Source organism: Streptomyces sp. NPDC003697 (assembly GCF_053587115.1).
Genome location: NZ_JBSFNN010000048.1, coordinates 1 through 50,145, shown reverse-complemented (window position 1 = coordinate 50,145; position 50,145 = coordinate 1). Strand labels below are relative to the sequence as shown.

45 protein-coding genes and 2 pseudogenes are annotated in these 50,145 nt (G+C 74.5%); 26 read left to right on the top strand and 21 right to left on the bottom strand.

Going from position 1 to position 50,145, the window contains the following annotated elements:
* Positions 1-34: 34 nt before the first annotated feature.
* The 3 genes from ACWDNY_RS19815 to ACWDNY_RS19805 form a co-directional block, all read right to left on the bottom strand.
* Positions 35-811, bottom strand: a complete 777-nt coding sequence (locus tag ACWDNY_RS19815) for a GNAT family N-acetyltransferase (protein ID WP_451647074.1) — start codon at positions 809-811, stop codon at positions 35-37.
* A gap of 216 nt (positions 812-1,027) precedes the next feature.
* Positions 1,028-1,885 carry a GNAT family N-acetyltransferase gene (locus ACWDNY_RS19810; RefSeq protein ID WP_451647073.1) on the bottom strand — a complete coding sequence of 286 codons (858 nt, stop codon included), beginning with the start codon at positions 1,883-1,885 and terminating at the stop codon, positions 1,028-1,030.
* A 409-nt stretch (positions 1,886-2,294) separates the two neighbouring features.
* On the bottom strand, positions 2,295-2,978 hold the full coding sequence (locus ACWDNY_RS19805; RefSeq protein ID WP_451647072.1) for a chaplin: 684 nt from the start codon (positions 2,976-2,978) through the stop codon (positions 2,295-2,297).
* Between the two features lie 479 nt (positions 2,979-3,457).
* On the opposite strand from ACWDNY_RS19805, the gene ACWDNY_RS19800 reads away from it, so the two are divergent.
* The 3 genes and pseudogenes from ACWDNY_RS19800 (at position 3,458) to ACWDNY_RS19790 (ending at position 6,619) form a co-directional block, all read left to right on the top strand.
* The gene (locus ACWDNY_RS19800) at positions 3,458-5,053 is read left to right on the top strand and encodes an alpha/beta hydrolase (protein WP_451647071.1); all 1,596 of its coding nucleotides are present in this window, start codon (positions 3,458-3,460) and stop codon (positions 5,051-5,053) included.
* A 63-nt stretch (positions 5,054-5,116) separates the two neighbouring features.
* Positions 5,117-5,314 (top strand): annotated as a pseudogene (locus tag ACWDNY_RS19795) (baeRF3 domain-containing protein); the annotation flags it as partial.
* Positions 5,315-5,587: 273 nt separating this feature from the next.
* Positions 5,588-6,619 (top strand): Gfo/Idh/MocA family protein, encoded by a 1,032-nt coding sequence (locus tag ACWDNY_RS19790; protein WP_451647070.1) that lies wholly within the window; start codon positions 5,588-5,590, stop codon positions 6,617-6,619.
* A gap of 29 nt (positions 6,620-6,648) precedes the next feature.
* On the opposite strand, the gene ACWDNY_RS19785 is transcribed toward ACWDNY_RS19790, so the two are convergent.
* Complete coding sequence (locus ACWDNY_RS19785; protein ID WP_451647069.1) at positions 6,649-7,062, bottom strand: SsgA family sporulation/cell division regulator; 414 nt, start codon at positions 7,060-7,062, stop codon at positions 6,649-6,651.
* Positions 7,063-7,477: 415 nt separating this feature from the next.
* Between ACWDNY_RS19785 and ACWDNY_RS19780 the strand changes: the two genes are divergently transcribed.
* Positions 7,478-8,878, top strand: a complete 1,401-nt coding sequence (locus ACWDNY_RS19780) for a SpoIIE family protein phosphatase (RefSeq protein WP_451647068.1) — start codon at positions 7,478-7,480, stop codon at positions 8,876-8,878.
* A 74-nt stretch (positions 8,879-8,952) separates the two neighbouring features.
* On the opposite strand, the gene ACWDNY_RS19775 is transcribed toward ACWDNY_RS19780, so the two are convergent.
* The gene (locus tag ACWDNY_RS19775) at positions 8,953-10,446 is read right to left on the bottom strand and encodes a DNA-binding protein NsdB (protein ID WP_451647067.1); all 1,494 of its coding nucleotides are present in this window, start codon (positions 10,444-10,446) and stop codon (positions 8,953-8,955) included.
* Between the two features lie 246 nt (positions 10,447-10,692).
* Here ACWDNY_RS19775 and ACWDNY_RS19770 point away from each other — a divergent pair, with 246 nt between their 5' ends.
* On the top strand, positions 10,693-11,823 hold the full coding sequence (locus ACWDNY_RS19770; RefSeq protein WP_451647066.1) for an aminoglycoside phosphotransferase family protein: 1,131 nt from the start codon (positions 10,693-10,695) through the stop codon (positions 11,821-11,823).
* Positions 11,824-12,092: 269 nt separating this feature from the next.
* Positions 12,093-14,072: an N-acetylmuramoyl-L-alanine amidase gene (locus ACWDNY_RS19765; protein ID WP_451647065.1), complete on the top strand. Its 1,980-nt coding sequence runs from the start codon at positions 12,093-12,095 to the stop codon at positions 14,070-14,072.
* Positions 14,073-14,078: 6 nt separating this feature from the next.
* Here the strand turns inward: ACWDNY_RS19765 and ACWDNY_RS19760 are convergent, their stop codons facing one another.
* The 3 genes from ACWDNY_RS19760 to ACWDNY_RS19750 all read right to left on the bottom strand — a co-directional run bounded on the left by ACWDNY_RS19760 (position 14,079) and on the right by ACWDNY_RS19750 (position 16,103).
* A complete protein-coding gene (locus tag ACWDNY_RS19760; protein WP_451647064.1) occupies positions 14,079-14,576 on the bottom strand; it encodes a hypothetical protein in 498 nt (165 codons plus the stop codon).
* Between the two features lie 185 nt (positions 14,577-14,761).
* Positions 14,762-15,661 carry a universal stress protein gene (locus ACWDNY_RS19755; protein WP_451647063.1) on the bottom strand — a complete coding sequence of 300 codons (900 nt, stop codon included), beginning with the start codon at positions 15,659-15,661 and terminating at the stop codon, positions 14,762-14,764.
* Positions 15,662-15,860: 199 nt separating this feature from the next.
* The gene (locus ACWDNY_RS19750) at positions 15,861-16,103 is read right to left on the bottom strand and encodes a DUF397 domain-containing protein (RefSeq protein ID WP_451647062.1); all 243 of its coding nucleotides are present in this window, start codon (positions 16,101-16,103) and stop codon (positions 15,861-15,863) included.
* Between the two features lie 346 nt (positions 16,104-16,449).
* Between ACWDNY_RS19750 and paaK the strand changes: the two genes are divergently transcribed.
* The gene (paaK, locus tag ACWDNY_RS19745; RefSeq protein WP_451647061.1) at positions 16,450-17,748 is read left to right on the top strand and encodes a phenylacetate--CoA ligase PaaK; all 1,299 of its coding nucleotides are present in this window, start codon (positions 16,450-16,452) and stop codon (positions 17,746-17,748) included.
* 66 nt (positions 17,749-17,814) lie between these two features.
* Here the strand turns inward: paaK and ACWDNY_RS19740 are convergent, their stop codons facing one another.
* The gene (locus tag ACWDNY_RS19740) at positions 17,815-19,314 is read right to left on the bottom strand and encodes an acyl-CoA synthetase (protein ID WP_451647060.1); all 1,500 of its coding nucleotides are present in this window, start codon (positions 19,312-19,314) and stop codon (positions 17,815-17,817) included.
* Between the two features lie 252 nt (positions 19,315-19,566).
* On the opposite strand from ACWDNY_RS19740, the gene ACWDNY_RS19735 reads away from it, so the two are divergent.
* On the top strand, positions 19,567-21,351 hold the full coding sequence (locus ACWDNY_RS19735; protein WP_451647059.1) for a serine hydrolase: 1,785 nt from the start codon (positions 19,567-19,569) through the stop codon (positions 21,349-21,351).
* Positions 21,352-21,425: 74 nt separating this feature from the next.
* Here the strand turns inward: ACWDNY_RS19735 and ACWDNY_RS19730 are convergent, their stop codons facing one another.
* From ACWDNY_RS19730 to ACWDNY_RS19720, 3 genes are all read right to left on the bottom strand, one after another.
* A complete protein-coding gene (locus tag ACWDNY_RS19730; protein ID WP_451647058.1) occupies positions 21,426-21,617 on the bottom strand; it encodes a DUF2795 domain-containing protein in 192 nt (63 codons plus the stop codon).
* Between the two features lie 217 nt (positions 21,618-21,834).
* The gene (locus ACWDNY_RS19725) at positions 21,835-23,397 is read right to left on the bottom strand and encodes a phytoene desaturase family protein (RefSeq protein WP_451647057.1); all 1,563 of its coding nucleotides are present in this window, start codon (positions 23,395-23,397) and stop codon (positions 21,835-21,837) included.
* A 363-nt stretch (positions 23,398-23,760) separates the two neighbouring features.
* Positions 23,761-24,135 carry a ferredoxin gene (locus tag ACWDNY_RS19720; RefSeq protein ID WP_451647056.1) on the bottom strand — a complete coding sequence of 125 codons (375 nt, stop codon included), beginning with the start codon at positions 24,133-24,135 and terminating at the stop codon, positions 23,761-23,763.
* 122 nt (positions 24,136-24,257) lie between these two features.
* On the opposite strand from ACWDNY_RS19720, the gene ACWDNY_RS19715 reads away from it, so the two are divergent.
* The 9 genes from ACWDNY_RS19715 (at position 24,258) to ACWDNY_RS19675 (ending at position 30,197) form a co-directional block, all read left to right on the top strand.
* Complete coding sequence (locus tag ACWDNY_RS19715) at positions 24,258-24,659, top strand: ChaB family protein (RefSeq protein ID WP_451647055.1); 402 nt, start codon at positions 24,258-24,260, stop codon at positions 24,657-24,659.
* 37 nt (positions 24,660-24,696) lie between these two features.
* Positions 24,697-25,065, top strand: coding sequence for a DUF6479 family protein (locus tag ACWDNY_RS19710; RefSeq protein WP_451647054.1), 369 nt, complete (start codon positions 24,697-24,699; stop codon positions 25,063-25,065).
* A gap of 378 nt (positions 25,066-25,443) precedes the next feature.
* The gene (locus ACWDNY_RS19705; protein ID WP_451647053.1) at positions 25,444-26,142 is read left to right on the top strand and encodes a ribonuclease BN; all 699 of its coding nucleotides are present in this window, start codon (positions 25,444-25,446) and stop codon (positions 26,140-26,142) included.
* 155 nt (positions 26,143-26,297) lie between these two features.
* Positions 26,298-26,765, top strand: a complete 468-nt coding sequence (locus ACWDNY_RS19700) for an AAA family ATPase (protein WP_451647052.1) — start codon at positions 26,298-26,300, stop codon at positions 26,763-26,765.
* Between the two features lie 214 nt (positions 26,766-26,979).
* Positions 26,980-27,972 carry a dihydroxyacetone kinase subunit DhaK gene (dhaK, locus tag ACWDNY_RS19695; RefSeq protein ID WP_451647051.1) on the top strand — a complete coding sequence of 331 codons (993 nt, stop codon included), beginning with the start codon at positions 26,980-26,982 and terminating at the stop codon, positions 27,970-27,972.
* 63 nt (positions 27,973-28,035) lie between these two features.
* Positions 28,036-28,644 (top strand): dihydroxyacetone kinase subunit DhaL, encoded by a 609-nt coding sequence (gene dhaL, locus ACWDNY_RS19690; protein ID WP_451647050.1) that lies wholly within the window; start codon positions 28,036-28,038, stop codon positions 28,642-28,644.
* Positions 28,637-29,056 (top strand): PTS-dependent dihydroxyacetone kinase phosphotransferase subunit DhaM, encoded by a 420-nt coding sequence (locus ACWDNY_RS19685; protein WP_451647049.1) that lies wholly within the window; start codon positions 28,637-28,639, stop codon positions 29,054-29,056. Before dhaL ends, ACWDNY_RS19685 begins: the two co-directional genes overlap by 8 nt.
* A gap of 294 nt (positions 29,057-29,350) precedes the next feature.
* Positions 29,351-29,662, top strand: coding sequence for a hypothetical protein (locus tag ACWDNY_RS19680; protein WP_451647048.1), 312 nt, complete (start codon positions 29,351-29,353; stop codon positions 29,660-29,662).
* Between the two features lie 4 nt (positions 29,663-29,666).
* Positions 29,667-30,197 (top strand): hypothetical protein, encoded by a 531-nt coding sequence (locus tag ACWDNY_RS19675; protein ID WP_451647047.1) that lies wholly within the window; start codon positions 29,667-29,669, stop codon positions 30,195-30,197.
* A 204-nt stretch (positions 30,198-30,401) separates the two neighbouring features.
* Here the strand turns inward: ACWDNY_RS19675 and ACWDNY_RS19670 are convergent.
* From ACWDNY_RS19670 to ACWDNY_RS19660, 3 genes and pseudogenes are all read right to left on the bottom strand, one after another.
* A pseudogene (locus ACWDNY_RS19670) lies at positions 30,402-30,953 on the bottom strand (PadR family transcriptional regulator); the annotation flags it as partial.
* A 40-nt stretch (positions 30,954-30,993) separates the two neighbouring features.
* A complete protein-coding gene (locus tag ACWDNY_RS19665; protein WP_451647046.1) occupies positions 30,994-33,009 on the bottom strand; it encodes an FAD-dependent oxidoreductase in 2,016 nt (671 codons plus the stop codon).
* 169 nt (positions 33,010-33,178) lie between these two features.
* Positions 33,179-33,547 carry a hypothetical protein gene (locus ACWDNY_RS19660; protein ID WP_451647045.1) on the bottom strand — a complete coding sequence of 123 codons (369 nt, stop codon included), beginning with the start codon at positions 33,545-33,547 and terminating at the stop codon, positions 33,179-33,181.
* Positions 33,548-33,856: 309 nt separating this feature from the next.
* Here ACWDNY_RS19660 and ACWDNY_RS19655 point away from each other — a divergent pair, with 309 nt between their 5' ends.
* Positions 33,857-35,947 carry a SpoIIE family protein phosphatase gene (locus tag ACWDNY_RS19655; protein ID WP_451647044.1) on the top strand — a complete coding sequence of 697 codons (2,091 nt, stop codon included), beginning with the start codon at positions 33,857-33,859 and terminating at the stop codon, positions 35,945-35,947.
* A gap of 117 nt (positions 35,948-36,064) precedes the next feature.
* Here ACWDNY_RS19655 and ACWDNY_RS19650 read toward each other — a convergent pair whose 3' ends face one another.
* The gene (locus ACWDNY_RS19650) at positions 36,065-36,895 is read right to left on the bottom strand and encodes a putative protein N(5)-glutamine methyltransferase (protein ID WP_451647043.1); all 831 of its coding nucleotides are present in this window, start codon (positions 36,893-36,895) and stop codon (positions 36,065-36,067) included.
* A 193-nt stretch (positions 36,896-37,088) separates the two neighbouring features.
* A complete protein-coding gene (locus ACWDNY_RS19645; RefSeq protein WP_451647042.1) occupies positions 37,089-37,580 on the bottom strand; it encodes a hypothetical protein in 492 nt (163 codons plus the stop codon).
* Positions 37,581-37,656: 76 nt separating this feature from the next.
* On the opposite strand from ACWDNY_RS19645, the gene ACWDNY_RS19640 reads away from it, so the two are divergent.
* The 5 genes from ACWDNY_RS19640 (at position 37,657) to ACWDNY_RS19620 (ending at position 42,127) form a co-directional block, all read left to right on the top strand.
* The gene (locus tag ACWDNY_RS19640; RefSeq protein ID WP_451647041.1) at positions 37,657-38,154 is read left to right on the top strand and encodes a MarR family winged helix-turn-helix transcriptional regulator; all 498 of its coding nucleotides are present in this window, start codon (positions 37,657-37,659) and stop codon (positions 38,152-38,154) included.
* 122 nt (positions 38,155-38,276) lie between these two features.
* The gene (locus tag ACWDNY_RS19635) at positions 38,277-38,882 is read left to right on the top strand and encodes a sulfite oxidase-like oxidoreductase (protein ID WP_451647040.1); all 606 of its coding nucleotides are present in this window, start codon (positions 38,277-38,279) and stop codon (positions 38,880-38,882) included.
* A complete protein-coding gene (locus tag ACWDNY_RS19630; RefSeq protein ID WP_451647039.1) occupies positions 38,875-39,630 on the top strand; it encodes a ferredoxin reductase in 756 nt (251 codons plus the stop codon). Before ACWDNY_RS19635 ends, ACWDNY_RS19630 begins: the two co-directional genes overlap by 8 nt.
* Positions 39,631-39,824: 194 nt before the next feature.
* Complete coding sequence (locus ACWDNY_RS19625; protein WP_451647038.1) at positions 39,825-40,793, top strand: acetylxylan esterase; 969 nt, start codon at positions 39,825-39,827, stop codon at positions 40,791-40,793.
* Positions 40,794-40,960: 167 nt separating this feature from the next.
* Complete coding sequence (locus ACWDNY_RS19620; RefSeq protein ID WP_451647037.1) at positions 40,961-42,127, top strand: serine hydrolase domain-containing protein; 1,167 nt, start codon at positions 40,961-40,963, stop codon at positions 42,125-42,127.
* A 278-nt stretch (positions 42,128-42,405) separates the two neighbouring features.
* Here ACWDNY_RS19620 and ACWDNY_RS19615 read toward each other — a convergent pair whose 3' ends face one another.
* A complete protein-coding gene (locus tag ACWDNY_RS19615) occupies positions 42,406-43,131 on the bottom strand; it encodes a class I SAM-dependent methyltransferase (protein WP_451647036.1) in 726 nt (241 codons plus the stop codon).
* A 778-nt stretch (positions 43,132-43,909) separates the two neighbouring features.
* Here ACWDNY_RS19615 and rho point away from each other — a divergent pair.
* Positions 43,910-45,055 (top strand): transcription termination factor Rho, encoded by a 1,146-nt coding sequence (rho, locus tag ACWDNY_RS19610; RefSeq protein ID WP_451647035.1) that lies wholly within the window; start codon positions 43,910-43,912, stop codon positions 45,053-45,055.
* Positions 45,056-45,400: 345 nt separating this feature from the next.
* Positions 45,401-46,627 (top strand): D-alanyl-D-alanine carboxypeptidase family protein, encoded by a 1,227-nt coding sequence (locus ACWDNY_RS19605; protein ID WP_451647034.1) that lies wholly within the window; start codon positions 45,401-45,403, stop codon positions 46,625-46,627.
* A gap of 105 nt (positions 46,628-46,732) precedes the next feature.
* On the opposite strand, the gene ACWDNY_RS19600 is transcribed toward ACWDNY_RS19605, so the two are convergent.
* The 3 genes from ACWDNY_RS19600 to ACWDNY_RS19590 form a co-directional block, all read right to left on the bottom strand.
* Positions 46,733-47,569 carry an undecaprenyl-diphosphate phosphatase gene (locus ACWDNY_RS19600; RefSeq protein ID WP_451647033.1) on the bottom strand — a complete coding sequence of 279 codons (837 nt, stop codon included), beginning with the start codon at positions 47,567-47,569 and terminating at the stop codon, positions 46,733-46,735.
* A 391-nt stretch (positions 47,570-47,960) separates the two neighbouring features.
* On the bottom strand, positions 47,961-48,914 hold the full coding sequence (locus ACWDNY_RS19595; RefSeq protein ID WP_451647032.1) for an SMP-30/gluconolactonase/LRE family protein: 954 nt from the start codon (positions 48,912-48,914) through the stop codon (positions 47,961-47,963).
* Positions 48,915-49,416: 502 nt separating this feature from the next.
* Positions 49,417-49,704: an ArsR family transcriptional regulator gene (locus tag ACWDNY_RS19590; RefSeq protein WP_451647031.1), complete on the bottom strand. Its 288-nt coding sequence runs from the start codon at positions 49,702-49,704 to the stop codon at positions 49,417-49,419.
* Between the two features lie 187 nt (positions 49,705-49,891).
* On the opposite strand from ACWDNY_RS19590, the gene ACWDNY_RS19585 reads away from it, so the two are divergent.
* The coding region (locus ACWDNY_RS19585) for an SPW repeat protein (RefSeq protein ID WP_451647075.1) at positions 49,892-50,145 on the top strand (254 nt) is incomplete at its 3' end.

Genomic DNA, 50,145 nt, shown 5'->3' with positions numbered 1-50,145 from the left:
CCGCCGACCCCGGCGGCGGGCAGGGCCCGGGAGATCAGCTCATGTACAGGTACGGCGTGGTCGTGGTGAGCGGTGTGAAGCGGAGGCGTTCGAGGATGGGGCGGCTGAGGGCGGAGGCGTCGACCTGGAGGTAGCCGTAGCCGCGCTCGGCGGCGAGGCGGGCGCGGTGGGCGACCAGGGCCCGGTAGATGCCGCGGCCCCGCCAGCCGTCGACGGTGCCCCCGCCCCACAGGCCGGCGAAGCCCGTCCCGGGCACCAGCTCCATCCGCGCGGCGCTCACCGGGACGTCGCCGGCGAGAGCGACGACGGCGACGAGGGCGTCCGGCTCGGAGGCGAGTCGGGTGAGCAGCCGGTGCCGCAGACGTGAGCCGTCCGCCCCGAACGCCTTCTCGTGCACGTCGACCCAGAGGTCGACGCCGGCCGCGTCGGTGACGGTGAGGAAGCGGACGCCCTCGGGTGGTCGGGCGTCGAGGGCCTGCTCCCCCGTCTCGGCGATCATGAGCGTCTCCTCGGGTTCGGGGACGAACCCGGCATCCCGCAGCCGCCGTCCGAGGTCCACGGGCCGGTCGTGGCCGTACAGCTTCCACTCGAAGGCGAGGCCGAGCCCGCCGAAGTACGCGATCTGCTCGGCGATCGCGGTGTCCACCCCGGCGGCGTCGAGGTCCGACCAGAGCACGCCGTTCCAGTCGTCGGCGAAGCCGACCTGGCGCACCACACGCCCCGCCCGCTCGACCCGGACGCCCGGGCCGTCCGGCCTGGCTTCTTCGCGCAGGTTCCGGTCGTGGAGCGCGAGCACCGCGGTGTGGTCCATGCGGCCACTCCAGCGCACGGCGCTCCCGGGACGCAACATGATTACGGCACGCACGTCCCGCACGCCGTCAGGGACGAGTAAACGCCGCTGCCCGGGGTGCGCGGGGGTTGCCCCGACGGCACGCACCCCGCCGGGAGCCGCTCCGTGCGCACGGCCGCCGGAGAGCGGGTTGCGAGGTGCCGCCGGTTTCCTCCGACGCGATCCGCCGGACACCCCCTAACCGAGTTCGAGGGTCGTCACCCCGAAGACACGTTCCTGTGCGTGACGCCGCACCGGTCCCGTGTACATGCGGGCCGTCTCGAAGGACGGCGTGAGGCCGGCCTCCTCGACCAGGGCGAGACCCGCCGCGTTGGTCTCGGGCACATCGACGGCGATGTCGTGTCCCCCGGCGTGGGCGGCCAGCGCCGAGAACAGTGCGCGCGCGTCCTCGGCGGTGTCGGCGAACAGCGGGCCGATCCGCGCGCCGTGACGGGCGGGGCGCAGGACGCCGTAGCCCGCGATCCGCGCCCCGGCCCGGCGTACGACGGCGTGGTGTCCGGGTGCGGTCAGCCAGTGGGCCAGGAACCGGGGACGGTCGGCCGGGAAGCAGGCCGAGTCGTAGGCGGCGACGTCGTCCAGGTCCTCGTGCCGGACCGGGCGGACGTCCGGCACGGTCCCGGCGGCGGGGGCGGGTCCGGTGAACCGGGTGGTGCGGTGGGCGAGTTCGAAGCCGGACCGGCGGTAGTTGCCCTGCTGGGCGACGACGCCGTCGAGGCCGACGGTGCGGTGTCCGGCGTGGCCCAGGGCCGTCTTCCAGGTCGCGAGTCCGTAGCCGCGGCCGCGACGGTCGGGGCGGACGAGGTAGCAGCCCAGGAAGGCGAAGGCCGGACCGTAGTTGACCACGGACACCGCCGAGACGGGCTCGCCCGCGATCCGGCCCAGGAAGAAGCCGTCGGGGTCCTGGGCGAAGAAGGACGGGCCGTCGGACAGCCCGGGATTCCATCCCTCTTCCGCCGCCCACCCGCTGATCACGGGCCAGTCGTCGAGGGTGGCCTGCGAGACGACGAGTTCTTCGGCGGCTGCCGGCGAGGCCATGGGCGTACTCCGTTCCGGGGGTGGGTGCGCCCGGCAATCCTCTCGGGCCGTGCCCGGACGCGTCACGACGGGATCAAGCCGCCCGCGCGTCCGGCCGTTGGCAGGGGGCGACGCAGGTCGCCGTCCGGCCGTTGGCAGGGGCGACGCGGGTCGCCGCACGGCCGAGGGGATCGGCTCCGCCGACGGTGACGGGGTCGTTCACCGCGGCCGCGGACCGTGCCACGGAGCGGCGCTCCGGTCGGGAGCACCGGCCGCGCGTCGCCTGCCGCGGCCGCGGCTCAGGGCCGGGCATGTCGTGGCGCGCCGGCCGGGGATTCGTGGGGCCGGCCGTCGCGGACCCGCGCCGACCGGACACCCCACGCCGGTGCCACCCGTGGGCGGCACCGAGCACCGCGACGGCGGTCTCACGTCAGCGGGACGCACCCGGACGGTACCGGCGGTACAGGGTGGCGCCACCGAGCACCAGCGCCGCGCTCGCGGCGATGGCCGGCAGAGCCTGGTCGGCGCCGGTGTGGGCCAGGGACGACGACGCCTGGGTCCGCGGGGCCGGGTGCGGCTGCGGCGCCGGGTGCGATCGGGGCGGCGCGGACGGCGCGGGCAGCGTCGACGGGGTGACCTCGTCCTCGGGCTGCTCGCCGTTGGTGGACGAGTTGCCGACGGACGAGTTGCCGACACCCACGCCGCTCACGGAGTTGCCGCTGACGTTCACCGGCAGGTGCACCGGGATCTCGATGTTGTTGCCGGAGCCGATGCCGGGCGCGTCCGCCGTGACGCCCTGGGCGCTCGATCCGCCTCCCCGCGTCGTCTGCGCCTCGCCGCGCTGCCGAGCCCGCTCCTCCTGCGTGCTCCCGGCGGAATCGTTGGCGCACCGGTTGCCCCTCGCGGGGTTCAGGAGGCCCGCCACGTGCACCGTGTTCCCGCACACGTTCACCGGGAGGTGCACCGGGATCTGCACGGTGTTGCCGGAGAGCACACCGGACGAGCCGGCCGCGGCACCGTCCGCCACGGAGTCGGCGTACACCGGCGCCGCCACGGCCATCGCGCCCGAAGCGGCAGCGACGGCGATCACACTGTTCCGGGTGACCCGTTTCATAGGTTCCTTGCCTTCCAGACATGGTCGCGGGCGCTCACCCGCACTGGGTAAAACGCCCATGACCCGTCCGGGTTATGGCTTATCGACCGTTCACCCCATCGAGCGGCCCGGTTTTCGAACGTGGGGCAAAGCCGCGCCGACGCGCGCGACGGTCCGGGGCCCGGCGCCGGTTCCGCTCGCGGGGGCCGCGGACACCGACCGCACCGGACGGCGTCCGGCCGCGCCGGGCAGCGCGCGAGGCCGGGCTCCGGGAGGCGGGGCCCCACCGGGCGACGGACGCCGGACGCCGGGCGCCGGGACGCCGGGCCGCCACCGGGAAAACGGCAGGCGGTACGCGGGGCCTCACCGGGAAACGGGCGCCGGGGCGCGGGGCCCGTCACCAGGACGCGAGCCGCCGGGAGGCGGGGTTCGTGGGCCGCGCCTATGGTGAACGAGGGCGCGGTTCACGGCCCGCAGCGGAGCGTCCTGGGGAGGCATCGATGCCGTCCTTGCTGTCGGTGCGACCCGCGGTCCGGCGCTGCGCGTGCGCCGGGGCCCTGACGCTTGCCCTGCTGGGCGCGGGGCTGCCGGCGGCGGCCGCGGACGCCGCACGGTCCGATCCGAGCCGGTTCCACCGTCAGCGGGTGACGTGGGCGGCGTGCGGCGCGGACATGCCGAAGGACCTGCAGTGCGGGAAGGTCACCGTCCCCCTCGACTACGCCCGCCCGGGAGCGGGGACGCTCGACCTCGCGCTGGCCCGCTACCGGGCCAGCGGCCCGTCGCGCGGCTCGGTGCTGCTGAACTTCGGCGGGCCCGGCGGACCCGGGGTGTCGGCGCTGGCCACCGACGGCCGGGACTTCATGGACCTGACCGACGGCTACGACGTGGTCGGCTTCGACCCGCGCGGGGTGGGCCGGTCCTCACCGGTGAGCTGCGGCTCCGGCTCAGCGCTGTCCGAGGTGCTCTCGGCCGACGGCGCGGTGGCCGGCGATCCGCAGGCCGCGCTGGAGCGGTGGCGCAGGGCGGCGGCGCAGTGCGCCGCGCACGCCGGGCCCGTGCTGTCCCACATGGGCACCGTCGACTCGGCGCGCGATCTGGACGTCATCCGCCAGGCACTCGGCGACCGCAAGCTGAATTACCTGGGCTTCTCCTACGGCACCCGGCTGGGCGCGGTGTACGCGGCCGAGTTCCCCGACAAGGTCGGGCGGATGGCCCTGGACGGAGTCGACACGCTCACCGAGCCGTTGGCGCAGCAGGGCCTCGTGGCGGCCGAGGGGCAGCAGACCGCGTTCGACGCCTTCCTCCACTGGTGCGTACGGGACCTCGCCTGCCCGTTCGGGGACGACCGGCGTACGGCGAGTGACCGGGTCCTCCGGCTCGTCCGCTCGCTCGACCGGGACCCCGTGCCGATGGTCTACGGCGGTGAGCTCTCCGGTCAGGGCCTCGTCGCGGCGATGGGCCAGGCGCTCTACAGCAGGCGGCTGTGGCCCTTGCTGGAGCACGCCGTCGCCGCGCTGGTCGAGGACGGCGACACACGGGGGATCGAGAACTTCGTCTCCGGTGGTACCGCCCTGCCGGGGTGGCGGGCTCCCGCGCCCGGCGCCGGCGGCACCCTCGTCGACCCGGCGGACATCCCGCCGGACAACCTGGTGGCGGCGATGCTGGCCGTCAACTGCGCGGACGACCCCGACCGGCCGGGCGCCGAGCGGATCGGCAGGGATCTCGTCCGGCTGCGCACCGAGTTCGAGAAGGCCGCGCCCCTCTTCGGCCGGTACCGGCTGAACGAGCTGCTGATGTGCTACGGCCGCCCCAAGGGCACGACTTTCGTCCGCGAGCGGGTGAAGAACCTCGACACGCCGAAGATGCTGCTGGTCGGGACCCGCGGCGACCCGGCGACCCCGTACCGGTGGACCGTGGAGACGGCGAAGCGGCTCGGCTCGTCGGCCGTGGTGCTCGACAACAGGGGGCAGGGACACACCGGTTACGGGTCCTCCAAGTGCGTGCACCGCAAGGTCGACGACTTCCTGCTGTACGGATCACTGCCGCCCAGCGGCAGCTCCTGCCAGGCGGACCCGGAGGCGGACGCCGACGACTGAGGGGCCCCCGCGGGCCGACGGGAGCCCGCCGCCCCGGCGCCGCACGGGACGCGGGAGGCCGACGGCGCGCTGGGCGCGCTCCCGCGCCGGCACCCGCGTCCGCTCCACGTCACCGGCCAGTCGGCGGAGTCGTCGGCCCTGGACGAGGTCGGCAGCGCGGCCCGCGGCGCCACGCACGTCGCGCGCGGCGGTCCGGCGCACGGCACCCCTGAGGCCGTGTGGCGCGCGGTGGGGCCGGTGCACGAGGAGAGGCTGCGCCGCGAGGCGGAGCGACCGCTGCCGGAACCTGTTCCGCCTCCCGCCACGACACCGGCCGGGGTGCCGTTCCCGGGGACGCCGGGCTTGCCCCGCCCGGGGACGCCGCGAGCGGGCCCGGAGCACCCCAGCCGTGCCGGGGCAGGCCTCCCGCCCCGTTGCGCGCAGGGCACCTCCCGGCCGCCGGGTCGCGCGCGGCGTCGCCGTCCTGGACCGGTCCCCGCGAGACCTCCGAGGTCTACGCTACGGCGGGACCGTCGGCGAGGAGGGAGTGGGCGCGTGGGTGACCTGCTGGGCGTGGCTGTGCTGGGTGCCGGCCACATGGGGGCCGATCACATACGACGGCTGAGCCGGGTGGTGAACGGTGCCCGGGTGGCCGCCGTGGCCGACCCCGACATCGCGGCGGCGACGGAGGCGGTGGCGGGCCTGGACGGGGTCGTGGTCCACCCGGACGCGGAGGCGGCGCTGGACGCGCCGGACGTGGAGGCGGTGCTGGTCGCCTCGCCGGGGCCCGCGCACGAGGAGGCGCTGCTCGCGGCCTTCGCCCGCGGTCTGCCGGTGCTGTGCGAGAAGCCGATGGTGCCCGACTCGGCCGGGGCCCTGCGCGTGGTCGAGGCGGAGGTGCGGCTCGGACGCCGGCTGGCCCAGATCGGGTTCATGCGGCGCTACGACGCCGAGTACCTGCGCCTGAAGTCCCTGCTGGACGGCGGGCGGCTCGGCCGGCCGCTGATGCTGCACTGCACGCACCGCAACGTCTCCTCCCCGCCGCACTTCACCAGCGCCATGCTGATCAACAGCTCCGTCTCGCACGAGATCGACGCGGCCCGCTGGCTGCTCGGGCAGGAGCCGACCGCGGTGACGGTGCTGCGGCCCCGCCCCTCGGACGCAGCCCCCGGCGGACTGCTCGACCCGCAGTTCGTGCTCCTGGAGACCGACGGCGGCGCCCTGGTGGACGTGGAGGTGTTCGTCAACTGCGGGTTCGGCTACCAGGTGCGCTGTGAGGCCGTCTGCGAGGCGGGCAGCGCGCGGATCGGCGAGGAGCACGGCATGGTGGTCACCACGCGCGGCAGCGCCGGTGAGGAGGTGCCGCAGGACTATCTGATCCGGTTCGCCGACGCCTACGACCGCGAGGTGCAGGCGTGGGTCGACGCCACCCGGCAGGGCCGGGTCACCGGGCCGAGCGTCTGGGACGGCTACGCAGCGTCCGCCGTCGCGGAGGCCGGGGTGGCGGCGCTGGAGAGCGGTGAACGGGTGGCCGTCGGCCTCGCCCCGCGTCCGGAGGCGTACGGCCCTCCGGGCGCCCGCGCCTGATCACCGCCCGCCCTCCGCGCGGGTCGTGTTCAGACCGTGCCGAACAGGGCGTTGAGGCCGCGGTCGACGGCCGCGGCGACGTCCTCCCGACCGGGCGCCACCACGGCATGGGTCCGCAGCAGGAAGCGGTGCAGGGGCGGGGTGTCGAACCGCAGCAGCGCCAGTCCCAGCGGCGAGCGCAGTTCCAGGGCCGTACCGGCCCCGCCGCACGGCCGGACCGCCACGTCCCCCGCCCCGGCCGGCCGGGCCAGCCCCTCCTCCAGCAGGGCCCGGGAGAAGGTCCAGGTGACCGCGTTGCCGTCGAGGGAGGACTCGGGCGGGAAGTCGAGGAAGACGGCGAGCGGGTCCGTGCCGGTGTAGCGCAGCGTGAGGGGCACGGGTACCGCGCGCCCGTCCGCCGTGATCAGGCGGGCGCGGGTGGGCTGCTCGACGGTGACGTCCATGGTCGCTCCCCCGGGGCGGCCGACCGGAGGGCCGGCATGGTGTGTGCTGTTACGAGTCCGCGGAAGCCGAGTGATGCCGAACAAATCGGATGAATCACTGTGACCTGCGTCACTCATCAGACTGGCCATCGCGCAAACACGGCACCGGGGGACGAAGGGTCGCCGAACAGACGGCCGGACGGCGAGGGGCCGACTGCGAACGCTCCGTCAGGTGCCGTATGCGTCCTACGACTTCGGGCCCGTTCAGCCACGGGGATGGCGGACCGTCGAGGTGGTTCGTGAAGACTGTGGCATATGCCAGAAGCACCACCGGATCGGGTGTCGCCGAATCCCTTACGAGGCGTCGCGGGCTGTGCGACAGTCGTAACGGTCCCTCCGCCCCTGTGGTCGTACCGTCGCCGTAACGGAGCCCGTCATGCCGTCCCCCCTCTCCGCGGACCGCCCGACCGCCGAGCCGCCCGGGCCCGGCCCGGTCGACGCCCTGATCACCCAGGCGCGCCGGCTCAAGGGCGAGGTCGACGCCGTGCGACGGGTCGCCGGGGGCGGCGAGGGCGACGACCTGGACGCCCGGGGCCGCTGGGAGCGCGCACTGTACGACCTGGCGCTGCACCAACTCGACGATCTGGACGACCACTTGGCGCAACTGCGGGCCGGTCCGCCCACGGCGCCGGGCCCGGCACCCTCTGCCGGGCCGCCCTCCGGTCCCCTGCTGGGCCGGGTCGGCAGCGCGGAGTGGAACCTGCTGACGGACGAGGCCAGTTGGTCCGACGAGCTGTACCGGATCCTCGGCCGCGACACCGGCGCCGCTCCGCTGCCCCTGGACGAGCTGCCCTCGCTGGTGCTCCCCGAGGACCGGCTCGCCCTGACCGCGTGCGTGACGGACTGCCTGGTCGACGCCCGGCCTCTCGACGGGGAGTTCCGCGTCGTCCGGCCCGACGGCAGCGTGCGCACCGTGCACATGATGGGTGAGCCCGTGCTCGACGCCGACGGCAGCACCGCCTCGATGTGGGCCGTGCTGCGCGACGTCAGCGAACTGCGCCGGAGCCAGCGGGCGGTGCGGGAGACCTGCGACTCGCTGCGGCGCCACCGGCCCCCCGCGCGGACCCTGCCGGGACCGGCGGCCGGGCCGCAGGAGGTCCCGCCGCCGGGAGGTGGCGTCGCGTGGCTCGCGCGAGGCGGCCGCCTCGGCCTGGAGGCGGCGGCCGGCCGCCTGCCCGCCCCGGCCGGCGGCCCGAGCGGAGGCGTCTGGTGCGACGCGCTGGAGCTGTCCGACGGCGACACCCTGCTCAGCGTGGGCCGCCTCACCGGGTTCGGTCCCACCGCGGTGCGGGGCACGGCGATGCTGCTGGGCGCGCTGCGCGGCATGGCGATGGCGGGCGCCCGGCCCGGGCGGCTCATGGCCCTCCTCGACGAACTGCTGCAGACGACCGCCCACCCGGCCCCGGACAGCGCCGTCTGCTGCCGCTACCTGCCCGGGACCCGCACCCTGCTGTGGGCAGGCGCGGGGCACCCCGCCCCGCTGCTGTTCCGCGACGGGACGGGGCGTGTGCTGGGCGCCCCGGACGGCGCCGGTCCGCAAGCCGCCCGCGGACAGGCCGAGGAGACCCTCGGTGTGGGCGACCTGCTCCTGCTGCACACCGACGGGCTGGTGCCGGGCGACAGCACGACGGCAGCGGTGGACCGCCTCCTCGACCTGGCCCCGCGATGGTGCGCCGCGCCCACCGCGCAGGACTGCCTACGGGCGGTGGTGGAGGAGTTCGGTGCGGCCGGAGGCGACCAGGACGCCTGCCTGCTCGTCGCCAGGGTCACCCGGTGACCGGCCGTCAGTACGACGTGACGACGAGGCCACGGACGGGCGTGCCGGACGCCACGTGACCCGCCGGACAGCCCCTAGACCTGGGCGCCGGCGCCGCCCCTGCCCTTGGGCTGGGGCAGCGCCAGCCTGATCTCCTCCCGCAGTTCCTGGACCTTGGGGAAACCGGAGTACTCGGCGGTGAGCCGGTACATCTGCCGCAGGCGGTCCCAGGTACGGCGCGAGGAGTTGGACCCCATCGACACGAGCGCCAGCCGCGCGTACCGGTCCGCCTGTTCGGGATCGTCGGCGATGAAGCAGGCGGAGGCCATCGACAGGTAGTCGAAGATCTTCGACCGCTCCCGGCCGTCGTTGCGCAGGGCCAGTGCCTTGTCCGCGTAGTGCTGGGCGTGCACGGCCGCGCCGGGCTCGAATTCCGCCAGCGTGCGGTAGGCCAGGGCCTGCATGCCGTACAGGTCCTCCTCCTTGAAGGTCTGCATCCAGCTCGGCGCGGGCACGTCGCCCCGGTCGGAGACGAAGAGGTCCTCCGCCTGCCCGAGGGTGCGGCGCATCGCCTGGCCCCGGCCCATCGACGCCTGCGCCCAGGCCTCGATGGTGTGGAGCATCGCCCTGGTCCGCGGCAGCACCTCGTCGCCGGATCCGGACTGGGCCAGCTTCATCAGGTCCAGCGCGTCGTCGGGCCGCCCGAGGTGCACCATCTGCCGGGCCGCCCGCGAGAGCGCCTCGCCGGCCCGGGGCCGGTCGCCGCCCTCGCGCGCGGCATGGGCGGCGATCACGAAGTACTTCTGGGCCGTGGGCTCCAGGCCGACGTCGTGCGACATCCAGCCCGCGAGGACGGCCAGGTTGGCGGCGACACCCCACAGGCGCCGCTGCAGGTGGGGCGGATGGCGGTAGGAGAGCATGCCGCCCACCTCGTTGAGCTGGCCGACCACCGCCTTGCGCTGCAGTCCGCCGCCGCGGGCCGCGTCCCAGGCCCGGAACACCTCGACGGAGCGCTCCAGTTCCTCGATCTCCTCCGATCCGATGGGGGCGGCCTCGTACCGGTCGAACCCGGCCGGGTCGGCGTGCTGAAGTCTGGTGTGGTCGGGAGTGTCGGCCTGCAGGGCCGGATCGGTGTGCAGCCAGTCGTGCATGGCACCGCTGAGTGCGGATCCCGCGGCGAGCGCGGCACCCGCGCCCACCAAGCCGCGTCGGTTGAGCATGAGGTCCATTCCCGTGAATTCGGTGAGGACCGCGGCGGTCTGCTCGGGCGCCCACGGCACTCCGTCGGGGGGTTCCCCACTCCCGCCGCCCTGCCGTTTCCCCGTACGCCCGTGCCGCACCAGACCGAGGTCCTCGATGGTCACGACACGGCCGAGACGCTCGGTGAACAGGGCCGCCAGCACCCGCGGCACCGGATCGCGCGGGATCTCTCCCGTGTCGATCCAGCGCCGCACCCGGGAGGTGTCGGTCGCCAGCTGGGGGTGGCCCATGGCCGCCGCCTGCCGGTTGACCAGCCTTGCGAGTTCCCCCTTGGACCAGCCGGTCAGGCCGAACAGGTCCGCAAGGCGGGTGTTGGGATGTCCGCTCACGTCAAGCCCCCAGGTTCTCGGCTGAGTTGACAGTAGACCCGGGGAGAGTTGCCGGGCGACTATTCGCCACGCTTCGCCAGGGTGCGCCAGATGGTGTGCCAGTGGCCAACGGGTGTCAGGTAGGAACGCGCCACCCCGACCCGGTCACCGGGGGACATTCCCCAGGATGGCCCGCGCGGCCGGGCCGGGCAGCGCAACCCCCCACGCGCAAGGCACAGCAGGCACACGAAGGGATCTGTATCACCCATGTACGCAGCATCGTCCTCCGTGTCCGCGCCGCCCCGGCCACTGCGCCCCCACCCGGGCGCCGGCGGTCCCCGTCTCGACCCGTTGCGACCGGTGGCGCCCGTGCTCGGTGCGGGCCGGGCGCCACGCGGCGCGGGCCCCGCCGGACCACCACTCAGCGGGAGACTCGACCTGTCCGGCCCCCAGGGCGCCCAGTTGCGCACGGCGCTCGCGTCGGTGCACCGGATCTGCCCCGAGTTCGCCCCGGTGCAGGTGCTGCGCCGCAGTGGGCGCTCCGTGCTCCTGGTCGGCACGACGGGACGCAGCACGGCCGTCGCCAAGTGCTTACTGGACCACTCCCCCGCGTGGGCCGAGCGGTACCGGCACGAAATAGCCGCATACCGCTCGTTCGTCCGGCACCGGCCACCGGTCCGCGTGCCCCGGCTGATCGCGGCGGATCCGGACAACTGCACCCTCGTCATCGAGCGCACGCCGGGCCGGGTGGCGGCACTGCAGCGGCACCCGGCGGAGACTCCGCCGCGGGCGGACATCAAGGCGGCCCTGGGGGCGATCTGCCGGCTGAACGCCTGGCGGCCGCCGGCGGGCACGTTCGACGCCCCGCTGGACTACGCGGGCCGCGTCGCCCGGTACCACGAGCTGGGGCTGCTCACCGACCGGGACCTGGGCGATCTGCAGAAGCTGCTGCACGGCATCGCCCACGCGGCGGGCCGGCAGGGCATGGGCCAGTTCTGCCACGGCGACGCCCTGCTCGCGAACATCGTGCTGTCACCGGCCGGCCCGGTGCTGGTGGACTGGGAGCACGCGGGCTGGTACCTGCCGGGCTACGACCTGGCGACGCTGTGGGCGGTCCTGGGGGACGCGCCCGTGGCGCGGCGGCAGATCAGCCAGCTCGCCCAGGCGGCCGGGCCGGCCGCGCGCGACGCCTTCCTGGTGAACCTGATGCTCGTGCTGACCCGTGAGATCCGCACGTACGAGACCGCCGTTCAGCGCTCGATGCACGACGCGGCACCGGGAGCGGCCCACCCGGCTGCCGTGCCGTCCGGCGAGGAGCAGCGGCTGCTGCTGCGGCGGCTGCACGACGACTGCCAGCTGGCCCGGCGGGCCGTGCGCGCGGCCGTCGGAACTCGCTGACGCCGGACCGAGGTCCGCGGCGCGCCCCCCCGCGGGCGCGCCGCGGACCTTCGTCGTGTACGGCTTCCGGGCGACGGGCGTCCGGAGTCATTGGTGTACGCCTCTGACGCCGCGCAGGCCCCGGGACCGCCGCCGCGAAACTCGCCGGGGCCCCGCTTGACGTGGGAAGTCGCCTGCGGGTGTGCATGATTGACGGATCGTCGGCAAGCCGGTACCACTGACCCACGCCGGCCCCGCACGCCCCGCCCGAGTGCCCCAGGAGGCTTCTTTTGCGAGGATCCGCCCTCGAACCCAGATCCGTGCCGGCCGGCAGACGGGCGCGCACGGCGGCCGGTGCCGTCGCCGCCGCGGCCCTGCTCCTGCCGCTGCTGGGCGCCGCCCCGTCCGCCGGCGCGGCCCCGTCCGACACCGGCCGGCTGCAGCGGGCGTTCGCCGCCGCGGCCGCGGCGTACCACGTGCCGCAGAGCGTCCTGCTGGGCGTGTCCTACCTGCAGTCCCGCTGGGACGGGCACGGTGGCGCGCCGAGTGTGACCGGCGGCTACGGCCCGATGCACCTCACCGACGCGCGGACCGCGCTGAAGGAGGCACCGCACCACAGCGAGGGCGGGGAGGACCCCCGCGGTGACGGCGCCCGCCCGGCCCTGCGCGTCACGGCCCGGGTGCCGGAGGCCTCCGCGCTGCCCGCCCGCCTGAAGACGCTGACCAGAGCGGCGCAGCTGACCGGCATTGCCGCAGATCGGCTGCGCACGGACGACGCCGCGAACATCGCGGGCGGCGCGGCCCTGCTGGCCGCGGCCCAGCGGCAGCTGGGTGAGCCGCTGAGCACGGACCCGGCCGACTGGTACGGGGCGGTGGCCCGATTCTCCGGCGCGGACGACACCGCGACGGCGGCGACCTACGCCAACGACGTGTACGACGTGATCCGCTCCGGTGAGCGGCGCACCACGGACGCCGGGCAGCGCATGGTCCTCAGCCCCCGGCCCGGCCTCGTGCCCGACACCGCCCAGCTCAGGCGCACCGGGCTGCGCACCGTCTCCGCCGCCGGCACGGAGTGCCCCACGACGGTGTCCTGCGAGTGGATCCCGGCTCCCTACCAGGAGTTCGGGGACAACGACTACGGCAACCACGACCTCGGCGACCGGCCGGCGTCGCAGCGCATCCGGTACATCGTCGTCCACGACACGGAAGGCCGCTGGGACGGGGTCCTGAACATGGTCCAGGACCCGACGTACGTGTCGTGGAACTACACGCTGCGCTCCACGGACGGGCACATCGCCCAGCACGTGAAGGCGAAGGACGTGGCCTGGCACGCGGGCAACTGGTACGTCAACGCCGCGTCGGTCGGCCTGGAGCACGAAGGTTTCCTCGCCGAGCCGGACGCCTGGTACACCGAGGCGATGTACCGCTCGTCGGCGCGGCTGGTGAAGTACCTGGCCGTGAAGTACGCCGTCCCGCTGGACCGGCAGCACATCCTCGGCCACGACACCGTCCCGGGTCCGACCACCTCGACCGTGTCCGGCATGCACACCGACCCGGGGCCGTACTGGGACTGGCGGCACTACTTCGAGCTGCTGGGCAAGCCCCTGGAGCCCACCGCGGGCAAGAACGGCGGGATGGTGACGATCCGCCCCGACTACACCGCGAACCGGCCGGAGTACACGGGCTGCACCACCACCGGCGCACCGTGCGCGGACCACGGCTCCAGCGAGGTACGGCTGTACTCGCAGCCCGACACGTCCTCGCCGCTGATCAAGGACATCGGCACCCACCCCGGCGGCGGCGCCTCGACGACCGGCGTGAACGACGTGGGTTCGCGGGCCTCGACCGGCCAGCAGTTCGCGGTCGCCGAGCGCAGCGGCGACTGGACCGCGATCTGGTACCTCGGGCAGAAGGCCTGGTTCCAGAACCCGGCCGGGCAGCCGACGGCGGTGGACGCGGCCGGGTTCGTGGTGACGCCCAGGGCCGGGCTGGAGAGCGCGCCGGTGTACGGGCGAGCCTATCCGGAGCAGAGCGCCTACCCGGCGGACGTGCCCGTCCAGTCCGTCTCGCCGCTGCCGTACAGGCTGCCGGCCGGGCAGAAGTACGTGGCCGGTGACGTGGTGCCGGGCGAGTACTACTACGCGGTCACCTTCACCACCGACTCGCACCGGGTCGTCGTGGGCAAGGACCTGTACTACGAGATCCAGTACGGCCACCGGGTGGCGTACGTCCGGGCGGCGGACGTGGTGCTGGAGAAGTCGGCGCAGTAGGCCGGCTCAGCCCTGCTGGAACAGCTCCGCGGGCAGCGGTTTCAGCAGGGCGTACAGGTCGTCGGTGATCGGGCGGTCCCAGGCGGCGATGGTGACCAGGACGCCGTCGCTGCGGTCGAACTGGACGCAGGAGATCCGGCTCTCGGAGAGCTTCAGGCGCCGCACGATCAGGAGGTTGTCGCCCTGCAGCACCGGCACGTCCTCGGTGCCGACGACGGTGACCTCCTCGTCGTTCTCCAGGGCGAGCAACAACTGGGCCACCTCGAAGGGGACCTCGTCCTCGGCGACGTCACGGGCCGGGGAGCCCTCGGGCAGATTGCCGATGATCATCGCGGTGCCACGGCCGCCGAAGAGGTCGTAGCGCAGGAACACGCCCTGGCAGGTGCCGTCGGGCGCGGGCAGCAGCCCGGCTCCCAGGTTGCCGGGCCAGTCGCCCGGGTCCATGGCCAGGACGTCGAAGTCGGGCCCGGCGGGCGTGGCGCTGCGGCGACGGAGGAACGACATGCGGACATGGTACGTGCCCACGCCCGCCCCGTGACGTGCGGGCGGCCCCGGGCGGGGAGGAGCCCGCCCGAGGCGCACCGAGCATCCCGCCGACGGTGGCCGGCGGCCGGCCGCGGCATCCCGGGTGCCGGCCGCGGACCCCGTGGGCCGGGCCGCCCGACTCGGCCGCGGCGGCGCCGGGCGGGTCACTCGTCCGGCGGTGACGGGGGTACCGCCGCCACCGGGCTCGCCGCGTGCAGCAGGACGGCCTGGGTGACGGAGCCCATCATGCGGACCGGCGCCAGCAGGCGCCTGCGGTGCCGGCCCACCACCACCAGCTCGGCGCCCTTGGACGCGGCGACCAGATGGCCGGCGGCGTCACCGGCCGCGAGGTGCGGGTCGGCCCGCACCCGAGGGTGCCGTTCGCGGTGCGGGGCGAGGAAGCCCTCGACCAGCGTCCGGGTCTCGCTCTCGACGGCGTCCTGGTCGATCACGGGCGGGGCGAGTTCGCCGGGAGCCAGCCAGCTCCGGGCCGGCCACGCATAGGAGGCCACCACCTGGAGCCGGGCCCCCCGCAGGGCCGCCTCCGCGAAGGCGAAGGCGAGCGTCGCCTCGTCGGGGCCGTCCACGTGGAGGCCGACGACGATCCGGGGGCCCGCCGCCGGTGCCTCGCCGTGGACCTCGCGGCCCGGGCGGGGCACGACGACCACGGGGCACTCGGCGTCCCGCGCGGCGGCCAGGCTGTTCGAGCCGAGCAGCAGACTGGCGAAGCCGCCGCGGCCCCGGGAGCCGAGCACCAGCAGTTGCGCCGTGGCGCTCAGTTCGGGCAGCAGGGCGGCGGAGACGCCGTCCAGGCCCAGATACTCCACCGGCAGGCCGGCGACGCGTCCCTCCAGATGGGCGCGGGCCCGGTCGAGCACCGGGTCGTCCTCCGCGTCCGGCGGACCCGTGACCAGGACGTCGGGCTGGGCCCAGGGGGCGTACTGACGCACGTGCGCCACGTGCAGCGGGGCCCGGCGCCGGCGGGCGGCGTCGAGAGCCCAGTCCAGGGCGCGCAGGCTGTCGTCCGAACCGTCGACCGCGGCGACGACCGCTGGGGTAGTCATGGATTCCTCACCTCCGGGTGGCGGCCTCGCCCCGCCGGTGCGGCACCGCGCGGGCGGCGGCCCCTGCAGGGCCTGCCCGGTCGCGCGTCCGCACTCGCGCGCAACACCCTCTTCGCCGAGACGGCCGGGCGCGTCACGGCGATCCCGCGACCGGCCGCAGCCCGGCGGGCCGGTACGGGCGCCACGGGCCCGTGCCCGGTCAGGTGAGGTCGAACTCCCCCTCCCGGGCCCCCGACACGAAGGCACCCCACTCCGCCGGAGTGAAGATCAGGGAGGGACTCTCGGGGCGGCCGCTGTTGCGCATCGCGATGAACCCCTCGATGAAGGCGATCTGGACATCCCCCAGGCCGCGGCTGCTGGACTGCCACTCGGCCTTGCTGAGGTCCAGTTCCGGCTTGTCCCAACCTGCGAGCGGGTAATGGTGGGTGGTGCTTTCGGCCACGTCCGTGCTCCTCCCGTTTCGTCGTCCGCGGTCAGCCTAGCGATCGCACCCGACTGCGGACAGGCCACGTGAGACGTACGTCGCGCGTCGCGTCGCGGCAGGGGACCGCACGCCGGGCCGGAGGTCCGCCGCGGGTCGCCACGCAGCCGGCCGTCCCGCCGCCGGGGCGCCCACCGGTGCCTTCGGTCGCCGAGGGGTCTTCCGCAGGTGGCGGTGGCGGGGTTCGAAGGTAAAAGTGGGCACCGGTGTCTTGCCCGCGGGCGGGTGGCCTGGATTACTGATGTCCAGCACAACGACCGAATGATCGGTCGGCCGGATTGATGTGGTCGGTGAGGGAGAGTCCCCGATGGCGGATGTGACACGGCTGCTGGACGAGGGAGAACGGCTCGACGCGGCCGGGCTGCGGGCCATACAGCTCGAACGGCTGCGCAGCACGCTGCGGCACGCCTACGGGAACGTGCCCTTCTACCGGGAGTCGTTCGACAAGGCAGGGGTGGCGCCGGAGGACTGCCGTTCGCTCGCCGACCTGGCCCGCTTCCCGTTCACCACCAAGGCGGACCTGCGCGAGAACTACCCCTACGGGATGTTCGCGGTGCCCCGGGACCGCATCCGCAGGATCCACGCCTCCAGCGGCACCACGGGGCGCCCGACGGTCGTCGGCTACACCGACGACGACCTGTCCGTGTGGGCGGACATGGTGGCCCGCTCCCTGCGCGCGGCGGGGGCACGGCCCGGCGACACGGTGCACGTCGCCTACGGCTACGGACTCTTCACCGGCGGTCTGGGCGCCCACTACGGCGCCGAGCGCCTGGGCTGCACGGTCGTGCCCGCCTCCGGCGGCATGACCGCCCGCCAGGTGCAGCTCATCCAGGACCTGCGGCCCGGGATCATCATGGTGACCCCTTCGTACATGCTCACCCTGCTCGACGAGTTCGAACGTCAGGGCGTCGATCCCCGCGGCACCTCGCTGCGCGTCGGCGTCTTCGGCGCGGAGCCCTGGACGGAGGAGATGCGCCGTGAGATCGAGGAGCGCTTCGGGATCGACGCGGTCGACATCTACGGGCTGTCGGAGGTGATGGGGCCGGGCGTGGCGCAGGAGTGCGTGGAGAGCAAGGACGGTCTGCACGTCTGGGAGGACCACTTCTTCCCGGAGGTCGTCGACCCGGTCACCGGCGAGGTGCTGCCGGAGGGCGAGGAGGGGGAGCTGGTGTTCACCTCGCTCACCAAGGAGGCCATGCCGGTGATCCGGTACCGGACGCGTGACCTGACGCGGCTGCTGCCCGGCACGGCGCGTGCCTTCCGGCGGATGGAGAAGATCACCGGCCGCAGCGACGACATGGTGATCGTGCGCGGGGTGAACCTCTTCCCGACCCAGATCGAGGAGATCGTCCTGCGGACACCCGGCGTCGCGCCGCACTTCCAGCTCCGGCTCACCCGTGAGGGCCGGATGGACTCGATGACCGTACGGGCCGAGGCCCGTGCCGGCACCGGCCCGGAGGCGCGGGAGGCCGCCGCCCGGACGATCGCGGCGGCGGTGAAGGACGGCGTCGGGGTCTCCGTGGCGGTCGAGATCGTCGAGCCGGAGTCGCTGGAGCGCTCGGTGGGCAAGATCCGGCGCATCGTGGACCTGCGGCCGCGCTCGTAAGGAGGGGGCTTGGGGGCTGCGACGGTTCTCCGCCCCTCGCGGCCCCGGTCCACGGCACACACCGGCCTACCCGGCCGCGAACCGGTCCCTCAGCTCCCGTTTGAGGATCTTGCCGCTGGCGTTGCGCGGCAGCGCGTCGACGAACTCCACTCGCTTGGGCGCCTTGAAGTGCGCGAGCCGGTCTCGGGCATGGCCGAGGAGCTCGTCCTCGGTGACCTCGCCGCGTGGGACGACGACCGCCGTGACCGCCTCGATCCAGCGCTCGTCGGGAAGGCCGACGACGGCGACCTCCGCGACCGCCGGATGGGTGTAGAGCACGTCCTCGACCTGGCGTGAGGCGACCAGCACGCCGCCGGAGTTGATGACGTCCTTCACCCGGTCCACGACCGTGAAGTAGCCGTGCGCGTCGCGCACGGCGAGGTCGCCGGAGCGGAACCAGCCGTCACGGAAGGCCTCGGCCGTCTCGTCGGGCTTGTCCCAGTAGCCCTCGCACAGCTGCGGGGAGCGGTAGACGACCTCGCCGGGGGTCCCGTCGGGCACGTCCTTGCCGTCCTCGTCGACGACCCGCGCGTCCACGAACAGCACCGGGCGCCCGCAGGAGTCCATCCGCCCCTGGTGCTCCTCGGGCCCGAGCACCAGGGCCAGGGGGCCGATCTCGCTCTGGCCGAAACAGTTGTAGAAGGCGAGCCCGGGCAGGCGAGCCCGCAGCCGTTCCAGGACGGGGACCGGCATGATCGAGGCGCCGTAGTAGGCCTTGCGCAGCCCGCCCAGGTCCCGTGTGGCGAAGTCGGGGCGGCCCGCCAGGGCGATCCAGACCGTGGGCGGCGCGAACAGGCTGTCGGCGCGTCCGGCTTCGATCAGGTCGAACAGCCGGTCGCCGTCGGGCGTGTCGAGGATGACGTTCGTCGCCCCGACCGCCAGGTACGGCAGCAGGAAGACGTGCATCTGCGCCGAGTGGTAGAGCGGCAGGGAGTGCACGGGCCGGTCGCCGGCGCGGAGGTCGAGGGCCGTGATCGCGCTGAGGTACTCGTGGACCAGGGCCCGGTGGGTCATCATCGCGCCCTTGGGCAGGGCGGTCGTACCGGAGGTGTACAGCAGCTGCACCAGCTCGTCGCCGCGCGGCTCGGGGCCGTCGTACGGTTCCGTCCCGGCGAGCCGGGTGAGCAGCGAGCGGTCGTCGTCGCGCAGCGGCAGCGACCGCACGCCGCCGGGCAGCCGTCCGGCGAGGTCCGGATCGGCGAGGACGAGCGCGCTGCCCGACTGGCCGACGATGTAGGCGAGGTCGTCGCCGGTGAGGTTCTGGTTGACGGGCACGTGCACCAGGCCGGCACGGGCGCAGGCGAGGAAGGCGATGAGGTAGGCGTCGGAGTTGTGGCCGTAGGCGCCGACCCGGTCCCCGGGAGCGAGGCCCTGGCCCAGCAGGACACTCGCCGCCCGGGAGACGGCGTCGTCGAGTGCCTCGTACGTCCAGGTACGGTCGCCGTACTCGACGGCGACCCGCGTCGGGGTGCGCCGGGCGCTGCGCCGCAGCACCCCGTCGACCGTGCTGCCGTGTCCGGGCGTCATGGGAGATGATCCTCCGTCCGCCGCGCAGGGAGGTCAAGGTGTCCCGGCCGGCCGGCGGGTGCCCCTGCCGGGTGCCCCACCGAGGTCACCGGGGCCCGGCTTCGGGCGAGTCGAGCCCTGTGACGCCCTCCCCGCCCTCACACCCGATCTCGTACGGCGCCGCACGACCCGTTGACACACGCGCCGTCTGACACGAAAGTTTCATCCCGCACGGCACAGCCCGGAAGATACTTTCAGACGGGAGGCCCCACCATGACCGACGGCGCGGCAGACAGCGCACCGGGCGGGCCGACCCGGCGCCGACTGGGCGGCCTGGCCCTGGCGTTGGGCGGCGGACTCGCCCTCGCGGCGTCACCCGCGGGTCCGGCCGCCGCGGTGGCATCGGGCCGCCGTCCCACCCTGCGGCACGGCGATGCCGAGAAGGCCGGCCTGCTCCCGGCCCACCTGCGCCGGCTCGTCACCGACGCCGAGACGTTCCTCGGCCCCTCCCCCGTGCACCCCTGGTACGCCGGGGCCGTCCTGCTCGCCGGACGCGGCGGCACCGTGGCACTGCACGAGCCGATCGGCATGGCGGTGCGGTACTCCGCCTACGACGAGCGGACCGACACGGGCGTGGAGTTGCCGGCCGGGCGGCAGATCCCGATGAACCGGGACACGGTGTTCGACCTGGCGTCCGTCTCGAAGCTGTTCACCTCGATCCTGGCCGTGCAGCAGATCGAGCGGGGCGCGCTGGAACTGGAGGGGAGGGTCGCCTCCTACCTCCCGGACTTCGGGCGGGCGGGCAAGCAGGACGTGACGATACGTCAGCTCCTGACGCACACGTCGGGGTTCCGCGCCTGGATCCCGCTGTACGACGCGCCGACGCGAGAGGGAAAACTGCGGCTCATCTGGGACGAGGCGCCGCTCGACCCGCCGGGCACCGCGTACCTGTACTCGGACCTGAACCTGATCTCCCTGCAACTGGTGCTGGAGGAGATCACCGGCCGTACGCTGGACACGCTGCTGGGCGAGGAGATCACCGGCCCGCTCGGCCTCGACCGCACCCGCTACAACCCGCCCGCCTCCTGGAGACCGTCCATCGCGGCCACCGAGGACGCCCGCAGGCCGTGGTCCGGACTCGACCGCGGGCTCGTGTGGGGTGAGGTGCACGACGAGAACGCCTTCAGCATGGGCGGCGTCGCGGGCCACGCGGGGGTGTTCTCCTGCGCGTGGGACCTCGCGGTGCTGGGCCGTACGCTGCTCAACGGCGGCTCCTACGGCCGCGCCCGGATCCTGCGGCCGGAGTCGGTGGAGCTGATGTTCACCGACTTCAACACCGCCTTCCCCGGCCACGAGCACGGCCTCGGCTTCGAGCTCTACCAGCACTGGTACATGGGGGCGATGGCGACCCCGCGCACCGCCGGGCACACCGGCTTCACCGGGACCTGCCTGGTGCTCGACCCGACGACCGACTCGTTCCTGGTCCTTCTGGGCAACTCCGTCCACCCGGTGCGCAGTTGGCGTTCCGGCTCGGCTCCCCGGGTCACCGCGGGCACCAACCTGGCGCGCGCCGTGCCGGTCCGTCCCGTGCGCGGCCGTACCGCGTGGTTCTCCGGCACGGCGAGCGCCACGACGGCGACGCTCACCCTTCCGGTGCTGGACACCTCCCGGGGCGCGGCCCGGCTGCGGTGCGCCCTGTGGTGGGACACCGAGCCGCAGGCGGACGTACTCGTCCTGGAGGGCTCGGCGGACGGCGGCACCACCTGGGAGCCGGTGCCGTTCACGACCGTGCGCCGCGGCGAGCCGCCCCTGCGGCACACCGCGGGCTCCGTCACCGGCTGGTCGGGGCGTGCCTGGCACAGCATGACGGCCGGCCTCCCCGCGGCCCGGCACCTCACCCTGCGCTGGCGGTACACCACGGACCGCCTCTACGTGGGACGTGGGGCGTACGTCGACGCCCTGCGCGTGGAGGCCGGCGGCACGGTGATCTTCGACGAGAGCCGTCCGTCGGACGCGTCCCGTGTCCAGCCGGCGGGCTGGACGGCCTCCGCCGACTGACAGGCCGCACCGCCCGGTCCCGATGACGCCGGCCCGCCGCCCGGTGAGGCGGCCGGCCGACCCACGGGGTGCCGTCACTGGTTGAAGACGGCCTTCTGCACCTCGTTCGGGCCGTCGAAGTGATCCTGCTTCACGCTCTCAAGACGGCGGACGATTTTGTCGTCGGCCTTGTTCTGACGGGCGCGCTCGACCAGATGCTGCTTGTCCGTCGGGTAGTCCGCGCCGCTGAGGGCCTTCTGCAGGTCGATCGGGCTGAGGTCGGCCATGGGAGCCTCCCGTGAGGGGTGTACGGCCGTCCGCGAGGGGGCCGGCCGATCGTGCGGTTGCCTTCGCCCTGTCGGAGTGCCCAGCGGCGGCGCGGGCATTCAGCCACCCGTGCGGGCGTGGGCACGGGCCGGGTCCGTTGCGCGCCGTCCGCGGTGCGTCGGCCGGGCGGCGGGGCCGGGGGTCCCGGCCTCCCCGGCGGCCCCCGGGGAGCCGGTCCTACGGCTTCTCCAGTACCGCCATCGCCGCGTTGTGCCCCGGAATCCCGCTGACCCCGCCGCCGCGCACCGCGCCGGCACCGCACAGCAGCACGTTGGCGTGGCGGGTCTCCACGCCCCAGCGACCGGTGCCGTCCTGGGCGTAGGGCCAGCTCAGCGCCCGGTGGAAGATGTTCCCGCCGGGCAGCCGCAGATCCCGTTCGAGGTCCAGCGGTGTCCTGGCCTCGATGCACGGCCGCCCGTCCGCGTCGGTCGCCAGGCACTCGGTGAGAGGCTCGGCGAGGTGCGCGTCGAGCTGTTGCAGCGTCGCGGTCAGCAGTTCCTCCCGGACGGCGTCGTTGTCCTCGGCGAAGAGGCGGGCCGGCGTGTGCAGCCCGAAGAGCGTGAGGGTGTGCCGGCCCCGCTCGGCCAGGCCGCTCCCGAGGATCGAGGGATCGGTCAGGGAGTGGCAGTAGATCTCCGAGGGCGGTGCCGTGGGCAGCTCACCGGCCGCGGCCTGGGCGTACGCGGTGGCCAGCTGTTCGTAGCCCTCGGCGATGTGGAACGTGCCGGCGAACGCCTCGCGCGGGTCGACGGAGGTGTCGCGCAACCGCGGCAGTCGCTCCAGCAGCATGTTCACCTTCAGCTGGGCACCCTCGGCGGCCTCGGGTGGCTCGTCGCCGGTCAGGGCGGCCAGCGCCTGCGGCGAGGCGTTCACCAGGACGTGCCGGGCGCCGACCGTGCCCTCGCGGTCGCGCGTCCGGTAGGTGACCTCGGCCTCACGGCCGTCGCTCCGCACCCGCAGCACCTCATGGCCGGTCGCGACGACCGCCCCTGCGGCGCGCGCGGCGTCGGCCAGCGCGTCGGTCAGGGCGCCCATGCCGCCGACCGGCACGTCCCAGGCGCCGGTGCCTCCGCCGATCACGTGGTAGAGGAAGCACCGGTTCTGCGCCAGGGAGGGGTCGTGGGCGTCGGCGAAGGTGCCGATGAGCCCGTCCGTGAGGACCACGCCGCGGATCAGGTCGTCGGCGAAGTGGTCCTCGATGGCGACACCGACGGGCTCCTCGAACAGTGCGCGCCAGGCGTCCTCGTCGTCGACGCGGCGGCGCAGTTCCTCACGGGTGGGCAGCGGCTCGGTGAGGGTGGGGAAGACACGCTGCGCGACGCGCCCGGTCAGCTCGTAGAAGCGCTGCCAGGCCTCGTACTCGCGGTCGGAGCCGGTCAGCCGGGCGAACGCCTCCCGGGTCCGCCGCTCGCCGCCCCCGACCAGCAGCCCGGTGGGCCGGCCCTCACGCTCGGCGGGGGTGTACGAGGAGACCGCGCGCGGCTGGAGACGGACGTCGAGGCCGAGGTCCCGCAGGATCTTCCGCGGCAGCAGGCTGACCAGGTAGGAGTAGCGGGACAGCCGGGCGTCGACCCCCGGGAACGGGCGGGTGGAGACGGCGGCGCCGCCGGTGTGGTCCAGCCGTTCCAGGACGAGCACCGACCGTCCCGCCCGGGCCAGGTAGGCGGCGGCGACCAGCCCGTTGTGCCCGCCGCCGACGATGACGGCGTCGTACGTGCCGTGTCCCTCGAATGCGCTCATGGTTCTTGGTAGCACGTGATGATCTAGGTCGGCCAGAGTGCGCGACGGCGGGTGCGCGGGCCGGCGGACGGCGGGTGCCCCGGCACCGGCCCGTCGGGTCCGGTGTCCGAGCCGGGTGGAGGCCGCCGGACCGGCCGGGGACTCGTTGCCGGCGGCGCGCCGGACGCGGCGTGGCGCGCGCGGCGCGGGGGGGGTGCAGGCGGTCCGTGGCCGGCGGGTGACCGGCGCCGGCCCTGTGGGGGCCGGTGGTGGTCGTCCCGGCGCACGACGCTCCGGGCCGCGGCGGCCGAGCCCGGCCCGGGACGCCCCTGTCCCGGGTCGCTGGAGGTCACGTCGCCGGCGCGACAGGCCGACGCTCCCCGGTCACTTCAGCGTCGCCATGAACTCCGAGCAGGCGCGGGCGGCGGCCCGGCAGGCGGCAGCGGTCTTCTCGGCCTCCGGGTAGGGGTCGAAGACGTGCGCGGTCTCCAGGCAGACGGTCCGGCACCATTCCAGCTGGACGCGGAGGCCGGCCTCGTCCTGGCTGTTCTGCTCGGAGAGCATGCGGCAGGTCGCGTCGCACACCTCCGCGCACATGATGCCCTTGCGGCGGACGAGTTCCTGGTCCTCGGTTCCGCCCGGATCGACCAGGCTGGCGCGCAGCGCGCACGCCCTGGCGCAGTCCGTGCACGCCTGCGCACATGCGAAACGGTCCTCCAGGAACCGGATGAGTTCCTGCTGCGATGTCGAGGTAGTCACAGGGCGCGGGTTGCCGGTCCCGAACCCGCCAAACCCAGTGTTCCCAAGGGTTCCGGCCGTTTTTCGCCCGCCGTCGAGGGCCCTCGCCCGGCCTGCGGGACCGGACGATGCGGAGGTGGACCGTGCCCGGACGACAGGAGGTGGCGTCGACGCCGGAGCGCTCGCCCGAGGAGGCGCAGCGCACCTGGAGCAGGGCCCACGACTCGGCGGTGGAGTACGGCGAGGGCGAACGCGCGCACCGGGTGGCGTACGGCGCGCCGAAGCACACGTACGAGAAGGTCGGCGACCACTGGGACCGCAAGGAGGGCGGCCGGAAGGGGCCCTCGGACCGGCGGTCGGCCCGGTCTCGGCAGCAGGGCGGGCGCAGTGGCGAAGGCGTCGACGAGAACGCCTCCGAACAGCACCTGTACGACCTCGCCCGGCGCCTGGGCGTGGAGGGGCGGTCACGCATGCCGAAGGAGGAGCTGCTGGACACCGTCCGCAAGGCGAACCGTTCGGCGACCCGGCGGGCCCGGTCGGACTGATCGGTTCGCGGCGGCGGGCCTGGGGTACCCGCCCGCCATGAGCGCATCACTGAACCTCGCCGTCGCCCGGGACCTCATGGTCGGCATCGGCCCGCTGGTCGCGGGCCTGGTCGTGGTGGCACTGCTGATCGGGGCCTTCTGGATGGGTGTCCGGATCCGGCGCCGCGAACCCGGCCCGCCGCGCCCGGAGGAGCAGCCGAGGCTGCCGGAGGGGGGCCCGGTCCACGAGGTGCTGGAGAACCGTGAGCCCGACGAGGTGCCCAGGAGCCGTGACCGTCTGACCCCGCACCGGATGAAGGGCCACGGCAACGTCGCGTCCCGGACCAGCCCGACGCAGCAGCGCCCCCGCTGGGACGGGGGCAGCAGCGGATCCTTCGGCAGTGGCGGGTCGGGCGGCCGCAGCTGACGCCACCGTGAGGCAGCCGCGCGGGGGATGTGAGGCCGCGGGGCGCGCCCCGGCCGGCCGGCCGCGGGGCGACCGCTTGGGTGACGGAGAGGGGTCCGGGCCCTGTGCTCGGGCCCTTCGGCATGTCCGGACCCGGGTGGGCGCCCGGGTGCGCCCCGGTGGGCACGTGGACGATGATGGGACGGCGCGGCCGTGCGCCGGTCACCCGGAGTCCGGGAGGAGGCCCGTCGCCATGTACCGCCTGATGTCGCGTCCTCCCGGCCCTGCGCCGCGGCCTGGCGGGCGGGCGCGGTGAACGACCGGGGGCCGGCACCCCGCCGGCCGGCGCTCCGCTCGTTCGCGTCCGACCTCCGCCGGCGCGGCCGGGAACTGGAGCTGATGCACCGGGCCCTGGGCTTCGCCACGCTCGCGCTGGTGACGCTGGCCCCGCTGCTGATCGTGGTGGCGGCGGCGGACCCCCTGCGGCAGGGCGGGTTCGCGCTGTGGCTGGTGGACGGCATGGAGCTGTCCGGCCGGTCCGCCGCGGTGTTGTCGGACGTCTTCAGCCCGCCGCGTGAGGTGGTCGGCACCACCAGCGTGTGGGGCGGTCTGCTGCTGGCCCTGTTCGGTGTGTCGTTCGGCGCGAGCGTGCAGAACGGCTACGAGCGGGTGTGGCGGCTGCCCGCCGGGCCCTGGCACCGGATCTGGCGGCAGGCCGTCTGGCTGGTCGCGCTGATGGTGTACCTGTACGGGCAGGTGCAGACGCGCACCCTGTTCGGGGGCGCCTACCGGCTGGTGCTCAGCGTGGTGCTCGGTGTGCTGTTCTTCTGGTGGGGCCCGCACTTCCTGCTCGGCGACCAGGTCCGCTGGCGGCAGCTGCTGCCCGGCGCCCTCGCCACCATGGTCGGCCTGGTGGGACTGCGGGCGTTCTCGTCGCTGGTCTTCACCCCGCTCATCGTCACCAACGCCGTCAGTTACGGAGCCGTCGGCACGGTCCTGGTGGTGGAGTCCTGGCTGGTCGGCGTGGGATTCGTGGTCCACGGGGGCGCCCTGGTCGGGCAGATGGTCTGGGAACGACTGCCTCACCATCCCGGCTGAGGCGTTCCGGTCGCCACCCCGGCTGAGGTCTCATCCGGACGGAGCTGGCGCCCCGGTCGAGGTGACACCCCCGCGTGTGTGGCGTGGGCGCGGCGGGGCACTCGGGGCGCGGCTAGCCGCGGGCGGGGCGGGCCGACATCGACGAGGGGCTGAGCGTGGGGCGCACGGTGACGGAGCTGGCCGTGCTGATCGGACTGCAGGCGTCGGGCAAGACCACCTTCTACCGGCGGCGGCTGGCGGACCGCTTCGACCTGGTGAGCAAGGATCTCTTCCCGCGCAGCGCACGGCGCAAGCAGGCCCGGCAGATGCGGCTGGTCCGGCAGGCCCTGGCCGAGGGCAGGTCGGTGGCGGTGGACAACACCAACCCCTCCCCCGACGAGTGGCGCCCGCTGATCGAGGCGGGACGCGCCCACGGCGCCACCGTCCTCGCGTACTGGTTCCCGCCCGACGCGCAGGCCTCGCTGCAACGCAACGCGGCACGCCCGGGCCGGGCCCGGGTGCCGGACGTCGGCGTCCGCGCGACGCTGGTACGGCTGCGCCGGCCCGGTCCCGGCGACGGCTTCGACGCCGTCTTCGACGTGCGGTTCGACGGCCGCGGCGGGTTCGAGGTGACACCGGACTGAGCGCGTCCGTGCCTCCGGTGCAGTCGTACAGGTGACCAGCGCCGCCGCAAGGCCGATACTGCGGAGAGCGGGTGGACGCACCCGCTGAGCCGCCCCTGGCGCGCTTTCCGTCGGCCTGCCTTGCGACGGCCCGCGCCCCTCCGTCCGGACCGCACCCGACCTCATCGACAAGCGCCAGACCGACATCGCCCGCCCGGCTCATCAGGAGGCAGCCGTGAAGATGCTCATCAACGTCGCGGAATCCGTGGTCGCGGACGCGCTGCGCGGCATGGCCGCCACCCATCCCGAGCTGACCGTCGACGTCGAGAACCGGGTGATCGTACGGCGGGACGCCCCGGTGGCCGGGAAGGTCGCCCTCGTCTCCGGCGGCGGCTCGGGGCACGAACCGCTGCACAGCGGGTTCGTGGGCCCCGGGATGCTGTCGGCGGCCTGCCCGGGCGAGGTGTTCACCTCGCCGGTGCCCGACCAGATCCTGCGCGCCGCGGCGGCCGTGGACAGCGGTGCCGGCGTGCTGTTCGTCGTCAAGAACTACACCGGGGACGTGCTCAACTTCGACATGGCGGCCGAACTCGCCGAGGACGAGGGCATCCAGGTCGCGAAGGTGCTGGTCGACGACGACGTGGCGGTGACCGACAGCCTGTACACGGCCGGCCGGCGCGGCACCGGCGCGACGCTGTTCGTGGAGAAGATCGCCGGTGCCGCCGCCGAGGAGGGGCAGCCGCTGGAGCGGGTGGAGGCGATAGGCCGGCAGGTCAACGAGAGTTCCCGCAGCTTCGGCGTCGCGCTGAGCGCGTGCACCACCCCGGCCAAGGGCAGCCCGACCTTCGACCTGCCGTCCGGCGAGCTGGAGCTGGGAGTCGGCATCCACGGCGAACCGGGCCGGGAGCGGCGTTCGATGATGACCTCGGGTGAGATCGCCGACTACTCGGTGAACGCGATTCTGGAGGACATGAGCCCGCGCAATCCCGTACTGCTGCTGGTCAACGGCATGGGCGCGACCCCGCTGCTGGAGCTGTACGGCTTCAGCGCCGAGGTGCACCGGGTGCTCGCGGCGCGGGGTGTGCCGGTCGCCCGCGCGCTGGTCGGCAACTACGTCACCTCCCTCGACATGGCGGGCGCCTCGGTCACGCTGTGCCAGGCCGACGAGGAACTGCTGAGGCTGTGGGACGCCCCGGTGAAAACGCCGGGCCTGCGCTGGGGCATGTGACACGGCGACGGTGGCGGCCCGTCCCCGGACGCGCCCGAGGTACCTACGACGCAAGGAGTTCCCGTGCTCGACGCCCGATTCTTCCGCCGTTGGATGACGGCGACCGCCGCGTCCGTCGACCGTGAGGCGGACCGTCTCACCGCCCTCGACTCGCCCATCGGCGACGCCGACCACGGCGCCAATCTGCAGCGCGGATTCACCGCCGTCCGTACGGCCCTGGAAGACGAGGAGCCGGACACGCCCGGCGCGGTCCTCGTCCTCGCCGGGCGCCGGCTGATCTCGACGGTCGGCGGCGCGTCCGGCCCGCTGTACGGCACGCTGCTGCGGCGCGCCGGCAAGGCGCTCGGTGACGCCGCCGGGGTGAGCGAGGAACAGCTCGCCGAGGCGCTGCGGGCGGGTGTGGACGGGGTGATGACCCTGGGCGGGGCCAAGCCGGGCGACAAGACCATGATCGACGCGCTGGTGCCGGCCGTGGACGCGCTCGGCGAGGGCTTCGCCGCCGCGCGGAGCGCCGCCGAGGAGGGGGCCGAGGCCACCATCCCGATGCTGGCCCGCAAGGGCCGCGCGAGTTACCTGGGCGAACGCAGCGTCGGGCACCAGGACCCGGGCGCGACCTCGTCCGCACTGCTGATCGCAGGACTGTCCCAAGCCGCGGAGGCCGACGGTGAGTGACGACAAGAACCAGAGACTGGTCGGTATCGTGCTGGTGTCGCACAGCGCGCAGGTGGCCACGTCGGTGGCAGAGCTGGCGAAGGGATTGGCGAGCGGCGCTGAGGCGGTGCCCGTGGCACCGGCGGGCGGCACCGAGGGCGGCGGACTGGGCACCAGCGCGGAACTGGTCTCCGCCGCGGCCGCGTCCGTGGACCGGGGCGCCGGGGTCGCGGTGCTGACCGACCTCGGCAGCGCCGTGCTCACCGTCAAGGCACTGCTCGCCGAGGGCGACGAACTGCCGGACGACACACGCCTGGTGGATGCCCCGTTCGTGGAGGGCGCGGTCGCGGCGGTGGTGACGGCGGCGACGGGGAGCGGGATCGACGCGGTGGAGGCGGCGGCCGCGGACGCCTACACCTACCGGAAGGTCTGAAGGGCCTGCGGCACGCGTCCGGGCGGGGGGACGGCCGCCTGCCCGAAGACGGTGAGGAGGCCATGCGGGGAGCCGGGGGCCGGGCCCACCGGGCTCCGGCCCCCGACCGCCCGCGCCGGCGCGGCGTCAGCGACGACAGCGGGGCCGCGCGGCAGCCTGCAACTCCCCCAGTGTTCGGCGGCGTTCGGCCTCAGGGTGGTGGTTCAGCATACGTAACGCCCCGAACACGTCACCAGTGCCGCCCCCGCTCGCGGAGGGCGGCCGCACTGTCACGCGGCGGAGGCCGGCGCCCTGGTGCCGCTGCTGTCGCCCTCGGACCCGCCCATCGACACCGCCTCCCTCACGCAGCGGCCGGGGGCGTCCGACAACCCGCACGTGCTCCTGGTCCGGGAGCGGCTGCTCGCGGCGGCGCGCGCCTGGTGGGCGCCGCCGGGTCCGAGCGGCGGAACGCCCGCGCCCACCGCCTGGCGGCCCGTCGCCCGCCTGGACGCGTTCGGCGTGCGCGGGGCGGTGCGGCGGGGTTGGCTGCCCCTGAGGCAGCACGGGCGTTTCCCTATCTCCGGCGGTGTACGGGACGGACCGCCGACCGTGCGCCCGGAGGACTGATTTCATGCGCGTTCCCCAGCCACTGCTCCGCTCGGTTCCGGTTGTGGCGGCCGTCGCGCTCACGGCCGGCCCCGCCGCCGGTCCGGCCGTCGCGTGGCCGGACATCTCGGTGAGCGCCCAGGGCTCCACGGTCTCCGTCACCACCAGTGCCTGCACGCTGGTCGACGGCAGCTGGGGCACCGCGTCGCTGCTCGGCAGTGGGCAGGTGGCCTTCGCTCAGGGACGCCAGGTGCCCCTGACGCGGACGACGGCCGGTCAGGCCGCCACGTGGCGGAGCGTCGCGCCGGGCATGTACACGGTCATCGTGCTGTGCTCGGACGACATCACGGCGGGCACCCAGTCCGTGGTGGTCCCGGCGTCCCCGCCGACGGTCTCGGCCACGTCCTCCCCTTCGCTCGGGGTGATGGGTGACGTGGGCGGCGGCGCGAAGCAGTCCGGCACCATGACGTTCGCGGTGGGCGGGACGCTGGTGGCGGCGGCTATGATCGCCACGGGCTGGGTACTGCGCCGCCGCTCGCGGCCGTACCGGCTCTGACCCCCTCCGGCCGGAAGGCGTCCTCGCAGGGCCGGTACGCGCCCGTGGATCGACGCCCCGCCGAGCGCCGGCCTACGCGTCGGGATCGGAGGCCGTCCCGGCGCCCTCGGTCACGCCGGTGTCCGCCGTCGCTCCCGCGGCCCCCGTCGCCGAGCCGCGGCCCGCGTCCTCGCCCGCGTCCGCGTCCGCGTCGGCGGTCGTCCCGCCCGGGCGGTCCCCGCCGGGCAGTTCGGCGAACTCCTCCAGCGCGTGCGCGAGCCACCCGGTCCAGAAGGTCTCCAGGTCGATGCCGGCCCGCAGCACCAGGTGCCGCAGCCGGTCCTGGGCGCTGTCCCTGCCGGGCGGGAAGTCCCGCGTTTCGATGTCGCGGTACTCCGCCAACTGCCTCTCGTGCAGCTCCAGATGGCGCCTGAGGTCGTTCCGCAGCCCGGCCGTTCCGACCACGGCGGCGGCACGCAGCCGCAGCAGCAGCGCGTCCCGGTGCGGCTTGGGGTCCTGGGACGCGGCCGTCCAGCGGGCCAGTTCCGAGCGGCCCGCGGGCAGGACCTCGTAGCTCTTCTTCTGCCCGCGGGCCGGCTGCTCGGCCGGCAGGGCGCGGATCAGGTCCGCTGCCTCCAGTCTCCCCAGCTCACGGTAGATCTGCTGATGCGTCGCCGACCAGAAGTAGCCGATCGACCTGTCGAAGCGGCGCGTCAGCTCCAGCCCCGACGACGGCTTCTCGAGCAGGGCGGTGAGGATCGCGTGCGGGAGGGACATGGCGTCATCCTAGGGAGGTGCCGTCCGGACCGCGGCAGCGCTACAGGGCGGCGGCCAGCTCCGTGCCCTGCTTGATGGCGCGCTTGGCGTCCAGTTCGGCGGCCACGTCCGCCCCTCCGATGAGGTGCGCGCTGCGCCCGGCCGCGATCAGGTCGTCGAACAGCTCCCGGCGCGGTTCCTGCCCGGTGCACAGCACGACGGTGTCGACCTCCAGGACGGTTCCGGCGCCGTCGACGGTGATGTGCAGGCCCGCGTCGTCGATCCGGTCGTAGCGCACGCCCGGCACCATGGTGACGCCCCGGTGCTTGAGCTCGGTGCGGTGGATCCAGCCGGTGGTCCGGCCGAGGCCCGCGCCGACCTTGGTGGCCTTGCGCTGCAGCAGGTGCACGGTGCGCGGCGGGGCGGGCCGCTCCGGTGCGGTGAGCCCGCCGGGCGTGCGGTAGTGCATGTCGACGCCCCAGTGCCGGAAGTACGTCGCCGGGTCCTCGTCGGCCTTCTCGCCGCCGTCGGTGAGGTACTCGGCGACGTCGAAGCCGATGCCGCCCGCACCGAGGATCGCCACCCGGTCACCCACGGGGGCGCCGTCGCGCAGCACGTCGAGGTAGCCGAGGACGCGGGGATGGTCGACGCCGGGGATGTCGGGGGTGCGCGGCGTGACGCCGGTGGCGACGACGACCTCCTCGTAGCCGCCGAGGTCGTCCGCGGTCACGTGGGTGTCCAGCCGTACGTCGACGCCGTGTTCGCCGAGCTGGTGGCGGAAGTAGCGCAGGGTCTCGTCGAACTCCTGCTTGCCCGGCACCTTCCGGGCGACGTTGAGCTGCCCGCCGATCTCGCTCGCGGCGTCGAACAGGGTGACGTCGTGGCCGCGCTCGGCCGCGCTGACGGCGCAGGCGAGGCCGGCGGGGCCCGCGCCGACCACGGCGACGCGCTTGCGCCGCCGGGTCGGGGACAGCACGAGCTCGGTCTCGTGGCAGGCGCGCGGGTTGACGAGACAGGAGGTGAGCCGGCCGCTGAAGGTGTGGTCCAGGCAGGCCTGGTTGCAGCCGATGCAGGTGTTGATGGCCTCGGGCCGGCCGGCGGCGGCCTTGGCGACGAAGTCGGGGTCGGCAAGCATGGGGCGAGCCATCGACACCATGTCCGCGCAGCCGTCGGCGAGCAACTGCTCGGCCAGCTCGGGTGTGTTGATGCGGTTGGTCGTCACCAGCGGGACGGAGACCGCGCCCATGAGCTTCCTGGTGACCCAGGTGTAGGCGCCGCGCGGCACCGACGTCGCGATGGTGGGGATACGGGCCTCGTGCCAGCCGATGCCGGTGTTGATGATGGTGGCTCCGGCGGCCTCGACCGCCTTGGCGAGGGTGATCACCTCGTCCAGCGTGGAGCCGCCCGGTACCAGGTCCAGCATGGACAGCCGGTAGATGACGATGAAGTCCTCACCGACCGCCTCGCGCACCCGGCGGACGATCTCGACCGGGAAGCGCATGCGGTTGTCGTACGAGCCGCCCCAGCGGTCGGTGCGGTGGTTGGTCGGCGCGGCGACGAACTCGTTGACGAGGTAGCCCTCGGAGCCCATGATCTCGACGCCGTCGTAGCCCGCCTGCCGCGCGAGGCGGGCGGTGCGGACGTAGTCGCCGATGGTCCGCTCGACGTCCTCGTCGGTGAGCTCCCGGGGCGGATAGGGGCTGATCGGCGCCTTCAGCGGGCTGGGGGCGACCAGGTCGGGGTGGTAGGCGTACCGGCCGAAGTGGAGGATCTGCAGGGCGATCCGGCCGCCCTCGCGGTGGACCGCGGCGGTGACCGCGGCGTGCGGCGCGGCCTCCTCCTCGGTGGTCAGCTTCGCGCCGCCGGGGTAGGGCCGCCCCTCGTCGTTGGGCGCGATGCCGCCGGTGACGATCAGTCCCACTCCCCCGCGGGCCCGGGCGGCGTAGAACGCCGCCATCCGCTCGAAGCCGCGCTCGGCCTCCTCCAGGCCGACGTGCATGGAGCCCATGAGGACGCGGTTCGGCAGCGTGGTGAAGCCCAGGTCGAGCGGGCTCAGCAGGTGCGGGTAACGGCTCATCGGCCCCTCCGTACGCGGTGTCGTCCCTGTAGTTGTAGAGGACGCCACCAGCTTTGTGCAACTAGTTGCACAATCGGGCGGAGGTGGTTTCGACGCGCTCGGGAGGCCACGGCCCGCGGGAGCCGGACGACGGGACGCGGCCCGGGGGAGCACCACGGGCCGCGTCACCTCAGTGGCTTTCCAGCCGCAGGTGCAGATCCCACTCCTGATCTCCGGAGGCCGCACTGAGGTCGCGCACCGTGAAGAGGTCGTCGAGGGTCGTACGGAACCGGTCGAGCGCGCAGTGGGGGCCCTGCAGGTCCGCCGTCACCGACGCCCCGAGCCGGGTGGGGCCGCACTCCCCGTGCTCCTCGGCGACGTTGAAGGTGCCCAGCCACACGGTCGGGCGCACCTCGTGGTATTCACGCGGCACGTCCTCCTCGCACCGGTCGGAGGTGAAGCAGGCGCACAGGGCGTCGAACACGACCCGCGCGTCCTCCTTGCTGCATCCGCTCAGCTCCACCGAGACGGGCTCCCGGTGCGGTCGCTCACTGTCCATCGTGATCGCTCCTTCCGTGGCCGCGCCGCCGTACCACGGGGGCGGCACCGGCGGCACACCCCACACTCAGCAAAGCACTCTCCCGCCGGAGGGGCACCACCTGCGGGCGCTCGCGCCGTCGAGGCGCAGCCCCTGGAGCCCCGCGGCCCGGCGGCGGCCCTTCGGCTGACTCCGCGGGACGGCCGCCGCCGTGTTGAGGGATGGTGGAGGAGGGCGGTGGACCGTCGAGGATGTCGTGCGGGCGCGGTACAACAGGGTGTGTCGGTACAAGGACCGCGGCCTCGCGGACAGGCGAAGGCGGTGCGTGGGATGACTGCAGCCGGGGCTCCCTCGGCGGAGGACGACGAGCCCGGGGGCGGGCCGGTACGGCCGAGCGGGCTGCTCGACGTGCTGCGCATGGCCTCGGTGGTCCTCGACGCCCAGGGGCGGATCGTGCTGTGGAGTCCGCAGGCCGACGAGCTCTTCGGCTTCAGCGCGCGGGAGGCCCTCGGGCAGTACGCGGCACGGCTGATGGTGCACGAACAGCACCTGGACCTGGTCCTGCGGCTGTGGACGGAGGTCCTGCAGACCGGCCACGGCTGGGCGGGCGCCTTCCCCATCCGGCACAAGGACGGAAGCACCCGCCTGGTGGAGTTCCGCACCATGCGGCTGGAGGACGACCGGGGCGACGTGTACGCGCTCGGGCTGGCCGCCGACCAGTCGACCGTACGGCAGCTGGAGCGGGACGTGGCGCTGTCCGCGCGGATCGTCTCGCAGTCGCCGATCGGGCTGGCGGTCCTGGACACCCGGCTGCGGTACGTCTCGGTCAACGCGGCCCTGGAACGGATCGACGGCGTCCCGGCGGCGGAGCACGTCGGCCGCACGGTCCGCGAGGTGCTGCCGCACTGGGACACCGACGCGCTGGAGACCAGGGCCCGCCGGGTCCTGGTCACCGGGGAGCCCCTCGTCGACCTCTCCGCCGTCGGCCGGACGCCCGCGCACCCGGACGAGGACCGCGCCTGGTCGTTCTCGCTGTACCGGCTGGAGGACGCCGCCGGGAACGTGCTCGGCGTGGCCGTGTCGGTCGTCGACATCACCGCGCAGTACCGGGCGGGCAGGGAAGCCGAGGCCGCGCGGCAGCGGCTGGCGCTCATCGCCGACGCCTCCACCCGGATCGGCACCACCCTGGAACTGGAGCGCACGGCCCGCGAGCTCGCGGACGTCGCCGTGCCGGAACTCGCCGACGTCGCGGCCGTCGACCTGCTCGACGCGGTGGTCGGCGGCCGCCGCAGCACCCTCCGGCCCGCCGAGCCGGCCCTGATCCGCGCCCTGGCCGTCCGGGCGGACCACGCGACGGAGGCGCTGGAGGCGGCCGATCCGCCGGGCGGGATCGCCCGCTACGCGCCGGACCGCCTGGTCACGCAGTGCGTGCGCACCGGACGCCCGGTGCTCGTGGAGCACGTGAAGGACGAGGACCTGCCCCGGATCGCCCGTTCGGCCGAGGCGGCGGAGCTGCTGGCCCGCGCCGGAGTGCACTCCTACCTGGCGGTGCCGCTGATCGCGCGCGGAGAGGTGCTGGGCGCCCTGGACCTCAAGCGGACGCGCAATCCGTCGCCCTTCAGTGAGGACGACGTGCTGCTGGCCCGGGAGCTGGCCGCCCGCGCGGCCGTGCAGATCGACAACGCCCGCTGGTACCAGAACGCCCGCGACACCGCCCTCACTCTGCAGCGCAGTCTGCTGCCGAGCCACCCCTCCCTGACGGGCGGACTGGAGGTCGCCTCCCGCTACCAGCCCGCCGGCGCCACGAGCGAGGTGGGCGGCGACTGGTTCGACGTGATCCCGCTGGAGGGCGACAAGACGGCGCTCGTCGTGGGTGACGTCATGGGCAGCGGCATCACCGCCGCCGCCACGATGGGCCGGCTGCGCACGGCGACCAACACGCTCGCCTCGCTGGACCTCGATCCGGCGCGCCTGCTGGAGCACCTCGACCGGATCACCGACGGCGTCACCGAGGCGATCGCCACCTGTCTGTACGTGGTCCACGACCCGCACGGGCGGCAGTGCCGGATCGCGAACGCCGGGCACCTGCCGCCGGTACGGGTCCGCGCCGGCCGCGCACCGGAACTGCTCGACCTGCCCACCGGGGCGCCGCTGGGGGTGGGAGGGGTCGCCTTCTCCACCACGGTGGTGGACCTGGAACCCGGCGACCAGCTGGTGCTCTACACCGACGGTCTCGTCGAGACGCGCCGGGACTCCCTGGACGAGCGCCTGCGCAAGCTGCTGGCCCTGCTCGCCGTCCCTCCCACGGGCCCGCTGGAGGAGCTCTGCGACTTCCTGCTGCGCACCCTGCACGAGCCGGACAACCACGACGACGTGGCCCTGCTGATCGCCCGCGCGCAGCCTCCGGCCCAGCAGGACTGAGGGACACGCCGCGCGCGGTTCGGCGTGCGTGCGAGCCCGGCGCCGTGCGGGGCCAGGGCGTGCGTGCGAGCCCGGCGCCCCGTGCGGGGCAGGTCGGGAACCCCGCGTGCCGGGGCCTCAGGTCCGGGTGCCGACGATCACGTTCGCGTACAGCTCCTCCGAGGCGGCCAGGCGCGGAGCCAGGCCCGCCCGGGTGAACGCCTCCACAGCCGCCGGTACCTGGTGTTCGCCGGTCTCGACGAGCAGACAGCCGCCGGGCGCCAGCCAGGCGGGTGCGCCGGCGGTGACACGGCGCAGTACGTCGAGGCCGTCGGCTCCGCCGTCGAGCGCGACCTGGGGTTCGTGGTCCCGGGCCTCGGGCGGGAGGAGGCCGACCTCGCCCGTGGGGACGTACGGGACGTTGGCCGCGAGGATGTCGACGCGACCGCGCAGCCGGGCGGGAAGGGCCTCGAACAGGTCGCCCTCGTGGACCCGGCCCCCGAGGGCGCCGACGTTGCGCCGGGCGCAGCGCACCGCGGCCGGGTCGATGTCGGCGGCGTGCAGTTCGACCGGGCCGAGCCGGGCGGCCAGCGCGGCGCCCACCGCGCCCGAGCCGCAGCACAGATCCACGACGAGGGAGGCGTCCGGGGCCTGGGCGACGGCCTGCTCGACCAGGAACTCGGTACGGCGCCGGGGCACGAAGACCCCGGGTTCCACGGTGATGCGCAGACCGTCGAACGCGGCCCAGCCGAGGACCAGTTCCAGCGGCAGGCCCCGCGCGCGCCGCTCCAGCAGGCCGGTGAGTTCGCCCGCCGTGCGGGCGGCCGCGAGGATCAACTCCGCCTCGTCCTCGGCGAACACGCAGCCCGCCGCGCGCAGTGCGGTGACGACCGCGGCCCGTGCGGCGGGCGGGAAGCAGGTGACGGAAGGAGAGGGCAGAGACGAAGGGGAGGAAGGATGCTCAGGCATGGACGCCGGGACCTTTCGGGGCCGAGGGGCGCTCCCCGCGGTCACCTACCGGCGGTGATCCGCGCCGTGGCGAGGTGAGAGCACCCGGGCTGACACAGCGGTGATGGGTCCCACCTCCTCGGCTTCCTGCGGCCGGACCGTACCGACCGCCGGTCACCTTACCCCAACGCTCAGACGCCGACGGCCTCTTCGGTCACCTCCTCGGCTTCCGCGGAGCGGCAGCCGTCCGCGGCTCCGCGCACGGGGAGCGCGGAGGCGGAACGGGCGCCATCCGCCGTGTGCGCGGCACCCGCCGCGTGCGCGCCACCCCCGCGTGCGCGCCCTGACCCGCCGGTGTCCTCGTCCGCTCGTGGGCCGCTGCGGCCGCGGTGACCGCCAGGCCGAGCGGCAGCCACACCACCATCGTCCACACCGCGCGGCCGAGGCCGTCGCCGCCGAAGTACAGCAGGCTGCAGGCGCCCTCGACGAACCCGGCACCGTTCCAGAACGCGTGCAGGGCGCCGAAGAAGCCGTTCTGCAGTTCGGGCCTGAACAGTCCGCCGGAGCCGGTGAAGTCGAGCATCACGAACAGCACCGTCATCGCGAGCGTGGTCCAGCGCTTGAGGAAGGGGTGCAGGCCGACGCCGACGAAGAGGATGCCGGCGGAGTAGAGCCGGGCCATGCCCCAGACGCCCGCGCGGTTCACTCGCGGGCTCCAATGGTTGCTACCTGCACCTCACATTCAGTTGTGCTATACAACCGGAAGAGTCGGGGAGGTTTCCATGACAGCAGCCGCCGGACCGGACAGGGCGGAGGGGCACGCCGTCACCGGTGACGGGACCGCCGGGGAGACGGCCGTCGAGACCATCCAGCGGGAGATGACGGTCTTCGCCCGCCGGGCCAGGGCCTCGGCGGGCCGTATGCACCCCGAGCTGTCCCTGGTGTCGTACACGCTGCTCGGGCACCTGGAGGAGCGCGGCGGCTGCCGCGCCACCGACCTGGCCGCGCACTACGTGCTGGACAAGTCCACCGTCAGCCGCCAGGTGGCCGCCCTGGAGCGAGCCGCCCTCATCGAGCGGCGCCAGGACCCGGAGGACCACCGTGTCTCCGTGCTCCATCTCACGGACACCGGACGGCGCATCCTCGGCCAGGTCACCGACAGTCGCCGGGCGGCGTTCCGGGAACGGCTCGCGGGCTGGCCCGAGGAGGACCTCGAGCGGTTCGCGGCCTACCTCACGCGCTACAACGCGTGGCCCGAGCAGCCCCCGCGCGAGGACTGACCGGCGTCCGCCGGGCGCGGCCCCGAGGCGGCCCTCACGAGCGCGTACGGTTGAATCCTCGTACGCAAGCATGACCCCGAGAAGGCGGGCCGTCGCACACGGCGGCCTGGAGGCACCACCGTATGAACGTCACCCGAGGCTTCACCGGACGCCCGCGCGTCCACAACCCGGGACTGCCGCCCGGGCAGTACGACGCGGGCGACGACTGGCCCGTGCTGTCCGCGGAGGTCACGCCCGACATCGCGCCCGCGGACTGGACCTTCCGCATCGACGGCCTGGTGGCCGAGCCCCGCGCCTGGGACTGGGGGCAGGCCCACGCGCTGCCGGCGTCGGCGTACGAGGGCGACATCCACTGCGTGACGAGCTGGTCGAAGTTCGGGGTGCGGTTCGAGGGCGTGTCACTGGACGCGTTCCTGGACGCGGTCCGGCCGGACGCCTCCGCCACCCACGCCGTCGCCTACTCCCACACCGGGTACACCGCCAACCTCCCGCTCGCGGACCTGACCGGCGGGCGCGCCTGGATCGCCTTCGGGTACGACGGCCGGCCACTGCCCGCCGAGCACGGCGGACCGGCGCGCCTGCTGGTGCCGCATCTGTACTTCTGGAAGAGCGCCAAGTGGATCGCGGGCCTTCGGATCCTCGACCACGACGAGCCGGGCTTCTGGGAGCGCAACGGCTACCACGCCCGCGGCAACCCCTGGCAGGAGCAGCGGTACTCCGGTGACTGAGACCTTCACACCCCCCGCGCGGTTCGCGGTGCCCGGGCGCATCGCCGTGAGCGCGCAGGCCGCCGCGGCATGGCAGACGGCCACGCTCACCGGCATCCGGCGGGAGACCCCGCGCGTCGCCACCTTCCGCTTCGCGGTGCCCGCCTGGGCGGGGCACCTGCCCGGCCAGCACCTGATGCTGCGCCTGACCGCGCCGGACGGCTACGTGGCCCAGCGCCACTACTCGATCGCCTCGGCCCCCGACGACTCCGGGCACATCGAGCTGACGCTCGACCACGTCGCGGACGGCGAGGTCTCCGGCTGGTTCCACACCGTGGCCCGGCCCGGCGACCAGGTGGAGCTGCGGGGTCCGCTGAGCGGGTTCTTCGCCTGGCCCGGCGACCGGCCCGCGCTGCTGGTCGGCGCGGGCTCCGGCATCGTCCCGCTGATGTCGATGGTGCGGCACCACCGCGCGCGGGGGCTGTCCGTACCGCTGCGGATGGTGGTGTCGGCGCGCAGCCCCCGGGAGCTCGTCTACGCCGGGGAACTGGGCGCGGAGACCACGGCCGTGTTCACCCGTGAGGCGTCGCCGGGCACGCCCGTGGGCCGTCTCACGGCCGCGCATCTCGCGCCGCTGATGGCGCGGCGGCCCGCGGGCGGCTGGGAGGCGTACGTCTGCGGCTCCAACGCGTTCGCCGAACACGCCTCGCGGCTGCTGGTCGAGGCGGGCCAGCCCGTGGACCGCATCCGGATCGAGCGCTTCGGCTGACGCGGGCCGGGCCGGACGCCCGGCGCTCGGGCAGGGTTCCATGGGCTCGCCGGGTCAGTCGTCCGGCATCGCGCCGTGTCCTGCGTGGCCCACGGAGGACGGCCGCGCACCTCCGCCCGCGGCGGGACCTGGCGGACCCGCGGCCAGCCGCTTACGGTGTGATCACTCGCGTCCCTTCCCGAAGGCGGTTGCCGATGGCCCTGTTCGATCTCGCCCTCGACGCGCTGCGCACGTACCGCAGCACGTCCACCGAGCCGGGCGACTTCGACGCCTTCTGGTCCAAGACCTTGCAGGAGGCCCGCGCCTACGACCTGGACGCCCGCTTCGACCTGGTGGACACCGGCCTGGCCACGGTGAAGGTGTACGACGTGACCTTCGCCGGGTTCGGCGGCCACCCGGTCAAGGGCTGGCTGACGCTGCCCGCCCGGGTCGACGCGCCGCTGCCGCTGGTGGTGGAGTTCGTCGGCTACGGCGGAGGGCGCGGACTGCCCCACGAGCACCTGCTGTGGGCGTCGACGGGCCGCGCGCACTTCGTGATGGACACGCGGGGTCAGGGCAGCGCCTGGGGCGGCGGGGGCGGCACCGCCGACCCGGTGGGCGGCGCGCCGGCGTACCCGGGTTTCCTGACCCGCGGTATCGACGCGCCGGAGAACTACTACTACCGCCGGGTGTTCACGGACGCGGTGCGGGCGGTGGAGGCGGCGCGCTCCCACCCGCTGACGGACTCCGCCCGGACCGCGGCGGTCGGCGCCAGCCAGGGCGGCGGCATCGCCATCGCGGTGGGCGGCCTGGTGCCGGACCTGGCGGCGGTCGCACCGGACGTGCCGTTCCTGTGCGACTTCCCGCGCGCGGCGACGCTGACGGACCGTCACCCGTACCGCGAGATCGGCCTCTACCTGAGGACCCACCGCGGGCGCACCGAGGACGCCCTGCGCACGCTGTCCTACTTCGACGGCGTGCACTTCGCGGCGCGCGGCCGGGCCCCGGCCCTGTTCTCGGCGGCGCTGGAGGACCAGACCTGCCCGCCGTCCACGGTGTTCGCGGCCTTCAACGCCTGGGGCCACGAGGACAGGACGATCGAGGTGTACGACTTCAACGACCACGAGGGCGGCGGCCCCTACCAGGACGCGGCGAAGCTCCGCTGGATGCGGTCGTACGTCTGAGCCGGGCCGGGTACCGGGCGCGGACGGGACGCGCCCCGGGCCCCGCCCCGCCGTCGTCCGGTTTCGGCGCATCCTGCGCCTTCCCCGCAGTCCGACCAGTCGGTATGTTCGGGGTCGCCCGGGCCCGGTACGGCGGCCCGGGGTACCCGGCGGACGACGGAGGGCCCATGTCAGGGCGGGAGCCACGGATTCACGGTCACTGCGACACGCGCTTCTCGGCGGTGCGGGCGGCGTTCGAGGAGAACTTCCGGGAACGGGGCGAACTCGGCGCCGCCGTGGCCGTCACCCTGCACGGCGAGACGGTGGTGGACCTGTGGGGCGGGTGGGCCGACTCCGCAGGCACCCGGCCGTGGCAGCGGGACACGGTGGTCAATGTGTGGTCGACGACCAAGGGCCCGGTCGCCCTGTGCGCCCACATCCTGGCGGACCGCGGACTGCTCGACTTCGACGCCCCGGTGTCCGCCTACTGGCCTGAGTTCGCCGCGGCGGGCAAGGAGAAGGTGCTCGTCCGGCACCTGCTGTCGCACCGGGCCGGCCTGGCGGGCCTGCGCGAGCCGCACTCGTTCGCCGACCTGTGCGACTGGGAGCTGACCACCACGCGGCTGGCGGCCACCGAGCCCTGGTGGGAGCCCGGGACACGGTCCGGGTACCACGCCCTGACGTACGGCTTCCTGGTGGGCGAGGTGGTGCGCCGGATCACCGGACTGCTGCCGGGTGCCTTCCTGGAGCGCGAGGTGACGGGTCCGCTCGGCATCGACTTCACCATAGGGCTGCCGGAGAAGGAGGCCGGGCGGGCGGCCGAGCTGGTGCACGCCCCCCATCCGGCCGCCGCCGAGCGGGCGGAGGCCTTCGCCCGGATGCCGCCCGTGGCCGTCGCGGCCCTGACGAATCCCTTGGTCGGCGCGGCCGGGGCCAACAGCCCCGAGTGGCGGGCCGCCGAGATTCCCGCTGCCAACGGCCACGGCACGGCGCGCGCCGTCGCGGCGCTGTACGGCGTGTTCGCCGGGCGCGGCACCCACGGCGGCCGCCGGGTGCTCTCGCCGGAGGCGGCGGAGCGGGTGCGCGAGGGACAGGGCAGGTGCCGGGACCTGGTGCTGGGCGCCGGCCTCGCGCACGAGACGGAGATCGCTCTGGGGCTGTGGCTCAGCGGCCCGCACGGCTCGTACGGACCCAGTCCTCGCGCCTTCGGACACGACGGTCTCGGCGGCTCCTGCGGCCTCTCCGACCCGGAGGCGGCGGTGTCGCTGGGCTATGTCATGAACCGGATGGGGCCCTACATCGCCGACGACCCCCGGAAGACGGCGCTGGTCGACGCCCTGTACAGCGCGCTGTGACGGCTGCTGCGCCGGGCCGCCGGGCGTCGCGCTGCCCGGCGGCCCGGGTCGCCGTCCGCGGGTTGCGGGCGCGGACCGGTCCCGGTCAGGGGACCGCGCGGGGCCGTGTCCCAGGCCGGTCGATTCCGGTTCCGGCCCACCACCGCGGGGTTCCGGCTCACGAACGCGGGCGGCCCCCGACCGCGGGGTTCCGGCGCAAGCGGTGGCTCCCGGACCGGGCGTACCGCCAGGGTCATGACGGCGTGGGGTGACCGGACCGGTGACGACCCGGCGGACGGCTACGGCAGCCTGCGCGCGGCGATCAGCCGGGCCCGCGGGCTGCCGTCCGCGCGCCGTCCGTACTCGGGCAGCGCGCGGAGTTCCACGCGGAAGCCCGCACGCTCCAGTTCCCGCAGGACGCCGCCGAAGCGGTTGGCGCGGTAGTACATGACGAACGGCGGCCGCCACAGCGCGTTGCGCACCCGCATCACCGTGTCGAAGCCGAGCAGCGTCCAGTACGCCTGGGAGCGGGGGCCGAGCGGCGCGGGAGCGGGCAGCGCGAACACACCGCCGGGGCGCAGCGCGGCGTGCACCCGGGCGAACAGGTTCGGCAGTTCGCGGGGCAGGAAGTGCCCGAGCGCGCCGAAGCTCACGACGAGGTCGAAGGCGGCGGTGAAGGGCAGGGCACGGGCGTCCCCGCGCACCCAGGCGATCCGCGGGCCGGCGACCCGGACGTGCTCCCGGGCCACGGCGAGCATGCCGGCGCTGAAGTCGAGCCCGGTGACGCTCTCCCGGCACACCCGTGCCAGCATCTCCGTCCCGGCTCCGGTCCCGCAGCACAGGTCCAGCCCGTCGTCGAAGGGCCCGATCCGGTCCAGTGCCGACGCGACCGCGTTCAGCAGCGTCTGCGACGTGCGGAACGGAGTATGGTCGAACTTCGGTGCGAGCAGGTCGTATCCGCGCTCGACGGAGGACAGTGCCTGGACGGCGAGCTCGCGCAGACTCGGGCCTTCTGGACTGAACACCGGCCCAGCTTAGGCCCTGCCGTACGGATCGGGCCGCGCGCAGGCGCCGGGCGGTCGGGCTCCCGGCGAGGAGTCCGCACGCTGTTGCCGACGGAGCCGCAGTGGCGGGCCGGTTGCGGTTCGGGCACGGCCATTTCGAGGCCGGGGAAGCGGTGAAGAGGCGTCCAGGGCGACGGTGGCCTCCCGCCCCGGCCAGGGGGGCGCCAAGGCAGTAGTGGGCGCATCGTCCGGGTGTGAGGTGCCCGACGGCTCCCGGCCGCCCGGGGCCGGGTCACGTCGAAGCGGCCGGGCGTCAGGGCCCGGACGCCGGCGGATCGCGCCCCGCGGTGGAGCAGCAGGCCCGGTGACTCCTGCTCGTGCGGTCGGGTGGGCTGCGTACGCCGGTCGATTCCGCCCGTCCGCGGCCCGGTGCGGAGGACCTCCCGAGATGCCCGGCGCTGCCGGTCCGGGGCCGCGTCCATGCCCACGTGGTAGAGTGCATTCAGGCATCTGTGTACGCCCCCTCGTGGGCGCCGGTGCGCTTCTTCCTTCTCCGGCCGAACCACCCGCCCTCGCGGGTCGGGCGATCGGCCCCCTCGCCACTTCGTCGGCCTCCCCGACGGCGCTTTTCCGCCATGCCGGGGACGTACGCGTTCGAGGTTCCCCGGGTTCGAGCCTCCGCCCGTGCGAGGTGGGTCTTCCGTGCCGCCGAGGCGGCGTGTCCGCAGTCTCCGGGCCGGCGCTTTTTCCCCCTTCCCAGCTCAGCCACTTCCCACCGTCCGCGAAAGGACGTTTCCGTATGACCATTGCACTCGACCGTCCCCCCGTCCAACAGCAGCCCCCGGCGGCCCAGCTCGTCACCGGTGTCCTCGACATCGACGCGGGCGGAAAGGGCCACCTGCGCGCCGGCCACTGCCTGCCCTCCCCCTCGGACCCTCAGGTCTCCGCCGCCCTGATCCGCCGCCACGGCCTGCGCCGGGGCGACCTGGTCGACGGCGTGCACGGCGCGCAGCGTGCCGTGACGGAGGTGGCGCGCGTCAACGGCCGGACCCCGGACGCGCTCCGGGGCCGCCGCCACTTCCGCGACCTGACCCCGCTGCACCCGCGCGAGCGGCTCCGCCTCGAACACCCCGCCTCCGGCCTGACCGGGCGTGTCGCCGACCTGTTCGCGCCGGTCGGCAAGGGACAGCGCGGACTCGTCGTGGCCCCGCCCAAGACCGGCAAGACCGTGCTGATCCAGCAGATCGCGGCCGCCGTCACCGCCAACCACCCGGAGTGCCGGCTGATGGTGGTGCTGCTGGACGAACGTCCTGAGGAGGTCACCGACATGCGCCGCTCCGTGCGCGGCGAGGTGTTCGCCTCGACCTTCGACCGGACGCCGCGGGAGCACATAGCCCTCGCCGACCTCGTCGTCGAGCGGGCCAGGCGGCTCGTCGAGGCCGGGGAGGACGTCGTCGTCCTGCTCGACTCCCTGACCCGGCTGTGCCGGGCCCACAACAACGCGGCCGCCGCCGGTGGCCGAACCCTCAGCGGCGGCGTCGACGCGGCCGCGCTGCACGGCCCCAAGCGGCTCTTCGGCGCCGCACGCCTGGCCGAGGAGGGCGGCTCGCTGACCATCCTCGCCACAGCCCTGGTGGAGACCGGCTCCCGGGCCGACGACTTCTTCTACGAGGAGCTGAAGGGGACCGGCAACATGGAGCTGCACCTGAGCCGCGAGCTCGCCGCCCGCCGGCTCTTCCCGGCCGTCGACCTCAACCGCTCCGGCACCCGCCGTGAGGAACTCCTGCACTCCCCGGCGGAGTTGACGGCGGTCCACGGTCTGCGCCGGGCCCTGCAGGTCCGCGACGACCGGGCCGATCTGGAGACTCTGCTGAACCGTCTGCGCGAGACCCCCGACAACGCGACGTTCCTGCGCCGGGTCCGGCCGACGCTGCCCAAGGGCTGACCCGGACCGTCCGGCCGTCCGGTGCGTGCCGGCGCGCCCTGCGCGCCGGGCCGGTGTCCGTGCCCGCCCGCGGCCGCCGCATCCGGTACTGGCGGGCCATCGCGCCCGGCGGGCCGTGCCACGCCCCGGCCCGTCAGCCCGTTGTCCGTCGGCTGCCCGGCACCGTGTCACCTCCGTCCGACCACGGGCGTCGATGTCGGCGGGCCCGTGCCGCGTCCTGCCCGGCGGGCCGTGTCCGCCCGTGTGCTCCGAGCGGGCGTGCGCCTCACGCATACGAGTGCTCCCGCCCCCCGTTCGGCCCCGGCCGTGTCAGCCCGGTCCCCCAGTTCTCCCTACGTTCTCGGTATGACGATTGGCTTTGCATTCCGGACGGCCGTGACGGTCTGCGCCGCGTGTACGGCGGGTGTTCTGGCGCTCGCGCCGCCGGGCGCGGCAGCGGGCCGTGTCGGTGCGGCGGGGCCCGTCCCGGGCCGGCCCGGGTCGGGATCCACCGCACCGACACGGCCGAAGGACGCGGTACCGCTGCCGTCGCTGCTCCAGCACTCCGGAACCCAGGTCCGGCCGCACGCCGAAGCGCCCGACCTGCCCGATCTCTCCGCGCTGTCGTGGCTGGTGGCCGACGCCGACAGCGGCGAGGTGCTCGCCGCGCACGACGCCCACCTGCCACTGCCCCCCGCCAGCACGCTCAAGACCCTGTTCGCCCTCACCGTGCTGCCCGTCCTGCCCAGTGGGCTGCGGCACACGGTCACGACGAAGGACCTGGAAGGCATCGGCGCCGGCAGCAGCCTGGTCGGGATCGCCCCGGGGCTGACGTACAGCGTGGCCGATCTGTGGCGCGGGGTCTTCCTGCACTCCGGCAACGACGCGGTGCACGTACTGGCCCGGCTCAACGGCGGCTGGAACCACACGGCCCGGCAGATGGAGGTCAGGGCCCGCTCCCTGGGCGCCCTCGACACCCACGTCGTCTCGCCCGACGGCTACGACGCCGACGGACAGGTGTCCTCCGCGTACGACCTGGCCCTGTTCGGGCAGGCGGGGCTGCACAACGCCGACTTCGCCGACTACTGCTCCACGGCGTACTCCCTGTTCCCCGGTTACACGGGCTCGTTCGGCATCCGGAACACCAACCGGCTGCTGACCGGGGCGGACGGGGTGGAGCCGTATCCGGGCCTGCTCGGGATCAAGAACGGCTACACCAGCAAGGCGGGCAACACACTCGTCGCCGCGGCCCGGCAGAACGGGCGGACCCTGGTGGCGACCGTGATGAACCCTCAGGAGGGCGACGGGCTCCGGGTGTACGAGGAGACCCGCGAGTTGCTCGACTGGGGGTTCGCCGCCGCCGGCCACGTCGATCCTGTCGGGTCACTGAACGCCCAGCGGCCCGCGGTGAGCCCCCGCCCGCGCTCAGGGCCGGCCCGCCGCCCTGCCCCGCCGTCCGCCCCACCGGACGTGGCCGCCGAGCAGTCGGACTGGCCGGAGACGGGCGCGATCGCGGGCGCCGCCGGGCTGAGTGCGGGAGCGGTGTGCCTGGCGCTGCGACGCAGGGCCGGCAGGGCGGCACCGCGCCGCTGACCGGGCGTCGGCGGGACGCCCCGGACCCGCGACGGACCCGGGGAGGGGACCACGGGGCGCGCGGGGGCCCGGGCACCGGCCGCGCACCCAGCGGAGGAGCGCCGGTCAGGCGTCGACGATCCCCGTCCCCAGCAGGCCGAGAAGCAGTACGCCGATGACGATCCGGTACACGACGAAGGCGTTGAAGGAGTGCTTGGCGACGAACTTCAGCAGCCAGGCGATGGAGGCGTACGCCACCACGAAGGAGACGACCGTGCCGACGGCCAGCGGCACCGCGCCCGCGCCCGTCCCCAGCGCGTCCTTCAGTTCGTACAGGCCGGCACCGGTCAGGGCGGGGATCCCCAGGAAGAAGGACAGCCGGGTGGCGGCCACGCGGTCGAGGTCGAGGACGAGCGCGGTGGACATGGTGGCGCCGGAACGGGAGAAGCCGGGGAAGAGCAGGGCGAGGATCTGGGAACTGCCGACCAGCATCGCGTCCTTGAAGGAGGTGTCGTCCTCACCCCGCTTGTGCCGGCCCATCTGGTCCGCCGCCCACATCACACCGCTGCCGACGATCAGCGACCCGGCGACCACCCACAGGGAGGCGAGCGGGCCCTCGATGAGGGGCTTGGCGGCAAGACCGACGACGACGATCGGAAGAGTGGCGTAGATCACCCACCAGGCGAACTTGTAGTCGTGGTGGTAGCGCTCCTCCCGGTCGCGCAGTCCCCGGAACCAGGCCGAGACGATGCGAACGATGTCCTTGAAGAAGTACACGAGCACGGCGGCGATGGCGCCGACCTGGATGACGGCGGAGAAGCCGACGACGGCGTCGTCGTCGACGGGGATCCCCATCAGCCCCTCCGTGATCTTCAGGTGGCCGGTGGAGGAGACGGGGAGGAATTCTGTCACCCCCTCGACGGCTCCGAGGATGACGGCCTGACCGACGGAGATGGCGCTCATGGGATCCAGATTCTGCTCGGGTGGGTCGACAGTGCTGAAGGCAGTCTTACTACGCCGGGGTGAGTGTCTCGCACCCCCGCCCCGGCACTGCGACCGGTAGGGCCCCGGCGGACGCGGCGCCGTGCCCGGCGCCGTCGCCACACCGGCGCCGACGTTCGCGGCGGCGCGGCACCCGGCCCGGGGCCCGTCCGGCCGCACGGCCCGTGGGAGCGGGCCGGACCTTCACAACGACTTCTCACCCTTCCCGTCCGTTGTGCCCGGATTCGCCCTGACGGCGCGTGCCGGACGATCTCACGACCCGCGTGCCGGACGACCTCACGGCCGTGGCGGATCACACATCCCTCGGCGGCCGGTCGTCCGGCCGGGGCGGTACGACGCGCACACGCTCCCCTCAGGCCGGTGCCGGGCACACCGCCACGCCCCGCTCCCACAGGCTGCCGAGCACCAGGCTGCCGCCCGTCGCACAGACGCCGGTGACCATGCGGAAGCGGGGGCGCCGGCAGGTGAGGTGGTGCACGATCCGGCCCTCGTCGTCGACCGCGAGGACGCCGGTCGCGCCGAAGGGCCGGTACGGCGCGTGGACGGCGAACCGGGCGGCGGCGTGCCGCAGGGCGGGACGACCGCGGTGCAGCAGCTCCAGCGGGGGCACGCGCGGCCCGGCCAGCGCCACCCAGATCGGCCCGCCGCCGCCTGCGCGCCAGAGGTTGTCGGGCATGCCGGGCAGGTCCTCGGCGAAGGGCTCGCCGGCACCGGCGCGCGGGCCGGTGAGCCAGTAGCGGATGAGCCGGCGGGCACCGGTCTCCGCGAGGACGAGGAACGCCTCGCCCGCACCGGCGGCCAGCCCGTTGGCGAACTGCAGCCCCTCCAGCAGCACCTCGGGTGGGCCACCGTCGGGCGGGAGCCGCAGCAGCCGTCCGGTGCCGACGTGCTCGACGATGTCGGCGAGCCAGTGTTCCAAGGGGTGGGAGCGGGAGGACACGGTGACGTACACGCTGCCGTCGGACAGGGCGACGGCGTTGCTGCAGAACCGCAGCCCCTCCCCCGCCACCGTGGCGGCGACCACGTGGACGGCGCGGTCCGGGCCGACGCGCAGCAGCCCCCGCACGGCGTCGCACACCAGCAGACCGCCGTCGGGGAGCGGTTCGAGGCCGAGCGGCCTGCCACCGGTGTCGGCCAGCACCTCGATCCGGGGCCCGGCCGGGTCGGTCAGGCCGTCGAGGCGCAGGATGCGGCCGTCCGCCACGCCGGTGAGCACCCGGCCGCGGCCGTCCACCACGACGTCTTCGGGGCCGTGGCCGCCGACCGGGACGTACCGGAGGGGGACGAGAGGCGTGGGACGGTCCATGGCGCCTGCCCTTCGTGTCGTACGGCCTGGCCGCCCGAGGGTTGTACCCGCCCCTCTGTTCGCCGAAGCGGGTCACCGGGGTCGCGGAGGTGCGGCAGGGGTCTCACGGACGCCGCGTGCGATGCCGGGTGTGCGCCGCACGGGCAGGCGCCCGCCCGGGAGAGCGCCCGCGCACGAGGGCGCGCGCACCGGGGCAACCGTGCTCCGCCGGACTCGCGCATGGCTGGACCGGAAGACACGCGGGCCGTCACGCGCCGGCCGTCGCCGCCGGACACCGCGGGCGGACACGTGCGGCCGGACTCCGGCCGGTCACCGCGCGCCGGCGCAGGGCAGGCCCGCGCCGGCCTCGGTTCGCCTCGCCGCGTCCGCTGCCGGGAGGTCCGCACCGGCGCCCACGCCTCCCGCCCCGCCGGTGACGCCACGCCGCCCCGGCGGTGACGGGCGCCCGGGCCGGGGGCACCGGCGCCCGGGGAGGCGGCCGATACGGCGGCCGGAAGGCCGCTCACCAGCCCTTCTCGAACAGCCGGGCGACTTCCGCGATGCGCACTTCGTCGCGGCTGTAGCGCGTACGACGGCGGACCCGCCGGGTACGCAGCAGGCCGAGGTCGACGAGCAGGCCGAGGTGCCGTTCGGCGACCCGCCGGGTCACTCCGAGCTTCGCGGCGACCGCGCGGGCCGTGACGCCGTCCTCGGCGGGGTCGCCGTTCCGCTGCCGGGGGAAGTGGGTGGCCGGGTCCTTCAGCCACTCCAGGACGGCCAGCCGCAGCGGGCCCTGGGGGGTCTCCGGCATCCCTGCCTCCTCCGCGTCGAAGCCGCGTCGCCCTCGCTCCCCCACACTGTCGCGCAGGCGGTCGCGAGGCGGTGCCGATTGCGGTCGATTCGGTCGTCCCGCACGCGGTACCCGGGGTTTTCCAGACGAGATCACCCCTCACGAGGTGAAGACCATGGCAACCTCACCCAAGTCGTCCCACTCGTCCATGGAGACGCACCCCGACATAGTCGAGATGCGCCACCGCCACGAGATGGCCGAGCGTGCGACGAGCACACCGCAGGGGCAGGCCACCGGGACGCTGGCCTTCCTCACCGGCATCTACCTGGCCGCGTCACCCTGGATCACGGGTTTCAACAACCTGTCCACCCTGGCCGTGACCAACCTGCTGACCGGTATCGCCTACGCGCTCCTGATGAGCGGCGGATTCGGCCGCGCCTACGAGCGGACGCACAGCATGGC

Excerpts from the sequence above, each read along its gene's own strand:
- ACWDNY_RS19725 (WP_451647057.1), bottom strand. The coding sequence starts at position 23,397 with ATGAGCGCATTCGAGGGACACGGCACGTACGACGCCGTCATCGTCGGC.
- ACWDNY_RS19785 (WP_451647069.1), bottom strand. The coding sequence starts at position 7,062 with ATGGACGTCACCGTCGAGCAGCCCACCCGCGCCCGCCTGATCACGGCG.
- ACWDNY_RS19730 (WP_451647058.1), bottom strand. The coding sequence starts at position 21,617 with ATGGCCGACCTCAGCCCGATCGACCTGCAGAAGGCCCTCAGCGGCGCG.
- ACWDNY_RS19705 (WP_451647053.1), top strand. The coding sequence starts at position 25,444 with ATGCACCGGGCCCTGGGCTTCGCCACGCTCGCGCTGGTGACGCTGGCC.
- ACWDNY_RS19595 (WP_451647032.1), bottom strand. The coding sequence starts at position 48,914 with ATGGACCGTCCCACGCCTCTCGTCCCCCTCCGGTACGTCCCGGTCGGC.
- ACWDNY_RS19640 (WP_451647041.1), top strand. The coding sequence starts at position 37,657 with ATGACAGCAGCCGCCGGACCGGACAGGGCGGAGGGGCACGCCGTCACC.
- ACWDNY_RS19650 (WP_451647043.1), bottom strand. The coding sequence starts at position 36,895 with ATGCCTGAGCATCCTTCCTCCCCTTCGTCTCTGCCCTCTCCTTCCGTC.
- ACWDNY_RS19810 (WP_451647073.1), bottom strand. The coding sequence starts at position 1,885 with ATGGCCTCGCCGGCAGCCGCCGAAGAACTCGTCGTCTCGCAGGCCACC.
- ACWDNY_RS19655 (WP_451647044.1), top strand. The coding sequence starts at position 33,857 with ATGACTGCAGCCGGGGCTCCCTCGGCGGAGGACGACGAGCCCGGGGGC.
- ACWDNY_RS19710 (WP_451647054.1), top strand. The coding sequence starts at position 24,697 with ATGAGCGCATCACTGAACCTCGCCGTCGCCCGGGACCTCATGGTCGGC.
- ACWDNY_RS19760 (WP_451647064.1), bottom strand. The coding sequence starts at position 14,576 with ATGTCGTTCCTCCGTCGCCGCAGCGCCACGCCCGCCGGGCCCGACTTC.
- ACWDNY_RS19665 (WP_451647046.1), bottom strand. The coding sequence starts at position 33,009 with ATGAGCCGTTACCCGCACCTGCTGAGCCCGCTCGACCTGGGCTTCACC.
- ACWDNY_RS19780 (WP_451647068.1), top strand. The coding sequence starts at position 7,478 with ATGCCGTCCCCCCTCTCCGCGGACCGCCCGACCGCCGAGCCGCCCGGG.
- ACWDNY_RS19805 (WP_451647072.1), bottom strand. The coding sequence starts at position 2,978 with ATGAAACGGGTCACCCGGAACAGTGTGATCGCCGTCGCTGCCGCTTCG.
- ACWDNY_RS19620 (WP_451647037.1), top strand. The coding sequence starts at position 40,961 with ATGTCAGGGCGGGAGCCACGGATTCACGGTCACTGCGACACGCGCTTC.
- ACWDNY_RS19590 (WP_451647031.1), bottom strand. The coding sequence starts at position 49,704 with ATGCCGGAGACCCCCCAGGGCCCGCTGCGGCTGGCCGTCCTGGAGTGG.
- ACWDNY_RS19600 (WP_451647033.1), bottom strand. The coding sequence starts at position 47,569 with ATGAGCGCCATCTCCGTCGGTCAGGCCGTCATCCTCGGAGCCGTCGAG.
- ACWDNY_RS19605 (WP_451647034.1), top strand. The coding sequence starts at position 45,401 with ATGACGATTGGCTTTGCATTCCGGACGGCCGTGACGGTCTGCGCCGCG.
- ACWDNY_RS19740 (WP_451647060.1), bottom strand. The coding sequence starts at position 19,314 with ATGACGCCCGGACACGGCAGCACGGTCGACGGGGTGCTGCGGCGCAGC.
- ACWDNY_RS19675 (WP_451647047.1), top strand. The coding sequence starts at position 29,667 with ATGCGCGTTCCCCAGCCACTGCTCCGCTCGGTTCCGGTTGTGGCGGCC.
- ACWDNY_RS19770 (WP_451647066.1), top strand. The coding sequence starts at position 10,693 with ATGTACGCAGCATCGTCCTCCGTGTCCGCGCCGCCCCGGCCACTGCGC.
- ACWDNY_RS19800 (WP_451647071.1), top strand. The coding sequence starts at position 3,458 with ATGCCGTCCTTGCTGTCGGTGCGACCCGCGGTCCGGCGCTGCGCGTGC.
- ACWDNY_RS19815 (WP_451647074.1), bottom strand. The coding sequence starts at position 811 with ATGGACCACACCGCGGTGCTCGCGCTCCACGACCGGAACCTGCGCGAA.
- ACWDNY_RS19755 (WP_451647063.1), bottom strand. The coding sequence starts at position 15,661 with ATGACTACCCCAGCGGTCGTCGCCGCGGTCGACGGTTCGGACGACAGC.
- ACWDNY_RS19735 (WP_451647059.1), top strand. The coding sequence starts at position 19,567 with ATGACCGACGGCGCGGCAGACAGCGCACCGGGCGGGCCGACCCGGCGC.
- ACWDNY_RS19625 (WP_451647038.1), top strand. The coding sequence starts at position 39,825 with ATGGCCCTGTTCGATCTCGCCCTCGACGCGCTGCGCACGTACCGCAGC.
- ACWDNY_RS19660 (WP_451647045.1), bottom strand. The coding sequence starts at position 33,547 with ATGGACAGTGAGCGACCGCACCGGGAGCCCGTCTCGGTGGAGCTGAGC.
- paaK (WP_451647061.1), top strand. The coding sequence starts at position 16,450 with ATGGCGGATGTGACACGGCTGCTGGACGAGGGAGAACGGCTCGACGCG.
- ACWDNY_RS19635 (WP_451647040.1), top strand. The coding sequence starts at position 38,277 with ATGAACGTCACCCGAGGCTTCACCGGACGCCCGCGCGTCCACAACCCG.
- rho (WP_451647035.1), top strand. The coding sequence starts at position 43,910 with ATGACCATTGCACTCGACCGTCCCCCCGTCCAACAGCAGCCCCCGGCG.